Genomic DNA, 42,509 nt, shown 5'->3' with positions numbered 1-42,509 from the left:
GGTAATCCTCAACAGCAGCAATTTTTTCTTCAACTGTACACTTGGGTTTTCTACCCATAAAAATACCTCCAAAGTAGATTTTGGTTATTTAACCTGTCTACTTTAGAGGTATCATATCATAACGGTCAGTGCTTCTTTTTTGTTTTTTTTAAAATCATCTGACATTCTTCAAGTCCCCACGTGTGATTAGTAAGAAAAATAAATTTTTCTGCGAAAGTACCGTCCAAACACCCTCTGAACCTTGCAATTAGTGAGGGAATAGTTCATTTTTGCGAAAAAAACTTGCAAAAGGGGGTTGGTAAATACACTTTCAAAAGCTTTATAGGTAGAGGAACAAAATTTTTTCATAATTTTTCAAAATCATGTCCGCTTTTATCTCTCCCAATACAGAGTAAGTGAAGGAGCTAACAAAAGTAAAAGAAAAAATGATAAAAATGCAAAAAAATATCACGAATTTTTTGCATCATGCCAAGTCATTTGACTTTAGTAATCAGAGGACGTTTTGGAATGTTCCTTCGCTGAACCTTGACAACCGATAAGTGCACCCTGGAAGTCTACCAGGAGTTCTGCCATGACCTTTCTTTTACAGAGAGTGAGCGGAATCATAATGACACTCCCGATGATGGGCGGCTGACCAAAGCCTTATGGTCAGTGGCCTGCTGATGCAGGCAGAGGCAGTCTGAGACGACTGCAGATGACAGGGAAACGCACGCCAGACCGCCGGACGAATGAAACTGATAACAATGTTTACAGGGCGAAATGCCTGGAAAGGAGCAGTTTATGACAGAACTGAAAATGAAAGAAATGCAGATAATCCACTGGTTTGGATGCCCGAATCTGAACTGTACAAAGGAAAGAATCCATCTGGCAGCTATGCTTGCAACGGATGCAGAAATGAAAAAGAATCTTTACAAGGTATGCAGATTCCTCGCAAGAGAAGAAATCGCATATCGGTATCCGAGCATATATGAAATGATTCGGAAAATGTTTTCGCCGGATGATACTAATCCACCGGACGCATGTGCAATGTTTATGCCGGACAATGAACCAGATGATGAAGAATATGCAATGGCAGCGTAGCTGCGGAAAGGACAGTAGCGATTATGAATAAAGTGATTTTAATGGGAAGACTGACAAAGAATCCGGAGATCAAATATGCCGGAAAAGATAATGATATGGCAGTAGCAAGATATACACTTGCGGTAAATAGAAGATATAAACGTGACGGAGAACAGGAAGCAGATTTTATTTCCTGTGTCACATTTGGAAAGAGTGCAGAGTTTGCACAGAAATATCTTCACAAGGGAACGAGAATTGTGATCGGAGGTCGTATCAGCACCGGTAATTATAAGGATAAGGACGGGAAAACAATTTACACCACAGATGTGATTGTGGAAGAACATGAATTTGCTCAGAACAAGGATAACGGTGCCGGTGCAGATTCGTCAGAAACACAGAAAACAGATAAGGACGGATTTATGGAAGCACCGGAAGGAGAGGTTCCATTTGACTAAACCGGGATAAATGGTTGGAGAGGCTGCTCTTTGCCGGGGCATTCTCTTTTCCATTTTAAAGAAGAAATCAAAAATTACAGGTATTCAACCTAACGAAAACGTGATATAATCAAAATATGGTTGAATGAGAAATATGGAGGTAGCTTATGGGCGTAAGTTATAACAGATTATGGAAAATGCTCATAGATAAAAATATGAAGCGGATAGAGATGCAGTACCTCACTGGGATCAGTGGTAATATTCTTGCCCGGATGGGAAAAAATCAGTATGTATCAATGGAGACGATTGAGAAGATATGCAAGAAGCTGGACTGCACTGTTGATGAGATGATGGAATTTACAGAGGATGAATAACAGGAGGTTGCTGCAATGACAAATACACAGCAAAGAGCAGCGGCGAAAGCATTTGCAAAAAACTGGAAAGACCGTGGATATGAAAAAGGCGACAGTCAGATCTTTTGGGTGGAGCTTCTGACAACGGTATTTGGTGTAACGGAAATATCACAGTTTATTTCTTTTGAGGATCAGGTACACCTTGACCACACCAGTTTTATTGATGGGTATATTGAGAAAACCCATGTCATGATTGAACAGAAAAGTATAAATAAGAGCCTGACGGCTGCTATCCGGCAGGCCGACGGCTCTATGCTGACACCATTTGAACAGGCAAAAAGATATTCTTCCGAATTGCCATATTCAAAAAGACCAAGATGGATCGTAACCAGTAATTTCCAGTCATTTTATATTTACGATATGGAAAAGCCGGGTGGCGATCCGGAGATTATCCAGTTGGAAGATCTGGAAAAAGAATATTATCGGTTACAGTTCCTTGTGGACGAGGGAAACACAAATCTTCAGAAAGAAATGGAAGTTTCCATTGCCGCAGGTGAAATTGTAGGGCTTTTGTATGATGCACTGGCAAAACAATATGTTGATTCGACAACAGAGCGGGCAATGAAAAGTCTGAATATCCTTTGTGTCAGAATCGTATTCTGCCTGTATGCAGAGGATGCCGGTATTTTTGGACAGCATGGCATGTTCCATGACTATCTGGAAGAATTTGATACAAGGCACATGAGAAAAGCCGTGATTGAGCTGTTCCAGGTGCTTGATACAAAACCAGAAGACAGAGATCCATACATGGAAGAATCTCTGGCACAGTTCCCATATGTAAATGGTGGGCTGTTTGCAAATGAGGATATTGAAATTCCACAGTTTACAGATGAAATCAGAAACCTTTTACTGGAAAAAGCCTCAGCAGATTTTGACTGGTCAGAAATTAGTCCGACTATATTTGGTGCGGTATTTGAGAGTACACTGAATCCTGAGACAAGACGCTCCGGCGGTATGCACTACACCAGCATTGAAAATATTCATAAAGTCATTGATCCGCTGTTTCTGGATGAACTGAAAAATGAATTGAAAGAAATTCAGCAGATAACGGTTCAGAGAACAAAAGATAAAAAGCTGAGAGACTTCCAGAAAAAGTTGTCAAACCTCCGATGGCTTGATCCGGCATCTGGAAGTGGAAACTTTCTTACAGAGACATATATCAGTATCCGCCGATTAGAAAATGAAGTCATAAAAGAATTGCAGAGAGGACAGATTACTTTTGGATTTGATGAATCCTCACCAATTCATGTCTCTATTGATCAGTTTTATGGAATCGAGATCAATGATTTTGCTGTCACAGTTGCAAAGACTGCATTGTGGATTGCAGAATCACAGATGATGAAAGAGACGGAAGACATCGTTCACATGAATCTGGATTTCCTGCCGTTGACGACAAATGCGTTTATTGTGGAAGGCAATTCTTTACAGATTGACTGGGAGAGCGTTGTACCAAAATATCAGGTTTCGTATATTATGGGAAATCCTCCGTTTGTGGGTTATTCACTACAGAACAAAGAACAGAAAAATGATATTTTATCGGTTTACGTGGATGAAAAAGGAAAGCCATATAAGACAGCAGGGAAAATTGATTATGTTGCGGGCTGGTATTTTAAAGCTGCGCAGTTTATGCAGGGAACAACTATACGGACAGCATTTGTATCAACTAATTCCATTACGCAGGGAGAACAGGTGGCAGGTGTCTGGAAACCTTTATATGACCGATTTGGGATCCATATAGATTTTGCACACCGGACATTTATGTGGGACAGCGAAGCCAATATGAAAGCGCATGTACATTGTGTGATTGTTGGATTCAGCATTGCACCAAATCAAGCAAAACGCAGAATCTATGTTGATGGAAGATTTAAAGAAGTAAATAATGTCAATGCGTATTTGTTGGACGCACCTAATGAATTTATCTGCAATCGCAGCAAGCCATTATGGAATGTTCCACAAATGACGACGGGAAACAGACCAGCAGATGGCGGTAATCTGATTATTGAAAAAGAAGACTATGAAGAATTTATAAGAAAAGAACCACAAGCCAAACCTTATATTAAAAAATTAGTTGGTTCAACTGAGTTCATCAACAATAAAGAGCGGTGGTGCTTATGGCTGGTAGATGTTAAACCAGCAGAGTTAAGAAAAATGCCGCTTGTACTTAAGCGGGTAGAAGCTTGTAAACAGGACAGAGAAAATTCGCCAGATGCAGGAAGAAGAAAACTTGCAGAAACACCGACGCTATTCAGGGAATTGAATAATCCTGCATCATTTATTCTTGTGCCAAAAGTAAGTTCTGAGAGAAGAAGATATGTACCAATGGGATTTTTAGATTATAATACAATCTCAACAGATCTTAACTTTATCATACCAGAGGCAACGATGTATCAATTTGCAATATTAACGTCAAATATTCATATGGCATGGATGCGAGCTGTTTGTGGCAGAATGAAAAGTGATTATAGGTATTCTGCTAATATTGTTTATAATAACTTCCCATGGCCTGAGCCGACCGCTCAGCAACGGAAAAAAATCGAACAGACTGCACAGGCAATTCTTGATGCAAGAGCATTATATCCAGACAGTAGCCTTGCAGATCTTTATGATGAACTGACCATGCCGCTGGAGTTGCGAAAAGCACATCACCAGAACGATATGGCTGTCATGCAGGCATACGGATTTACAAAAGGCAGTGAAGCCTATAAAAGCGAAGCTGCCTGTGTTGCAGAATTGATGAAACTTTATCAGAAGAAAGTAGAAGAAATCGAAAAAAGATAACACGCCGGATACGGCAAAAATCTCTTAGCAAAGCTAAGAGCGCACTTCTATACAGGCAATTACATTTGCCTGTATCGTGCGACCTGCGGTGCTGCTCCCGGTCTTGAGAAATCTCAATCCGGAAAATACAGCGAAATCAGAGATTTCGTACAAGGGGAGTTTCCCCTTGCGGCACAAGTGTCTATTCCCGATAAAGTTTGTGGCTGAATATTTCAGATACAGACATATAAAGTGATAGAAAGCATGAAATATAAATTTGAAGGGTGACAATATATGAAGTATTTATATTTGCATGGACTAGGGCAAAAACCAGACAGTTGGAATAGAGTAATAAAAGAAACGAAAGTATCGAAAAGCAGTCGCAGTTTGAGTTTATCAGAGATGTTAGAAGGGAAAGCTGCTACATATAAGGAATTATATTCAGCATTCTCATCAGAATGCGACAAGGAGAATGAAGAAATTGTCTTATGTGGGCTTTCTCTGGGAGCTGTTTTGACACTTAATTATGCGATAGACCATCCGGATAAAGTAAAGGCACTCGTATTAATTGCAGCACAATATAAAATGCCAAAAAAATTATTAAAAGTTCAGAATATGTTGTTTCATCTTATGCCGAATTCGGCATTCAATAAAATGGGCTTCAAAAAAGCAGATGTTATTAACCTATGTGGTACGATGGCTGAATTAGATTTCAGCGACTCACTTCATAAGGTGTCTTGTCCAGTATTAATCGTTTGTGGAGAGAAGGACAATGCAAACAAAAAAACTGCAAAAGAACTTTGCCATTATTTGAACAATTCCAACTTCCATGAACTTATGAAAACAGGTCATGAAGCAAACATAGAAGCTCCGGAAGAGTTGGCAATCGTGTTGCAAAGATTTTATGATAGTACCAATTAACTTCCCATTTATCGGGAAGTCGCAGAGAACGAAAAATCGGCAGTTATGGAGGTGAAAAATGTATTTCACAGACGAAAAAGACTATATTATGCGAATGATAAAAGAAATGGTAAGAGTATTATTTTCTTTAATGTTTGGGAAAAAGTATGTTTCTGTTGAACTTGAAAAAGAAAATAAATATGAAGTATCAGGGAAAAATTTGAAAGATTTTCTTGATATGATTGATTCTGGGGAAATTAACGAAGCAGAGAATATACTTTTAGATAGCATTGATTATATAGACAGAAATGAGGTAATGGCGGCAGCTCTTTTCTATCAATACCTTAGTGAGAAAGATAGTGAGTTTTTGATTAACAACAATTATACAAAAGAAGAAGTGCTTTCTGGCTTTAAGCAATTACTTGTGCAGTCAGGATATAATAATTTGTTATATATGATTAAGGATGATGAGTAATGTAGAAATTCAAGTTTATAGAGGACTTAATGAATCCTTGTAATATTGGGCGTTGCATGAATGTTAATTTGCGTTGCTTGATGTATTGATGGCTAATCAGTATGATAGTTTTATCAAACGAAAGGAGTAACTAGAGATGCTTGGTGAAAATATAAAAACTTATCGACAGAAAAAAGGATATACACAGGAAGAGGTTGCCAACAGACTTCATGTGACAAGACAGACTATTTCAAAATGGGAGAAAAACTATTCGGTTCCAGATGCTGAAGTATTTGTAAAATTAGCAGATGTATTAGAGGTTCAAACAAGTCAGTTGCTTGAAGTCAAGGTAGATAGTGATGTGCAAACAACAGAAGAAAAACAGAATGCTTATGCAGAGCAACTAGCACATATTGCTGAACAGATGGCAATCAGAAATCGTCAACGTAAAAGAATATGGAAAACGATAGGAATAGCCTTTGCAGTAATCATCGTTGTATGTATTATTCTTATAGTTATGAATATTGCATTTTTTTCTGCTTACCCGACCACAGAGGATGTTCAGACACACGAAGAGACTATTATGTTGGAAGAATAGAGTTACGAACTTCCAGTTTTATTGACCAAGAAATTAAGGAGGATTCATTATGAGTGAGAAAACAGAGATTACTTTCATGCAAACAAGATTAATCCGGCTTGCTTCAGAAGAGTGGCATTTACCTGTTGAACAGATTATCCACTTGTTTAAAGAAGCTGATGTTCTTGGATATATAGAAAAATGTTATGGGATTTTTCATTGTGAAGGCGATGAAGCTGTGCTTGAAGATATTACTGAATTTTTGCAAGGAAAGGGGATAGAGATTAGTGCTTGAGTTAAAAGATGGATTTGTTCTCTATCATGGAAGCTATTGTGAGGTAAAAGAGCCAGATCTTGCCAAATGTGCAAAGAGAAAAGATTTTGGGCAGGGATTTTATTTAACTACATCCAAGGAGCAGGCAGAAAGTTTTCTAAGAACCTCAATAGCCAAAGCAATCGCAACCGGAACAATTGAAGAGGGACAGAAGTTTGGATATATTTCAACTTTTGAATTCAACCTTTCAGGAAATCTTGAAACGCATATTTTTGAAAATGCAGATGTAGACTGGTTACATTGCATTGCAGCTCATCGAAAGAAAAAAATGTTTATCGAAGTTGAACGTGAAATGGCGAGGTATGATATCATTGCAGGAAAGATTGCGGATGATGCAACAAACGCTACCCTTACTGCTTACCTTGCCGGGGCTTTCGGGACAGCAGGCGATAAGGAGGCAGACGATTTCTGCATCAGACAGTTGTTGCCCAATAAACTAAAAGATCAATATTGCTTCAAAACAGAAGCCGCCATTAAGTGTCTGAAATTTGTGAAAGGTGAGAAGATATGGCTGAAGTAACAATTCCAAAGGAAAAAATGAATTATACAATAGATCTTCTTATCACTATGGTGACAGATGAGATTGCAGAAGAAACGGGCAAGGACAGAAAAGAGATATTGACAGATTTTCTATGTTCAAAGACAGGAAAAGCACTGTATGATGAGAACACAAAGCTGTGGTGCAATGGTCCGGCATATATAGCTGAATTGTATAGGGAAGAGTTAAAGAAATCCGGATATCAGATTTGAGATGATAGTATATCCGGATGGTGTTAAAAACTTCCGCTATTATATCGTTGTGACAACCAAATATTTCAAAAACGCTGAGGTCAGCATTTCCTAATCATAGGACAACGACCTCAGTTTTTTTATACCCAGGAATCGGCATTTATGAATAAGCCGGTTCTTTTTATTTACAGAAAAGAAGGAGGACGACAGAGTGGGCAGAGTAAAAAATCCGAAATACGAATCCATGTCGCTGGAAGAATTAAAGGCAAATATGGAAAAGAGCAGACAGGAACTGGAAGTTGCGATCCACAACAAAAACCTTCTGGAGCAGAGGAAAAAGGTGGTGGAACGCAGAGAACGTTCCCACCGGCTGATTGTCAAAGGGGCAGAGTTTGAGAAAGCGTTTCCGTTGTCCAGAGATCTGGAGCAGGAAGATGTTCAGAATATAATGAACCAGCTGCAGAACAGCAGTTACAACAAGAGTATTGTGCGGCAGACTTATATCTCAGCGTCACAAAAAGACCGACAACAGATTGCAGAAGCGGTTAAAAAAACAGAGAAGGGAGATGACAGTTAATGGCATTGTATCATTTTTCAGTAAGACATGTATCCAGAGGGAAAGGGCAGATGGTGGTTGCTTCCGCAGCCTATATTTCCGGGCAGAGGATTTATGACGGTTATTACAATAAGATACATGACTATACAAGCAAGTCGGGCGTGGTATTTACAGAAATTCTGACACCGGAGTATGTGCCGGAGCGTATGACAGACAGGGAAACACTCTGGAACGAGGTGGAGCATGTAGAAAGGAACAACAAGGCGCAGCTTGCCTATTCGTTTGACATTGCCCTGCAGAATGAACTGACACTTGAGGAAAATATAAGACTGGCGAAAGAATTCTGCCAGGAGCAGTTTGTGGTACGTGGCATGATCGTGGATCTGGCAGTCCATGAGGGAAAATCGGATAATGAAGAAGAGCCGGATAATCCCCATTTCCATGTGCTTGCCCCAATCCGTCCTTTTACAGAGGAAGGAATCTGGGGCAATAAACAGAGACGGGAATATATTCTTGATGAGGATGGAAACCGGGTGAAGGACGCGAAAGGAAAAGATATGTTCAATGCTGTTTCTACTACCGGTTGGAATGATCCCGAACTTTTAAAAGAATGGCGGCGGGCATGGACAGAGAAAGTAAATGGGAAATTCCGGGAATGTCACATGGCAGCCAGAATCGACCACCGTTCCTACAAAGAACAGGGGATTGAACTGATCCCGACCATCCATGAGGGATATGAAGTCCGGGCAATGGAGAAAAAGGGAATCAAAACAGTTATTGGAGAATTGAACCGGGCAATCCGGCAGTTCAACCAGATGTTCATTTCCCTGAAAGAATCCATTCAGTGGATGAAGACAGCTTATGAGGAAATGAAAGCAGAGCTGGATCGTAGGCAGAACCCTACACTTCTGGAGAGTTTGCAGGATTATTATGATAAGAAGACACAGGGCAGACCGTCACTTCCAAATTTCTATGAGGAAATGAAACGAAGAGGGAAGAATCTCTCCAATTTACAGGAGTTTTCAAAATCCATCAATTATCTTCAGACCCATCAGATAGAGACGATGGATGACTTGCAGGAACGGATTGAGGAACTGAACGGTGTTGTTTCTGTCAGCAAAAAAGAAATTTCTGAAAAGCGGAAACAGTTAAAGGAACTGGAGAATCTGGAAAAGATGGCAGAGGTAATCAAAACAAACCAGCCATTGATTGATGAGTATAATCGTTTCTATTTTCAGAAAAGACGGGAGAAATACTATCAGCAGCACAAAAAAGAAATCAATTATTACCGCAAATGTGAACGGGAACTGAAACAACATCTGGATCAAAATGGAAAGGTGCCTACTGCCAGATGGAAACGGGAGAAAGAAGAACTCCAGGCGGTGATCGAAGAGCTGAAAGCAGATAATCAGCCGTATCAGGAGGAACTTGCGTTTGTAAAAAAGGTACAGAGCTGTGCGGACATTGCCAGACGTGACCGGGAAATGGCAGAAGCAGATACTTCCGGGCGTTCAGAAGAAAAAAGGGAGAAGCAGGTGAATTTCCCGGTATTTCATAGAGTTCAGACGGAAGGTATTCTTGAAGAAAATGGGAAGGCAGAGCAACAGCCGGTGAAGCAGTCGGAGCAGAAGCCAGAAAAGAAGACTTCTCTTCTGAGAAAACTGGATGAAAAGAAGAAAGAGTGTGCAGAGCGTGATGCAAAACAACAGGCAGTGAAGAAAAAACGGAACCATGAGATGAATTTATAACAGTCTGTCAGCAGGACAGATGGGAAAGGATGATAAAAATGCAGTATACAGAAGAACAGATTACAAGAGCCAACCAGACCAATCTTGTTTCTTTTCTGAACGCACAGGGGGAACAGTTGGTGAAAAGTGGCAGGGAATACCGCTGGAAAAAGCATGACAGTGTAACGGTATCCGGAAACCGGTGGTACCGGCACAGCCAGGGCAGGGGCGGCTATCCGGTGGATTTTGTGATGGAATTTTACAACGCTACATTTCCGGAAGCAGTTAAAAAGCTGATCGGGGAGGAAGGCGAAGGCAGGAACAGTACCTGCCCCGCCCCGTCCCCTGACTTTCGTTTACCAGAGAAAGAGGAGAATAATGATAGAATCATCAGATATCTGACAGAAAACAGAGGGATTGAAAAGAATCTGGTGGAGGAATGGATCAGCAGTGGGGATGTTTATGAAGAAAAGAAGCACCATAATGTGGTGTTTGTTGGCAGAGATGCAGACGGTATTCCTAGATATGCCCATTGCAGGGGAACAAGTGAAATAAAATACAGGGGAGATGTGGCTGGATCTGATAAATCTTGCGGATTCTGTCACAGAGGGACGGATACTCAGTTGTTTGTGTTTGAAGCAGCCATTGATTTGCTTTCTTTTATACAATTATTTACCAAAGACTGGAAAAAGCGGAGCTACCTGAGTCTGGGTGGCATTTCCAGTGCGGCACTGATGGCTTTTCTTTCTGAACGCCCTCAGATTACTTCTGTATTCCTGTGTCTGGATAATGACCGGGCAGGGAATGAAGCCTGTGAGAAACTGGCAGAAGAAATCCCGGACGGATACAGTGTCGTCCGTCTGAAACCGTCCCGAAAGGACTGGAATGAAATCCTCTGTGATAAAAATGTAGACAGGAAGAAAGCAATCGCAGAAACAGTTACAATGAAAGCACCGGAGAAGGAAGCACTGGTGCCGATGCTGTGTTACGAAGATATTGAACAGACCAGTGTAGAATGGCTGTGGTTTCCCTATCTGCCATTTGGAAAGCTGACAATTATTCAGGGTAATCCGGGAGAGGGAAAAACTTATTTTGCCATGATGCTGACCGCAGCCTGCACGAACCGGAAGACTTTCCCGAATATGGAAGAAATTGAACCTTTCAATGTGATCTATCAGACCGCCGAAGATGGCATGGGAGATACGATCAAGCCGAGACTGGTAGAAGCAGGTGCCGACCTGAGCCGGGTTATGGTCATTGATGATACAGAGGAAGCACTGACATTATCCGATGACCGTATTGAAAAGGCTATCCGTCAGAATCAGGTCAGACTTTTAATCATTGATCCAGTACAGGCTTTTATCGGTGCAGATGTGGATATGAACCGGGCAAATGAAGTTCGTCCGGTATTCCGGAAACTAGGGATGATCGCAGAGCAGACAGGCTGTGCCATTGTGCTGATCGGACATCTGAACAAATCTTCCGGGACACAGAGCACCTACCGGGGACTTGGTTCCATTGACATCATGGCGGCAGTGAGGAGCCTGCTTTTCATCGGAAAAGTAAAGAAAGATCCGACAACAAGAGTACTGATCCATGAGAAAAGTTCCCTTGCACCTCCGGGTGAGACTATGGCATTTAAACTTGGAGATGAAGAAGGCTTCCGATGGGTGGGAGCTTATGAGATTTCTGCCGATGATCTTCTGGATGGAAAGGAAGGAAAGCCGACAGAAACAAAGCTGCAACGGGGAACGAAACTGATTTATGAACTTCTTGCAGACGGAAATGCCGTTACAATCCGGGAACTGGATGAAAAGGCAAAAGTACAGGGAATCTCCCAGAGAACCATGCGTGAAGCCAGAAGCCGGATGAAAGAAGAACTGGATTATCAGATGAATGAAAAGCAGGAAAATACCATTCGATTAAGAAAATAAAAAGAAATGGGTGACGGCAGGATTTGAGAGCGGACGGCAGTCTTTATAGATACCCTATCTGCCGCCTGCCGTCTGCCAGTGCAAGGCAATCGAACGAAAACAGTAGGTATCCATACGAAAATAAAAAAATGCAACCAACAGTCTGGGCAGTTAATCTGAAAAATGGATTAGCTGCTCTTTTTTTGCAAAAAATGGAGGTTTTACAATGGCAGCGAAGAAGAAAATCATCAATATCAAAGTGTATTTTGACGGTAATCAGGACGCAAAAGAAGTATTTGCCGAGGTGATTGCACAGAAAATACGTGACACGAAAACAAAAGATAAACTTGCAATAATGAAAGATAAGCAGTATAATGATTATGAGTTCAGTAATCTGAAATCTGCGTAGGATGTGCAAAGTAGCGGAGGTATCAGATGAACAACAGATATATAAATCAAAACAGCAATACAGACAGAAATGCAACATGGAGAGTTGGCGTATACTGCCGACTTTCCAAGGATGACGAGCTGACAGGCGAGAGTGCCAGTATTTCCAACCAGAGGGATATTCTTGTGAATTATTGCCAGTCGCAGGGATGGCAGGTCGTGGATGTTTTTCAGGATGACGGTTATACAGGTCTGAACACTGACCGCCCGGATTTGCAGAGACTTCTCAAAGCCTGCGAGAAAGGTCTGGTAAACCTTGTGATCACGAAGGATCAGAGCCGTCTAGGACGTAACCATGTGCAGACCGGATTTCTGATGGAGGAATTTTTCCCGAAGCATGGCGTAAGGTATATCGCATTGTATGATAATGTAGATACCTTTGACGGAGATAATGAGATTGCTCCGTTCAAGAACGTGCTGAATGAGATGTATTCCAGGGATATTTCCAAGAAAGTTCATGCTTCCTACCACCTGCAGGCAACCAAGGGGAAGTTTACAGGCGTTGTTCCACCATTGGGATATCAGAAAGACCCGGAGGAAAAGGGACATCTTCTGATTGATGAGGAGACAGCACCGATTGTCCGGAAAATTTTTCAGTGGGCGGTGGATGGTCATGGAATCAACTTCATATCCAGAGAACTGGAACGCCAGCAGATTCCATGCCCTACCTGGTGGCACAGGAAACGGGGACTTCGCACTTACTACACCAAATGGGAAAAGAAAGATCCGGAGAATGGGAAATATGTATGGGATGAATCCTATCTGAAATCCCTGCTGATGAATCCCGTTTACTGTGGAGACATGGCTTCCCAGAAACGGTACTACCGTTTTAAGATTGGCAATCAGGGAGATAAAGCACCGGAGGATTGGATTACAGTCAGGGATACCCATGAAGCAATCATTCCACAGGATGTATTTGCTCTGGTGCAGGCGAAGATGAAAGGCAGGAAACGCCAGACAGAACAGGGAGAATACAGTATGTTTGCCGGTTTACTCCGTTGTGCAGAGTGTGGCGGTGCATTAACATTAAAGAAGACGCATACCAAAGATCAGCATGAAGTTTATACCTGTTCCACTTATATTCATAAGGGAAAAGCACACTGCACCCAGCACCGGGTGGACGCTGATGATTTGTATGATGCAGTTCTTACCAGAATCCAGGAATGTGCAAAAGCAGTCACCGGAGATGGAACAGAACTGGAAAATCGAGTGAAGGAGTTATGCGAAGAAGATACACAGGGACACAGAGACAGTCTGGAGAAGCTGGTATCAAAACAGAAAGACCGCCTGGAGACATTAGATCGGTTGATTGCAAAACTGTATGACGATCTGATCAATGACAAGATTACAGAATCTGTTTTTGATAAGATGTTGGAGAAGACACAGAAAGAGCAGGCAGACATCAAAAAGGAACTTTCCCAGAACCAGAATGTGCTGAATACAGAAGAAAAACTGGATGCACAGTCACAGCAGTGGAACGAGGATATCAGCGAGTATGTGGACATTAAAGAACTGGATGCCAATCTTTTGAACCGGCTGATCAGTAAAATCGTTATCTCAGAACCACAGGAGAAAGACGGAACAGAGAATTACCGCCGAACTCCTGAAACGGTCACAATGGAAATTCATTTCAATTTAAAACCAATACCGGAGCTTGGAACCATCGAAAGAGGTTCCGGCTCCCATAAATAAGAAAAATCTATCAAAATTTAATCTATTTTAATCTTTTCAAGGCTCATTTCGAGCCAATATTTTCTCATAAAAGACATAAAACAGCTGATGGCTGGTGCCGGAATCATGCTGCTGGGAACTACCCTGATTCCACAGCTGGCAACCTTGTTCTCTTAAAAGGAGTGGTAGATGAACACCATCATTGAGAGAATTACGGAAGCGATAAAGGATATTCTGATCGGGCTGATCAAGTCCAGCCTGAATAACACGTTCTCGTATGTCAATGAGCAGGTGGGAACCATAGCAGGGCAGGTGGGGCAGACCCCGCAGGGATGGAATGCAGGGATTTTCAATCTGATTCAGAATATTTCCCAGACAGTAATTGTCCCCATTGCGGGACTGATCATCACCTTTGTCCTGTGCTATGAGTTGATCACGATGGTGACGCAGAAAAACAACTTCCATGAATTTGAGACTTACAACATTTTTCTCTGGATCTTCAAGGCGTATGTAGCTATTTATCTGGTGACAAATACGTTTAATATCACGATGGCGGTCTTTGATGTTGGCCAGCGTGTGGTCAACAGTGCCGCCGGGGTGATATCAGGAAACACGGCAGTAGATGCATCAGAAGCAATTACACGGATTGTGGATGCCCTGGAGGATATGGAGTTAGGGGATTTGTTCCTGTTATCCATGGAAACGATGTTGATCAGCATTACCATGCACATTCTGTCAATTATCATTACGGTGATCTTGTATGGCAGGATGATTGAGATTTACCTTTACACTTCCATAGCACCGATTCCGTTTGCCACCATGACTAATAAGGAGTGGGGCAACATCGGAAACAACTATCTAAAAGGCTTGTTCGCTCTGGCATTTCAGGGGTTCTTCATGATGGTCTGTGTGGGTATCTACGCAGTTTTGGTCAATGCAATGACCATATCAAACGACCTTCATGCAGCAATGTTTTCAGTGGCGGCATATACCGTGATTCTTGCATTTTCATTATTCAAGACCGGAAGCCTTAGTAAATCAATATTCAATGCCCATTAGTGGCGAAGAAAGGAGAGCATACCATGGCGTATGTACCAGTACCAAAAGACCTTACCAAGGTCAAGACAAAAGTAGCTTTAAATTTGACAAAGCGGCAGTTGATTTTCTTTTCACTCGCCGCAGTTGTGGGGATTCCGTTTTACCTGTTCATGAGAAAACCAATCGGTTCCAGCATCGCAGCCATTCTTATGGTGACGATCATGCTGCCGTTTTTCTTTATGGCAATGTATGAAAAAGACGGACTTCCCTTTGAAAAAGTGGTGGCAAATATCATCCGTCAGAAGTTTATCTGTCCGGCGGTCAGACCATATAAGACAGAAAATTTTTATCAGGAGATTTCCACCCTTGTAAAAAAGGAGGGTGTGCCGGATGGCAAAAAAGACAAAGCAGGAGGCTCAGCAGGAGCGTCTGTCCCTGGCGGAAAAAAGAAACCGTCAGGAAAGAAGAAACAAAAGCAGCCGAAAAGAAAGAGAAAAGGAAAAGCGTAGAAAAAAGCAGGAGCGGGAGCGTAAGAAACAGAAAAATATTCCTACGACCGCACAGCAGAGCATTCCATATCTGCGGATGCTGCAGGATGGTATCTGTCAGGTGACGAAGAACTTTTTCTCTAAGACGATTCAGTTTTATGACATCAACTATCAGTTGGCGTTAAATGAGGACAAGACCACAATCTTTGAGAATTACTGTGATTTCTTAAATTACTTTGATTCTTCCATCAGTGTGCAGCTGTCCTTTATCAATCAGCAGGTGGATGTGGCTGAATTTGAGAAAAGCATTGACATTCCGGATCAGAACGATGACTTCAATGACATTCGTGACGAGTATCGAACCATGTTAAAGAATCAGCTTTCCAAGGGAAATAATGGATTGGTGAAAACCAAGTATATTACTTTTGGAATCGAGGCGGAAAGCCTGAAAGTGGCAAGACCGAGGCTTGAGAGGATTGAAGCCGATATCCTGAATAACTTTAAAGTTCTGGGAGCACAGGCACATTCCTTAAATGGTCTGGAGCGTCTGGAGATTCTGTATCATGTGTTCAATCAGGACCGGATTGAGCCATTTAAGTTCCAGTATAAGATGCTGCCGGAAACAGGATTAAAGACCAAAGACTTTATTGCACCGACTTCCTTTAACTTTTCCAAGAATCAGACATTTTTGATGGGAAAGACCATGGGAAGTGTGAGCTATCTGCAGATCCTGGCACCTGAGCTGACAGACCGGATGCTTGCAGATTTTCTGGATGTGGATGACAGCATCAATGTCAATATTCATATCCAGTCCATCGACCAGAGTTCTGCAATCAAGATGATCAAGAGCAAGATTTCAGACCTGGATAAGATGAAGATTGAAGAGCAGAAGCGGGCAGTACGTTCCGGGTATGACATGGATGTGCTTCCCTCTGATCTTGTGACCTACGGGGAAGAAGCCAAGAACCTGTTAGAAGATCTACAGTCCAGAAACGAGCGTATGTTCCTTGTGACAGTTCTGGTGATGAACACGGCAAAGAAGCGTCAGAAGCTGGATAACAATATCTTCCAGGTGCAGGGTATCGCACAAAAATACAACTGTTCCTTAAAGCAGCTGGACTATCAGCAGGAAGCAGCACTGATGTCATGTATTCCACTGGGAGTCAATCGAATTGAGATTCAGAGAGGGCTTACCACATCGGCAACAGCGATTTTTGTGCCATTTACGACGCAGGAACTGTTCCAGGAAGGGGAAGCTCTTTATTATGGGTTAAATGCACTTTCCAACAACATGATCATGGTTGACCGGAAGCGACTGAAGAATCCGAACGGACTGATCCTCGGTACACCGGGTTCCGGAAAATCTTTCTCAGCAAAGCGGGAAATTACGAACTGTTTCCTGATTACGGAGGACGATATCATTATCTGCGATCCAGAAGCCGAGTATTATCCGCTGGTGCAGGCATTGCATGGACAGGTGATCCGGATTTCACCGGTATCAGACCAGTATATTAATCCAATGGATCTGAACCTGAACTATTCAGAGGAAGATAATCCGCTGTCTTTAAAGGCAGATTTTATCCTGTCCCTGTGTGAACTAATTGTTGGTGGAAAGAACGGACTGGAGCCGGTAGAAAAGACCATCATTGACCGTTGTGTGCGGTTAGTGTATCAGGAATATCTCGCTGATCCGGTGCCGGAGAAGATGCCAGTCCTGGAGGATTTATACAATCTTCTGCGGAAACAGGAAGAGCCGGAAGCACAGCGTCTGGCAACTTCATTGGAGATTTACGTTACAGGTTCCCTAAATGTATTTAATCATCGCACAAATGTGGATATCAACAACCGTATCGTATGTTTTGATATCAAGGAGCTTGGAAAACAGCTGAAGAAGATCGGGATGCTGATTGTGCAGGACCAGGTATGGAACCGAGTGACAATCAACCGTTCCGCTCATAAATCCACCCGTTACTATGTGGATGAATTCCATCGGACGAGACGTTCCGCTTGTTGAATAGACAGCGGGGTCAGTAGCCGTCCGTAAAAAGAAAAGCTACTGATACAACTGATATGGTGTTGTTCAAATGAAGGGGTAACGCCCGGAAGGGACACACACAAACTCCCTACAGCGTGATAGTTGTGCAAGAACTATCGGGTTGTCAAAAGTTAGGGTGAAGAGCAAAAAGCAGGTCCTAACAGGTAAGGCTGAGGAAAGATTCACAGAGGTGTGGGTTGCCTGTGATTATGTAGTGAAGCTGTATATGGTGAGTATCCACGGAAGTGGGGACGAACTGACGATTTAAAGAGTCTAAAATTCGAATGCGTTGAAAAGCGTATGCCAACGGTTTGGCGCTGATTACCGAAAAGTAACTGGGTGGAAGTGAAAGTCGGAGCATTGTTACAGGCAATGGAAATCAGCAGGCTCAAAGGAAGCACCTAAGTACAGTATATTGCATCATATTGGAACGTCGAAAGCAACGAACAGCGAGCAGTTGCACATGCTATGACCTGTTGGTAAGGAAAACACACTGTATAACTTACCTTTATCGTTGTGAGAGCGGAGGCACGAGCGATGAAGCTTCTGTAATGGGAGTGGAGCAACAGCCTCTAGTGGGACGACTGGTCAGTCTGCCAGTCGACAAAACAAGTGTAATAAAGTAATGCAGTTAACATTCATAGATGCACGGTGTGGAGTGGGGGAAAAGCCCGAGATGATATCAGAGGCTTACCTATCACTATAAAACTCAGATTTTATCTATATGCTCAACCAGGCATCCGGTGACCGGCAGATTCTGGCGAAACAGCTGAATATTTCACCAACCCAGCTGTCTTATGTAACCAACAGCAATGAGGGGGAAGGACTTCTGTTTTATGGAAATGTGATTATTCCGTTTGTAGACAGATTCCCGAAGAATTCCCTTTATAAGATTATGACAACCCGCCCAGAGGAAACAGCCGAAGCAGGGTAATACAGGAGGAGTAAAACAATGTTACAGGTAATTTCATATGGATTGACATTTTGTGGCGGTGCTGTATTTGGTATCGCTTTTCTTTGTTTATTACAGGCAGGCAATCCAGGTAGAAAAACAGGATGCAGAAAACGGAGCAACGGTAGAAGGTGCAGTCTTTGGCATTTATAACAAAGATGATATCAAAGCAGAAGGCAAAGTCATTGTCAAAGCGGATACCCTGTTACAGGAAATGACATCAGATAAAGATGGAATTGCTTCCTTCACATTGGATCTGCCACTCGGACAGTATTATGTGAAAGAGATAAAGGCACCGGCTGGATTCGTTTCTTCCGATGAAGTTCTGAATCTGGATGCTTCTTATCAGGGGCAGGACGTGAAGACAGTAAAACTGAAAACAGTGAAGAAGAATCAGCCGACAACGGTTGAAATTACAAAATCAGATGTGACAACAGGTGCGGAACTGGATGGGGCGAAACTCACCGTTCTTGATAGAGAGGGGAATGTCGTAGATCAGTGGACTTCTGTAAAAGACCAGCCGCATGTGATTAAACGACTGACCGTTGGTGAGGAATATACCCTTCGTGAAGAAATCGCACCGTATGGATATCTGAAAGCAACGGATGTGAAGTTCACACTGGAAGATACCGCAGAGATTCAGAAAGTAGAGATGAAGGATGAAGTACCGGCAGGGCTTTTAATCATCAATAAAAATGGAGAATTTCTGGATAAAGTGACACTTCTGGATAATGTAAAAGGCACTGTGGAGCATCTCTTCGAATATGTAACCGGAAGCCTTACAGATGTGACTTTTGATGTATTTGCTGCGGAAGATATCAAAGCGGCAGATGGTGTCAGCAAAGATTATTACAAAGCAGATGAAAAAGTAGGAACTATTACTACAGATTCCAATGGTATTGCACAAATGGATAATCTCCCGGCAGGCAAATACTATGTGAAAGAAGTTAAAACTGCCCATGGCTATGTATTGGATGGAGAACCGAGATATGTTGATCTTTCCTACCGTGATCAGGACACACCGGTAATCACTTATGATGAAAAATGGCAGAATGCCCGTCAGAAAGTAAAGGTTACTGTTCTGAAGAAAGAAAAAGATACAGACCGTGTTCTTGCAGGCGGCGTCTTCGGCCTTTATACCAGTGAAGATATCAAAAATGTAAACGGAGATGTGTTGCTTGAGAAAGATTCCCTCATCGAGCAGAAAGCAACCGATGAGAAAGGACAGATCACTTTTGCGGCAGATCTTCCAGTAGATGGAAAATATTATGTAAAAGAGATCAGTGCACCGGACGGATTTGTGACAACGGAAGAAGTGCAGGAGTTTACCTTTGAATATGCCGGAGAAGATCAGGCAGAAGTAAGCTATGACTTTACGTTTGAAAATCAGCCGACCACAGTGGAACTGACAAAAACAGACCTGACAACAGGCAAAGAACTTCCAGGTGCACACCTGAAAGTGACGGATGCAGACGGAAATGTTGTTGATGAATGGACTTCTACGGAAGAATCGCATGTGATCAAAGAACTTGTTGTTGGTAAAGAGTATACCATGACAGAAACAAAACCGGCAGACGGATATGTTACTGCAGAGAGCATTACCTTTACGGCTGAGAACACAGCAGAGATTCAGAAGCATGAGATGAAAGATGATGTGACCAAGGTTCAGATCAGCAAGACAGATATCACAGGAGATACAGAGATTCCTGGGGCAAAACTGATGATTCTTGATAAGGACGATCAGGTAGTAGAGAGCTGGACTTCCACAGAGGAGGCACACTATATTGAAAAACTGCCAATCGGTAAATATACCTTACGAGAGGAACAGGCACCGAAAGGATTTATCCTGACTTCGGATGTGACATTTGAGGTGAAGGATACCGGAGAAATCCAGAAAGTAGCTATGAAAGATGATATTGCCAGGGGAAAAGTCATTCTCAATAAGACAGATAAATCATCTGGAGAACCGCTGAAAGGAGTAGAATTTGAACTCCGTGACAGCAAAGGAAAGGTTCTGGAAACCTTAAAAACAGATGCTGCAGGTCATGCTGAGAGTAAGCTGTATGAGATTGCTACATTCAAGAATGGCAAATATGATACGGCAATCAAGTATTATCTGGTGGAAACAAAAACACTGGACGGATACACACTGGATCAGACCAAGCATGAAGTGACATTTGCCTATGCAGACGACAACACACCGGTTGTAGAGGTTACGTTCAATCTGACAAATGAGAAACCGGAAGTTCCGGAAACACCGAGCACACCGGAAACACCACAGTCCCATGAAGAGACAAAGGTATCAGATGCACCGAAGACAGGTGACAACACAAATATCTGGCTGCCGATTCTGCTTCTGTTTATCTCTACCGGAGGCATGGCAGGACTTTATATCAGCAGAAAAAGAAGAACAAAATAACTGAAGTTATGACTGGGAGCCTTTCGTTGAGGCTCCCTTTTCATATCAAAAATTACAGAAAGGACAGAAAAATTATGATGAAAACAATGGAAAAGAGACAGGAAGCAAGAAAAAACCAGGAGAGAACTTTAAAGAGAATGATGGCTTATCAGAAGAAAGCAGAGCAGATGGTCAGCAGAAAAAGAATGAACCATCACATGATCAGAAAGGGGTAAAAGCGTATGATGAACAGAAAAGAATTTTATGAATATGTGAAAGACAATGTAAAGGAATATCTTCCGGCATCTTATCAGGATGCAGAGATTAAATTGCAGGAAGTTGTTAAAAATAATGGGTTAAAGCTGACAGGGATTACCATTCCAAAGGGCGAGCAGAGGACAGTACCAACGGTGTACCTGGATTCTCTTTACAAGGAGTATGTAAATGGAAAAGATGCCGATTCCTGTGTGGGTGATGTAGCCGATATGCGTATTGAAGCACAGGATAAAGCAGAATTTATTGACATGGGAGTACCTGATATTTTCGATTATGAGAATATGAAGGATAAATTGCAGGTGAGAATCTGTGACCGAGAATGGAATGAAGAACGCCTGGCAGATAAAGTGGTTACAGAACACGGAGATTTCGCTGCTTATTATGCAGTAAATTTGAAAGAAAATGAAGAGGGAATCGGCAGCATTCCGGTCACTATTTCTCTGATGAATGAATGGGGAGTATCAGCTGAACAGATTCAGACAGATGCAATGGCGGCAGACCGGAAGCGTGGTGTTATTCTGATGGATATGAATGAAATGGTAAAATCCATGATCTTTGGTGAAGAACCAGAAAATCTTTTGAATGAAAAACTGGATATGGAAGCAATCGAAAATCCAATGTTTTGCCTGACGAATGCACAAAAAATGAATGGTGCATCACTGTTACTGCAGGAAGATATTCGTAAGCAGATCGCGGAGTGCCTGGGCAGTGATTATTTTGTTCTTCCCTCTTCGATTCATGAGGTGCTGATTCTTCCAGATAATGGACTGTTTGAAGTCCCGGAATTAAATGCCATGGTGAATGAAGTCAATGATACACAGGTAGAAAGACAGGAACAGCTCTCGGATAAAGTTCAGTTCTGTGATGGAAAGACAGCAGTTATGGAGAATGCGGAACGCAGAGAAGCACGTTTGGAGAAAGAAAAAGCAACTGCAAAAACAGAAGCGAAAGGTGGAATCCATGGAAAACTGGAAAAAGCCAAGGCAGAGATCAAAGCGAAAGAAGCAGATAAAGTGCCAAAGAATAAGGCGAAAGATCTTGCTACAGTATTATAACGAGAAATAACGATGATTTTGAGGGGGCTGTATTGAGCAGTCCCTGTTTTTATGAGATGGAGGCAAAAATATGGATTGGTGTTTATATGGTAATGACAAAAGAGAGGAAATGGATCGAGATTTAAAACCGGAATATCTTTTGGATGATTTACGGAGATATCAGGATGTATTTGGCGAAGAATTTGGTGTGAAAGAGCTTCTTATGCTGGAGGACATCCGGGTAAAGGCTATGATTGCCGGAGCACTTGCAGATATGCCGGAATTTCTTATAGATCAGATTGGAAAAGCAAATAACAGCAGTAATTTTCCTTCTGTGACAAGGGCAATGGAACGGATTGCCGATGTTGTAGAAGAAAAGTGGGAAGAAGAAAGGGAGTAACAGATGGCAAATAAATTATACGCAATGGAACTTCTGACGGAGGAAGTGGCAAAAGATGTTGCCGCCAATCCGCAGGAGTGGATGCGGTTTCTAAATACTGCATCCAGGCTGTACCGGTATACCTTTCCGGAACAGCTCTTGATCTATGCACAACGTCCGGGAGCAACAGCGGTGGCATCCTTGGAAATCTGGAATCAGAAGATGTACCGTTGGATTAAAAAGGGTTCCAAAGGAATTGCCCTGATAGATAACACATCCGGACCGAAGACGAGACTCCGATATGTTTTTGATGTGCAGGATACTTATAAGGTGAAAAATCTGGGAAGAGATCCGCAATTATGGAATCTTAATCCAGAAGGAGAACAACTGGTGGCTGATTATCTGCAGGAACAGCTGGCACTGGAAACACCAGAAGGAGGATTGGCTGAGGTTCTACATCAGGCGGCAGAAGAAAGTGTACAGGCCTGGCTGCCTGATGCTTTCGACGAACTGCAAATGGATGTAGCCGGTACTTTTCTGGAAGATTTGGACGAGCAGAATCAGAAAGTGGAGTTCTGGGAACTGATGACAAACAGTGTCTGGTATGTGCTACTGAATCGATGCGGACTGGATGTGCAGGAATATCTGGATGCAGAGGATTTTCGGCATATTACAGATTTTAATCAGTTAAAAGTTATGGGACACCTTGGAAGTTCTGTGAATGAGATCAGCAGACCGGTATTGATGCAGATTGGACGGTATGTGCAGAATGACCTGGAAAAAGATCTGAAAACGGTTGCAAAAGAAAAAGAAGTAGCTTATAATGAATTTAACACGTTAATTCACGAAAGCAAAATAAGGGATACAGAAGATAGAGAAGAAAATAAGGAGGAAACAGAGCATGAGAGAGATCACTTACAGCCAGAACGGAGAATATCAGATTCCGGATATCAGCCTGGAGGAGACGAGAGGAACCATCGGGAAGTACGGATTGATGAGGAAAGAGTATCTGAGGAACCACAAAGTAGCCAGATTCAACATTCTGACCTTACAGAACCGACTGGACAGCCATCTGATGGAAATCGACAGCCAGGCAAGCCAGAGAGTGGACAACCTGATGGAAGAACTTCTGGAGAAAGATCCGGCACCAGACAAAATGGCAGACGGGATGGCATGGACCAGACACATGAACCAGATCAAGGCACAGGCAGAGGAACTGGTGATTCAGGAGATTATTTACAGTTAAGCCTGTTCCCGACAGAAGAGGAACAGTTAGGAGAAATAAGGAAAGCGGCAGCTGCATTAGAACAGCCAGCCGCTTTTCTTATTTCTGATGAAGTGGTAGATGATATTCTCCGCACGGGAAGCGGACAAAAAAATACACTGTTTCATATTACAGCAAGACTGATTGAAGGTCTGGATAATGAGGAAATGCAGAGTTTCCTGAAAAATGAATATGGAACTGGTGGAAAAGGATTTACCATAGATGGTCAGAAAATCAGTATCTGGTATGACAATGATGGTATCCGTATCCGACGGGGAGATTCTGCCAGAAGAAACTTTGACCGCATGGTTACGTGGGAAGAAGCAGCGAATAGAATCCGGGATATGTATGAGGATGGAAATTACGTGGATAATCTGATTTCCAATAATGCCATCGAACAGGAGCAGGAAGAAATGACCAATCTTCTTGCACTACATTTTCGGGATACCAGCAGAAACCGGGAGGAGCAGCAATCATATTCGGATTGGCAGGATGTCGTGCGGGAAGCTTGGACAGATTCAGCGGAAGCAGATGCGATTGCCTATCGTTTTGAATGGCTGCAGAAAGACATGGATGAGAATCCGGGAGATTATCGCAGGTGGGAGATTTCGCATAATCCGGAATATTTCCAGCATTTTCAGGATCTCCAGAGGGAGCGTTCCTGGGTAGACCAGAAATTTACGGTCGAACGTCCGGCACTTTCCTTTATTACACAGGATGAGATAGATGCAGTCCTTAGAAGAGGCGGTATCACTGCCGGAGGACGGAATCGGATCTATGAGTATTTTATGGAACACCATGATATGAAAGATGCAGCGGAGTTCCTGAAAAATGAGTATGGTACAGGTGGAGCAGCACCTGGGATACCGGGAGCGTATGAATCCGATGCTTCCCATGATGCGAAAGGATTAAAACTTGCGAAAGGGAAGATTGGCAGTCCAGATGTAGAAGTTCTATTAAAGTGGAATAAGGTTGCAGAACGTGTCCGTCAGCTGATCCGTACCGATGATTTCTTATCACCGGAAGAACTGGAAAAGTATGAAGAACGGCAGGAAGCACAAAGACTGGCAGATCTGGAAGAAGCACAGCAGGTTTTGGAAGTGGAGCAGGAAGGTTGTGATCAGCAGGAAATGCGAGAGGAAAATCAGGAACCATCGGAAGTTGAGACACAACCGGAAGTAGTAGAAGATACTGAAAAAAAGGAAGATATAACACCAGAACAGTCAGAAATTCCAGTAACAAATTTTCATATCACAGATGATGAACTGGGACAGGGAACACCAAAAGAAAAGTTCCGTGCCAATATCATGGCAATTCAGCTATTAAAGAAATGTGAGGATGAGAACCGCAATGCAACACCAGAAGAACAGGAGATTTTATCCCGGTATGTAGGATGGGGAGGCCTTGCTGAGGCTTTCGATGAAACAAAATCTGCATGGGAGACAGAATATCTGGAATTAAAGACGGTTCTCACACCGGAAGAATATGCAGCAGCCAGAGCTTCCACCTTAAATGCCCATTACACACAGCCAATCGTGATTGAAAGTATGTATCAGGCGTTGGAAAATCTGGGATTTACAAAAGGAAATATCCTGGAGCCATCCATGGGTGTTGGTAACTTCTTCGGAATGCTGCCAGAGAATCTGAACCAGTCAAAACTCTATGGTGTGGAACTGGACAGTATCAGCGGTAGAATTGCAAAACTGCTCTATCCAGATGCCAATATCCAGATTAAAGGGTATGAAAAAACTGATTATCCGAATGATTTCTTCGATGTGGCAATCGGAAATGTGCCATTTGGAGCCTATAAAGTGAATGACAGGCAGTATGACCGATATAATTTTATGATTCACGATTATTTTCTGGCAAAAACAATCGACCAGCTGCGTCCCGGTGGTGTGGCAGCTTTGATCACAACAAAAGGAACCATGGATAAAGCATCACCGGAAGTCCGAAAATATCTGGCAGAACGTGCAGATCTCCTTGGAGCCATCCGCCTGCCGAACACAGCATTCAAAGCAAATGCAGGAACGGAAGTCAGTGCCGATATTTTATTCTTCCAGAAAAGAGACAGCATGACAAAAGAGATGCCGGCATGGGTGAATCTTGGAAGTGATGCCAATGGAGTTACGGTCAATCAGTATTTTGCAGACCATCCGGAAATGATTCTTGGTGAGATGAAAGAGGTATCCGGTCCGTATGGTATGGAAACTACCTGTATGCCGATAGAAGGTGCTGATCTTGAAATCCAGCTTGCAGAAGCTGTCAGGAACATTCATGGAAATATGGCACCTGCAGTTGATATGGATGCAGAACTGGACGATGTACCGGAGAGTATCCCGGCAGATCCGAATATCCGCAATTACAGCTACGCAGTTGTAGATGATCAGGTATATTACCGTGTCAATTCTCTGATGAATCAGGTAAAAATGCCTGCAGCTACTACCGAACGTGTAAAAGGGATGGTTGCAATCCGTGATACTGTCCGGGAGCTGATTGCTATGCAGATGGAGGAAAACGTCACCGACGAAGAAATCCGGAAACAGCAGGAAAAACTGAATCAGGTATATGATACCTACACAGCAAAGTATGGAGTTATTGGAAGCAATGCCAACAAACGGGCATTTTCTGATGACTCTTCTTATTGTCTGCTGTGTTCTCTGGAGGATCTGAATGAAGATGGAACATTGAAGCGAAAAGCAGATATGTTTACGAAACGAACCATCAAAAAAGCAGTGGCAGTAACCAGTGTGGAAACTGCGACAGAAGCCTTAGCATTATCTCTGAATGAAAGAGCAAAGGTGGATCTGTCCTATATGGCACAGCTGACAGGAAAGACAGAAGAAAAAATCACAGAGGAACTGGTTGGAGTTATCTTCAAGAATCCACTGACAGACCAGTGGGAGAGTGGAGATGAGTATTTATCCGGAAATGTCAGAGAGAAGCTGAACACAGCAAGAACCTTTGCAGAGAATCACCCGGAATTCACACCGAATGTCCGTGCTTTGGAGGCAGTTCAGCCAAGAGAACTGGAAGCATCTGAGATTGAGGTGCGTATTGGAGCGACCTGGATTGAGCCATCGGATTATCAGGACTTTATGAGGGAACTGCTTCACACTCCGTGGTATCTTTCGCAGAAGGAGATACAGGTAAAATACTCTGAGGTGAATGGTGAGTGGCGGATTACCGGGAAAAATGCAGACAGTCCAAGAAATGCGTTTGCCTATGCAACGTATGGGACCGAGAGGGCAAATGCTTACCGGATTCTGGAAGATACACTGAATCTGAAAGATGTCCGTATCTATGATAAGAGTGTCAATGAAAATGGTGATGAGATTCGTGTTCTCAATAAAAAAGAAACCATGCTGGCATCACAGAAACAGGATGCCATGAAAGCAGCATTTAAGGATTGGATTTTCAAAGATCAGCAGAGACGTGAAAGATTGGTAAGAGTTTATAATGAACGCTTTAACAGTATCCGTCCACGTGAATACGATGGCAGTCATCTGACCTTCCCAGGAATGAACCCGGAAATTGAACTCAGACCTCATCAGAAAAATGCAGTTGCACATCAGCTTTACGGAGATAATGTGCTTCTGGCTCATGTAGTAGGAGCTGGGAAGACCTACGAGATGGTAGCGGCTGCAATGGAGAGCAAACGTCTGGGATTATCACAGAAAAATCTATTTGTCGTGCCGAACCATCTGACGGAGCAATGGGGAGCCGAGTTTCTGCAGTTATATCCGGGAGCTAATATCCTGGTGGCAACGAAGACGGATTTTGAACCGGCGAACCGGAAAAAGTTCTGTGCCAGAATCGCTATGGGAAACTATGATGCCATTATCATCGGTCATTCCCAGTTTGAGCGTATCCCAATCTCTGATGAGCGGCAGGAAGCTATGCTGCAGAAGCAGATTGATGGTCTGGAGATAGCAATCCAGAGTGCAAGATATGAGCAGGATGGCGGCCGCTATACGGTAAAGCAGATTGAAAAGACCAGAAAAACACTGATGACAAGGCTAGAAAAGCTGAATCAGAAAGAGAAAAAGGACAATGTAGTTACCTTTGAAGAACTGGGAGTGGATCATCTGTATGTAGACGAGGCACACAGTTATAAAAATGCGTTCCTCTATACAAAAATGAGAAATGTAGCCGGAATTGCCCAGAACGAAGCACAGAAGTCTGCGGATATGTTCAACAAGTGTCAGTATTTGGATGAGATTACCGGTGGAAAAGGCATTACCTTTGCAACGGGCACACCGATCAGCAACAGCATGACGGAACTTTATGTCATGCAGCGTTATCTGCAGAACAGCAAATTGCAGAACATGGGACTGGGATTATTTGATTCCTGGGCATCCACGTTTGGAGAGGTTGTGACCAGCATTGAACTTGCACCGGAAGGAACCGGATACCGTGCAAAATCCAGATTTGCCAGATTCTATAATATACCGGAACTGATGAATATGTTTAAGGAGATTGCTGATATTAAGACCTCCGATCAGCTAAATCTTCCAGTACCGGAAGCCGAATATGAAACGGTTGTATTGAAGCCGACAGAACAGCAGAAAGAAATCGTGGCAAGCCTGGGAGAACGTGCGGAAGTGGTGAGAAATGGTGGTGTAGATGCCAGTGTAGACAATATGCTGAAAATTACCAATGACGGAAGAAAACTGGCACTGGATCAGCGACTGGTCAATGAATTATTGCCTGATGATCCGGGCAGCAAAGTTTCGGTTTGTGCGGAAAAAAGTTATGAGATCTGGAAAGATACTGTAGCACAGAAATCTGCACAGATCATTTTCTGTGATTTGAGCACACCAAAAGGTGATGGCGGTTTCAATGTTTACGATGATCTGAAGCAGAAGTTGATGGCGAAAGGTGTACCGGAAAAAGAAATTGCATTCATTCATAATGCGAATACAGAAGCAAAGAAGACGGAGCTGTTTGGAAAAGTAAAATCCGGGCAGGTTCGTTTTTTGATTGGCTCGACAGCAAAGATGGGTGCCGGTACCAACGTGCAGGATCGTCTGATTGCCCTGCATCATCTGGATATTGGATGGAAACCGTCAGATCTGGAGCAGAGGGAAGGACGTATCATCCGGCAGGGAAATCACAACAAAAAGGTTCATATCTTTCGGTATGTGACAGAATCCACCTTCGACAGCTACATGTGGCAGCTGATCGAAAATAAACAGAAGTTCATTTCCCAGATTATGACGAGCAAAGCACCGGTCAGAAGCTGTGAAGATGTGGACGAAGCGGCACTGTCTTATGCAGAGGTTAAGGCACTGGCAACTGGAAATCCGGCAGTAAAAGAAAAGATGGCACTGGACGTGGATGTAGCAAAGCTGAAACTTTTAAAAGCCAACCATATGAATAACCAATACCGTCTGGAAGATGACATTGCAAGGAACTTTCCACAGCAGATTGCAAAACTGACGGAAATTATTGACAGCTATAAGACGGATATTGCTCATTATCAGGAGCATAAAATCGCAGATCCGGAACAGTTTTCCATGGAGATCAGCGGCAAAGTATTTACAGAAAAGAAAGAAGCAGGAGCGGCACTATTGGCAGTCTGCATGGACATGAAAGCAGTTGATGCAGCGATGGATATCGGAAATTATCAGGGATTTAACATGAGAATCCAGTTCGACAGTTGGAGTAAGGAGTTTATCCTGTCTGTGAAGCATGAATCGGTATCGAAAGTTCATCTGGGAGCAGATGCCCTGGGAAATATCACCCGTATCAACAATCTTTTGGAAAGCTATCCGGAGAAGATGGCAGAAGCAGAGCAACGACTGGAAACGGTACAGGAACAGCTGGCAAATGCGAAAGAGGAAGTTGGAAAGCCATTCCCAAAAGATGAGGAACTAAACCAAAAGCTGGAGCGGCTGTCAGAGTTAAATGCTCTTCTCAATATGGATGAGCGGGAAGATACAGAAGCAGAACGGTCAGAATCAAAAGAGAAAGAAGAAAGACCGACACGTGGTTCTATCCATGAGAAATTACAGATTTATAAAGAAAAAAGCCAGCGGGAAAGTGAAACTGGCAGGGAAAACAGAAACCGGGACTTCGGTCTGGAATAAGAAAACAGGAAAGATGGCATAATCTGGTAGAAAGAATGTTCTGCCGGTTATGCCATTTTTCAGAATACAGGAGGAACTTATATGGCGAGAAATATGATAACAGGAATAGAAACGCAGAAAATGCAGGAATATACACAGGAACAAATAGACCGTGCAGAACACATGGGAATAGCGATTCCAGCGGATATAAAAGAACAGATTTTTGAATATGCAAATCTGATTGGCGAAGAAGAAAAAGTAAGGACGCTGGTAAGAAATCTGACAGATGCAGTCAATCAGTCAGATGAAGATAGAGTAGAGGAACTTCTGGATGATGCCAAAATGGATATTCAGGACTTACCAGATCCAACCATAGGAAAGCTGGAACTTCGGGATTATGGATATACAGCAGAGAATATGGTACCGCTTAGAAAAGAAGCAGCCTTGGATTATCATAGAATGGGTTCTAAAATTTATTGCCTGGGCAGTGATGGCAGCAAGGGAGAGTATGCAAGTAAAGAAATGATACAGGCACATGAAGGGCTGTTCGGCATGGAATCACAGGTGTGGGAACGAATAAGGGATCAGGATCTGGATTATGCAGACGAAGATTTTGGAGCATTTCGAGAGCCGATGAGTGTGATCGACCAGGAAGAAGCACTGAAATTATATGATGCCGGAGCGGATATTTATCTTATTACCAATTTTTCATCACCAATCTATGTTACAGAGCGAATGGAGATTGAACGAGGTCCGGAGCATTATCAGATGTCTACCGAAGAACTGGAACGATTCCGTAATTTGGAATGGGAGATGAAAAAATATCCGCAGATTCAGTCCTTGAAAGAGGCAAATCTGCTATTAGGAACAAGACGGACATTTGGTATTTATCAAATTAAAGATGGTTCTCCGGGTGAGAATTATGCGTTTATGAATATGAGCTTCATTGAAAGTCATGGAATGCAGATTAAAAAAGAAGATTATGAACTGGTTTATGTGGGAGAATTAGTTGGAAATATGTCGCTAGATGATATTTTTGAACGATTCAACATCGACAAACCAGAAGACTTCCGAGGACATTCTCTGTCCGTCAGTGATATCGTGGTTTTGAATGACGGAGAAAATGTAACAGCACATTTTGTAGACAGTATCAGTTTTGAACAGTTAGATCATTTCCTGAATCTGGAAGAGCAATCTCTTAGCGAACTGACATATGAGGTGGGAGAACGGTATTTTGCAATTCAGACCACAGAAGAAGGATATGACTACTCCTTTTACGATGAAGATTTCCGCCTGATAGATGGCGGTGTCTATGAAAATGATGAGATTTCCATTGAAAAAGCGGCAGAGGAGCTTCTGGAAGAGGAAGGATGGATGGGAGAACGCATTCGTGGAGATTATGATCAGCTTATGGAAAAAGTAGAAGAAATGGATGAGGCTGTAATGGCAGAAATCCAGAAGAGCCAGGGCGAGTATAAGCCATTGGCAAAGGTGGAAGAACTGGAAGAGGCGAATTACAACATGATTGATAATGTTCTCAACAATATGCCGCCGAAGAAAGAGCCGTATCTGGAATACTTTGCTGCAGAATGTGACGAGTTCCATGATATGGGTGGTTATGAGAAAAGTACGGATGTCAATCAGATTGCCGCAGTTTATCAGAAATACAGAGAAAATCCGGAAAATGCCTATCTTGTATGTAGTATGGGAATTATCTACCGTGATCCGGAAGACAGTTTTTATGATGAGGCTGAGTTTTCTATCGTAAAAGGAGATATAGTTCATGGTGATTACATGGATGATATTCGATTTTTTGGAGAACTTGCACTGGTACGGGAAGGAATGGAGAAGATTCATGAAGCATTGCCGGACTATAAATATGTACCCATGCGGGATGTCAGGGAAGCAATGTATCCAGAGAAGATGACAACGGAACAGTTGGCAGGGGCGTTAGATGAGATTGCAGAAGCTTTTGATCCATATGAATATCGGGATAACGTGGAGCCGGGAGAGAATACGGTACAAGAGGTGATGCTGGATTTGCAGAGTGGCAATACACATTCCTATATTTCTTATTTAAAGGACATTGTAGAGGAAGAAAGTGATCTGTCAGTCCGTGCGGGAGTATTGATTGAGCGATTGAAGTCCTATGAACCGGAACTTCCGAAGAATATGGAGCCGATGGTGTATGTCAATTACTGCGAGAAAAGTGAGTTCATGAATCCACGATGCCAGAAGTTATCAGATTTGGATTCCAAGACCGCAGAACAGGACAAAGCGTGGTATGCTGAGCGTAATCCCAAAACCAATGAGCCAACGACAACCGCTCAGATGTTTTTTACAGTATATTATGCAGAAAAAGGTGACAAGATGCTGCATCATTTCAAAGGGAAAATAGATATTGGTACTGGCAACGGAGGTCTTCTTAGTCAGATAAAGCTGCAGAATGAAATGAGACAGACGGACGAAAGCTGGATCAACTATCAGAAAGGCAAAGGGAATGAAGAGTTCCAGAAATATATGGAAGACTTGACGGATATGCAGAATCATGTTTTACCTTATCTGCAGAGCTTTTGTAGTCTGGAAGAAAAAGGTGTGCAGGAACGCCGGGAACAGCAAATAGCAGATAAGAAAGAGAGCAGAGCAACTGCTGTGACTGATGTAGAGAAGCAGACAAATGTAAAAGATGCAGGGAAAGCGGAAAGGAAGTCTGTGCCACAGAAGAAGCCATCTATCCATGAACGGTTGGAAATCAATAAGAAGATTATTCAAGAAAAACAGGGAAAAGATAAGCCGGAGAGAGGAGCTGATTTGGGTGTAAGATAAGAAAATATTAAGACTGGAAGTCACTGGAGAGGGTGACTTCTGGTCTTTTTTATTTAGCTAGTAAAATTTACAATTGTCAATGGAAGGAGCTTGTATCATTATTTTTTTATATATGGTATACTTGCTTTATGGGTAAAATCTAAGTGATTTATAGTAACATAGAAAGTTGGAAAAACCAGATGAATGCCATAAATTCAAATGAACAAATGATACGGAAGATAAATGAAATTCTTCAAAATAAACGAGATGCAGTAGTTAATATTGTAAACGATAAGTTAACAATATCAGTATTTTCTTTGCTTGAGAAGAACCTGCAGAATGTGAAAGAGATTAATTTTGTTATTCGTGATGTGAAGTTCCTGCCACATCAGTCAGAGATGTGTTCTAAAGGATGATATGGCAGAGATTTTGGAACTATTTCAAAAAGCAGATGTTCTGGTCTTGGCTACTCCGGTATACTTTTACGGAATCAGTGCTCAGATGAAGACTTTTATCGATCGTACATATCCAATCTGGCAGCATCTTGGGAAGAAAGAAGTATACTATATTATTTCAGCAGGACTGGGAAAAGACATCATTGAAAGATCGTTAGGAGATCTGGATGGATTTGTTGAACATCTGGAAGAATACAAAATTGCTGGACGGTTATATGCAACAGATGTCATGGATGCTGGATTAGTAGAGAACAAAGCTATTTATAAAGAAGCATATAATATGGGATATGCAATTTAAAAAGAGGATGGATATTCATGCAAATATTTGTTGATGCAGATGCCTGTCCAGTAGTCGGTATCATTGAAAAAATAGCAAAAGAGCATAAGGTTCCGGTAACATTACTGTGCGATACGAATCATGTCCTGTCATCAGATTATAGTGAAGTTATTGTTGTCGGTGCAGGGGCAGATGCAGTAGATTATAAACTGATCAGTATCTGTCATAAAGGAGATATTGTCGTATCACAAGACTATGGTGTTGCTGCAATGGCATTGGGGAAAGGTGCTTATGCCATTCATCAATCGGGGAAATGGTACACGAATGATAATATTGATCAGATGCTCATGGAACGTCATCTGAATAAAAAAGCCAGAAGAAGTTCCCATAAGAATCATATCAAGGGTCCGAAGAAACGGACAGAGGAAGACGATGAAAGATTTGCACAGTCTTTTGAAAAGATGCTCCTGATGGTACAGGAGAAAGAATGCAAAAAATGTTTGAATGAGGCATGAATGTATATATTTCAGAACTAATCGATACTGACACGATCCTGTATATATTAGATCAAATTTCTGCGAAAATGATGGGACTTTTATGGACATTTTGCGGTATAAAATGTATAATGAAAGAAAAAATTGTTATTAGCAAATCAGCCGAAAGTTTGAGACGCAAAGCTATAGGGCCTGTAAAATGGCAGCCAGTTGCCACGTTTGAGATGCATTGTCTGAATGGACAGTACTTTTTTTGTTTATACGGAGATTTGTTAAAATGATATGATCTGAGCATTTATAAAAGACGGAGGTTGACAGGAACCATGGATAAAAATACAATTTTAAGCAAGCAAGCAAGCAAGCAAGCAAGCAAGCAAGCAAGCAAGCAAGCAAGCAAGCAAGCAAGCAAGCAAGCAAGCAAGCAAGCAAGCAAGCAAGCAAGCAAGCAAGCAAGCAAGCAAGCAAGCAAGCAAGCAAGCAGGAGGTATGTTTAATGGAATATTTAACTATGAAGAAAAAAATGAATGTATTGGAACATGCCTTCGCTGCAAGTGCCGGAGCTTATTATAGTATTAATTTGACAAAAAATCTTGTGCCAGGGTCTATGTATCAGGTAATCAATGATAAAGAATATAGTTTAAATGAACAGATGGGATTACCTGAAAATGCACGTTTTACAGATGTGATCGCCTATTGGGGAAATAAACTGGATGATTCAGAAAAAGAGTCTTATTTTGAATTTATGGCTATTCCCAATTTGCTAAAACAGTTTGAAACAGGGAAAAATCACGTTTTTCACAAGTACTGGACGAAATCGGCTATTTTTGAACCAATGCTTGCAGAACAGCACATTGTTATGTACAAAGATGAAGAAAATGGAGATGTTCTGGCTATTACATATGTTCTAGATCTGACACAGGAATTTAAAGAAGATAAATATAAATGTGAATTGGAAGAAAAACAGGAAAAACTGGAAGAGGCGCTCGCTGAGGCAAAAAAAGTAGGACAGTATAGAGAAATACAGGCAGCAGTGACAGCAGTTGATGATATATTAAACAAACTGGCAGTGTTTAATAGAATTTCCAGTGAAGCTGAACTGAATCTGATTATGCCGGAATTATTAGCGTCACTGGGACGATATTCTATGTCTGATCGCGCATATATATTTACCTGGGCATCTCAGGAACAGCAGAGTTTGCGTATGACTCATGAGTGGTGTGCAGATGGTGTTGTTCCGACAATAGATCAGATGCAGGACCTACACATAAATGATATGCCCAATTGGACACCAAAGCTGAAAAACGGTGAAGCGATTGTATGTGCGGACTGGGAAGCAGAAAAATCAAATACGCCGGAAGAATATGCGTTATTTGATGGACAGGATATTCATTCCCTGATTGTTATTCCTGTTTTTGCCCACAATAAATTAAATGGGTATATTGGCTTTGACAATCCGGAGCAAAGCCGTGCTGCATTATCGGTAAGGCTTCTTTCTTCCATCGGAGGCCATATCAGCAGCCTGAAAGACAATTTTTTTATGATGGAAGAATTAAAGAAAAAACAGGAAATTTTGAAAACAAGTCTGAAAGAAATAAGCAGGGAAAAAAATATTTTGGATGCCCTGAGTATTGATTATACTTCTGTATATTATTGTGATCTTAAAAAAGATATCATGATAGCCCTGAAGCAGGAAGATGACACAAATGCGGCTGTGACTGAAAATAAAATTTCAGAGGGTTTACAGACTTATTCATTTAGGATCCAATACTATTTTGAAAATTTTGTTGTAAAAGAATCAGCACCAGATTTCGTTTACAAATTAAGTCCTCAGTATCTGATGGAATATTTGTCACATAATAAACGATTTGCATATAGATTTCGGACATATCCCAATCCTGCAGGACAACAATATTTTGAAGTACAGATTGTTCGACTGTCGAATAGTACCGGATATAAGATTGTTATGGGATATCGATACATAGATGATATTGTGGCTGAACAGGAAAAACAAAAGATGCAGCTGGAATCTGCATTAGCAAATGCTACCGTTAACAGTGAAATTATCAGTTCTATAAGCAAGCTTTACTGGCTGATATATAAAATGGATTTGGTTACAGGTACCTATGAAGAAATATCTGCCGGAAGTGAGATGCATACACTTACAGGAAAACGAGGCAACATTTCTGAAGTGTTTTGGGAAGTACGTGAAACTGTTGTTTCACAGGAATATCAGAAAATAATGAAAGCATTTCTTGATACGGAAACCTTGGCGGAGCGTTTGCAGGATACAGAAAGTATTGCAGCAGAGTATCAGGCTTCAAATGGTTCCTGGCATCTTGCACGGTTTATTGTAAAAAAACGTGACGAGACAGGAAAAGTTTTAAATGTACTCTATGTAGTCCGGAAGATTGACCGGGAAAAGCAGGCAGAAATTCAATATGAGCAGGAGCAGTTAAAACATAATCGGATTCTATCTGGCTTAAGTGTGGATTACACGATTGCATTTGCATTAGATTTGGATAGCGATGATTATGAAATCATTTTCAGTCAGGAAACGAATCATGCAAAAGAGGAAAAAAATATTATAAAATTTGCAGATTATGTTGCCAGGTATGCAGAAAACTATGCATTGCCGGAGTTTCGTGAGGCTATGAAGCAGGAACTGAACAGCAATACAATTAAGGAGTGCTTTCGGTCAAAAGATGATTACTACTTTTCTTTTGAAACCATTCCAAATGCGGCCGGATTATCATATTTTCAAGCTCATATAGTAAAACAATATGACGGTGAACAGCATTATGCATTTCTTGGATTTCGTAGTGTAGATGAAATTGTAAAAAAAGAGAGGTTTTATCAAAATGCGCTTCAGGTGGCAAACAGCTCTCTGAAAAGACAATTAGATATGATCACCTTTGCACTGCCTGGCGGCGTGAAGATCAGTAATGATGATGAAACCTATTCGTTTAAATATGTTTCAGAGCAGTTTGCACATATGTTGGGGTATGATACCTCAAAAGAATTGATGGAAGCTTCAGGTGGCACAATTGTCGGATTGGCTCATCCGGATGATCTGGAACATGGAATTGCAGATGCCCTGGAACAGTACAGCAGAGCAGATCATTATGAAATTACTTACCGCATGAAATGTAAAGATGGTTCCTGGAAATACATAGAGGATCGGGGACATAAATTCCGTAATGCAGAAGGAATTGTGGAACATTGGAACCTGATCCTGGATAAACATGATCTGATGGAAAAGACAATTGCCCTGGAAAGTGAAAAATTGGCAAATCAGGCAAAATCTGATTTCCTTTCGAGAATGTCTCATGATATGCGGACTCCATTGAATGGAATCATTGGTCTTCTGGATATCTGCATCAAACATCCGGAAGACAGGCAGTTGGTAGATTCGAGCAGGCTGAAAGCCAGAGTGGCTGCAGATCATCTGTTGTCATTAATCAATGATACGCTGGAATTAAGCAAGCTGGAGAAGAAAGAAATTCCATTGGAAACAGAGACATTTCATGTGCCTTCTCTTATGCAGGAAGTGAAAACAATTGTCCAGATGCGTGCAGATAAAGACAACATAAGCATTTTTTATGAAGATGATATGGAACAGTTTTTATATCCGTACTTAATCGGAAGTCCTGTTCAGGTAAAACAGATTCTTGTGAATCTGATTAATAATGGAATTAAATATAATCAGGAAAATGGAGCGGTATATATTTCATTAAGAGAAAACTGTATTTCCGATACCCGTGTGGAACTGGATATTTCTATTCGTGATACTGGAATTGGAATGTCAGAGACATTTTTGAAAGATATCTATAAACCATTTGTACAGGCTGATACCGGAGCCAGAAGCCGGTACATGGGTACCGGACTTGGAATGGCAATCGTTAAGAACCTTCTGGAACGTATGAATGGAACGATTGATATCAAGAGTAAGAAAGACAATGGGACAACGGTAAATGTAACAATTCCTTTTGAAATTGCCCGGAAAACAACATCAGCCAAAATTGCCGATGAAGATGAAAGAAGCAGTCTGAATGGGTTACATATTCTTTTGGCGGAAGATAATGAATTGAACCGGGAAATCGCAGTTTTTGTTCTGGAAGATGAGAACATTTCTGTTACACAGGCTGTGGATGGAAAAGAAGCACTGGATATTTTTGTAAAAAAACCGGAATATTACTTCGATGCGGTTTTGATGGATATTATGATGCCAAACATGGATGGGTATCAGGCAACGAATGCTATCCGAAATTGCGGAAAGAAGGATGCAAAGACGGTGCCGGTCATTGCAATGACAGCAAACGCTTTTGATGATGATAGAAAGAAGACACAAGAAGCAGGAATGAATGCACATTTAACAAAACCGTTGAATGTGCCGGAGCTGATGAAAACGATTGGAACTTTATGTAACAGGAGTGAAAGGGATAATGGATAATCATGATTTTGAGCGGACTTCAGAAAGAGAAAACCAGCTTTTAGAAAAAAACCGAAATCTGGAAGTACAGCAGCAGAGAACTGCAGATTATTATAAAAACCTTCTGGACATGGAAAGATGTGGGATTCTTGCGTATACGATATCAGAATATAAAATCCTGCATATGAATGTAGAAGCACTGAAAGCTTTTCATGTAAGCGATATTGAGGAGGCTCAGAAGCAACTCAGTGAGATCCTGCATAAAGTGATCTATCCGGATGTTACGGTGATGGACCAGTTAAAAGCACTTAGAATCAAAAATGAAGTGGAAGCTGTTGATTATGAGTTTAAGATCACAGGTCTGAATCAGCAGCCAAGAGACTATCTGGCACGGTCAGAGATGTTTATTACACCACGGGGAGAAAGGTCTGTTGTTACAACTTTTCTGGATGTAACAGAAAATAGAGCCTTGAAAAGGGAAAAAGGGATCCTTGATGCATTGAGCATTGATTATACCTGCGTTTATTATTGTGACCTTGACCATGACTCCATAACAGTTTTAAAGCAGGACATGGATTCAAATGCAACAGTAGTGGATGAAAAAATTACAGTTGATGCACATTCCTATGCGTTTTGTGTGAAATATTATTATGACCACTTTATTATCAAAGAATCTGCACCGGATTTTTTGCAGAAGATGAGTGCAGAATATTTGAAAGAATATCTGACAGAGAATAGAAGGTTTGCTTATCGTTTCCGAACCAGACCCAATCCGGCAGGGCGGGAGTTTTTTGAGGTACAGGTGTCACGCACGGCTAGGGAAGAAAGCTTTTGTGTAGTCATGGGATACCGTTATATTGATGATATTGTAGCTGAGCAGGAACGGCAGAAACTTAAGCTGGAGCGTGCTTTGACAGAAGCGAACAGAAACAGAAAGCAGCTGGAACAGCAGATGACGATGGTGCGGAATATTCATACGGCTTTAACGTCGGGAGCGTGGAATCTTTTGTACAATGAGGCCGGAGAACTTGTTGAAGTTAACTGGTCAGATACCTTAAGACATATGCTTGGTTTTACTTCAACCGAAGATTTCCCAAATACATTTGAAACCTGGTCAGACAGGCTTCATCCAGAGGATAAGAAAAGAACACTGGATGAATATGAACAGGCCATGGCAGACAGGACTGGTAAAAAGAATTTTGATGTAGAATATCGGATTTTATCGAAAAAAGGGGAATATCACTGGTTCCGGGCAACAGGCTATCTGTCACGAAGAAAAGATGGGTCACCACAGTCTTTTGATGGCATTTTTGTGAATAAGGATGAAAAACATGCAACAGATGAAAAGCTTCATCAAGCTTTGGCAGAAGCTCAGAACGCCAGAAATGAACTGTTGCTGGAACATGAGATCATATCTGCAGTAAGCAGCCTGTATTTTTCTGTCTATCGGATCGATCTTCAAAATGATTTTTATGAGGAAATTTCCAGTGATCAGTCAGTACACCGTCTGACCGGTCATGAAGGAAGAGCACAGAAAAAGTTATATGAACTTTGTGATTCCATTGTGGCAGAGGAATACCGGAAAGTTGTACGCCACTTTTTTGAGTTGTCTACAGTGGCGGACCGTCTGGAGAAAACAGATACGGTGGAAATGGAATATCTGGCAATAGATGGTAACTGGCATCAGGCAAGGTTTATTGAGAAGAAACGAGATGAAAACGGAAAAGTTGCCCATATTCTCTATCTTACCCATATTGTTAGCCAGGAAAAACAGCGGGAACTGGAACAGCAGCGCCTGCAGATCGCTTATCAGGTGGCAGAAAATGCAAATAAGGCAAAAACAACATTTCTGCTGAATATGTCCCATGATATCCGCACACCAATGAATGCGATTTTGGGATTTTCCGGTTTGATGAGGGAGAGGCTTACCGATCCGGAACTTCTGCATTATCAGGAGATGATTGATGAATCTGGAAAACTTCTTCTGTCTATTATCAACAATGTGTTGGACATGGCACGGATTGAAAGTGGGAAAGTGGAACTGGATGAAAATTGTAATGCAACAGGAGATGTTATTGGCAGCGTGTGCAAAGTATTTGCAGCAGAGGCTAATAAGAAAAATATTCAGTTGGTGCACATAACCAAGGTAAAACAACGATACATTTTATGTGATATTACGAAGATACAGGAGATATTCACAAATCTGATCAGTAATGCGATAAAATACACACCGAATGGTGGGAAAATTACAGTAACAACAACAGAGCTTCCAGGAGATGAGCCGGGATATGTACAAGTAAAGACCGTGGTAGAAGATAACGGTATCGGAATGAGTCAGGAATTTCTCCCTCATATTTTTGAATCATTTTCCCGTGAAAGAAATACAACATCAGGAAAGGTTCTGGGAACAGGACTTGGGATGCAGATTGTTAAAAGGCTTGTGGAGCTGATGCAGGGAACCATCGAAGTAAGCAGTGAGCTTGGAAAGGGAAGTCGTTTCACAGTTACGATTCCGCATAAGATAGCAGATGAAAAATACTATGAAAAGGCAGTGTTGCAGAAACCAGAAGAAGCACAAATGGATCTTTCCGGAAAGAGGGTATTGCTGGCAGAGGATAATGAATTAAATGCAGAGATAGCCATTGCAATTCTAAATGAAGCTGGCTTACAGGTAGAACATGCAGAGGATGGAATCATCTGTGTCAACAAACTGGAACAGAATCCGGCAGGAACGTATGATCTGATATTAATGGACATCCAGATGCCAAATATGGATGGATACCAGGCAACACAGATTATCAGACAACTTCCGGAAAAAGAAAAATCTTCTATTCCAATCCTTGCAATGACAGCGAATGCCTTTGAGGAAGACCGGAAACATGCACTGGAAGCTGGTATGACCGGACATATTGCCAAACCGATTGACGTGGAAATTTTGATGAAAACATTAGCAGAAATTTTGTGATTTTGAGATGGCAGAAATGGATGCATGATATTAGTAAGAAGGCAAATAAGTACAGCTTAAAAATACAAACAGGACTTAACTTTTTGGTGGTATTTCTTATTCTGATGGTGTGCTTTCATTTCTTTAAGAAGAAGGCAATGGAAAAAGGAATGAATGGTCATATTTCAAAACCGCTTGATGTAGAAAAATGGAGGAAGTTTTATTGGATATTTTAAGCTGATATGGAAAAAGAATTGAGGATTAAAATAAAAAATCATCAATTCTTTTTTCACTTTTTTATAAGATGTTTTCGTGTTTTTCAACGGATTGGATTTTTTGTGTATTGAGTAAAGTGGTAAAATTTTGTTGAATAATATCCAGCGTCTTCTGCTTTTTCTGCAATTCCTGCTTTTCCCGGACAGTAGCAGCCTGTTCTGATTCAAGGCTTTCAATCCTCTTCTGTATTTTTTCAGAGCTAGGGATTCTGGTAATTCCTAGATCCTGAAGCTCTTTTTTTAGTGAATCATGGAGCTGGTATTCTGCCTGATGTTTGCTGCGGTATGTTTTTGGATTTTTAGCAGATTTGCAATCTTCAATTACTTTACGGCAGAGCCGGTAAGAATCGCAGTGCTTTTGGATAAGTTTCTGTGTACCAAGTTCTGCGTTGATTTCTTCAATTCGTTGATCTGCCGCTTTGACAGAATTTTCCACATCGCAAATGTGTTGCTGGAAGTCTTCATAGTTCAGCAGGTTATTTTCGGAAAGGTAATTAAAGGTGCGGGCAGCTTCTTTCAGATTATTGAGTTTTGCCCATCGCTCAAATCCTTCCCGGTTGCCAGTAGTGACATACGTGGAGATATTGATATAGAGGCGTGCTTCTCTTGACAGATGTTTTGGTGCTTTTGTTTTATAACGGTTTTTCTCCAGACGGGCACGGACATTTTCTTCTGTATAATAACTTCCCAGAGATTTCATATAAGTGAAATTTTTCTGTTCTGGTGCACGGAAAGAAAGATGTTTTCCCTGCCGGACTTCATATCCTGCCAGCTGCATTTTCTGTAAAAACTCATCGTAATTGACAGAAGACCAGATTGCCTTATCCACGGCAACACGCAGTTTGGCTTTCCAGCTGGTTCCACGATGATATTCCATATTTTCTTTATAACTTTTCCCCTTTTCTTCTGTCGGCATACTGGTGG

At 41.7% G+C, this 42,509-nt stretch carries 27 protein-coding genes, 5 pseudogenes and 1 riboswitch; of the genes and pseudogenes, 31 read left to right on the top strand and 1 reads right to left on the bottom strand.

What is annotated here, in order from left to right:
- Positions 1-780 precede the first annotated feature (780 nt).
- From KQI87_RS07640 to KQI87_RS07490, 31 genes and pseudogenes are all read left to right on the top strand, one after another.
- On the top strand, positions 781-1,080 hold the full coding sequence (locus tag KQI87_RS07640; RefSeq protein ID WP_242858680.1) for a hypothetical protein: 300 nt from the start codon (positions 781-783) through the stop codon (positions 1,078-1,080).
- Positions 1,081-1,103: 23 nt separating this feature from the next.
- A complete protein-coding gene (locus KQI87_RS07635) occupies positions 1,104-1,514 on the top strand; it encodes a single-stranded DNA-binding protein (RefSeq protein WP_055307236.1) in 411 nt (136 codons plus the stop codon).
- A gap of 146 nt (positions 1,515-1,660) precedes the next feature.
- Positions 1,661-1,867, top strand: coding sequence for a helix-turn-helix domain-containing protein (locus tag KQI87_RS07630; protein WP_195657242.1), 207 nt, complete (start codon positions 1,661-1,663; stop codon positions 1,865-1,867).
- A 15-nt stretch (positions 1,868-1,882) separates the two neighbouring features.
- Positions 1,883-4,684, top strand: coding sequence for a DNA methyltransferase (locus KQI87_RS07625; protein WP_216419444.1), 2,802 nt, complete (start codon positions 1,883-1,885; stop codon positions 4,682-4,684).
- A 273-nt stretch (positions 4,685-4,957) separates the two neighbouring features.
- Positions 4,958-5,584, top strand: coding sequence for an alpha/beta fold hydrolase (locus KQI87_RS07620; protein ID WP_117557726.1), 627 nt, complete (start codon positions 4,958-4,960; stop codon positions 5,582-5,584).
- A 58-nt stretch (positions 5,585-5,642) separates the two neighbouring features.
- Complete coding sequence (locus tag KQI87_RS07615; protein ID WP_117557728.1) at positions 5,643-6,038, top strand: DUF6483 family protein; 396 nt, start codon at positions 5,643-5,645, stop codon at positions 6,036-6,038.
- 136 nt (positions 6,039-6,174) lie between these two features.
- A complete protein-coding gene (locus KQI87_RS07610; protein WP_021859523.1) occupies positions 6,175-6,615 on the top strand; it encodes a helix-turn-helix domain-containing protein in 441 nt (146 codons plus the stop codon).
- A gap of 49 nt (positions 6,616-6,664) precedes the next feature.
- Complete coding sequence (locus KQI87_RS07605) at positions 6,665-6,889, top strand: DUF3791 domain-containing protein (protein ID WP_015553412.1); 225 nt, start codon at positions 6,665-6,667, stop codon at positions 6,887-6,889.
- On the top strand, positions 6,882-7,448 hold the full coding sequence (locus KQI87_RS07600; protein WP_118700264.1) for a DUF3990 domain-containing protein: 567 nt from the start codon (positions 6,882-6,884) through the stop codon (positions 7,446-7,448). The genes KQI87_RS07605 and KQI87_RS07600 overlap by 8 nt, the downstream gene beginning before the upstream one ends.
- Positions 7,436-7,678: a hypothetical protein gene (locus tag KQI87_RS07595; RefSeq protein WP_055158449.1), complete on the top strand. Its 243-nt coding sequence runs from the start codon at positions 7,436-7,438 to the stop codon at positions 7,676-7,678. The genes KQI87_RS07600 and KQI87_RS07595 overlap by 13 nt, the downstream gene beginning before the upstream one ends.
- Before the next feature lie 190 nt (positions 7,679-7,868).
- Positions 7,869-8,234 carry a DUF3847 domain-containing protein gene (locus KQI87_RS07590; protein ID WP_117557732.1) on the top strand — a complete coding sequence of 122 codons (366 nt, stop codon included), beginning with the start codon at positions 7,869-7,871 and terminating at the stop codon, positions 8,232-8,234.
- Entirely contained in the window at positions 8,234-9,961 is a 1,728-nt protein-coding gene (mobQ, locus tag KQI87_RS07585; RefSeq protein WP_117557734.1) for a MobQ family relaxase, read from the top strand. Before KQI87_RS07590 ends, mobQ begins: the two co-directional genes overlap by 1 nt.
- Positions 9,962-9,999: 38 nt before the next feature.
- Positions 10,000-11,874, top strand: a complete 1,875-nt coding sequence (locus KQI87_RS07580) for an AAA family ATPase (RefSeq protein WP_173907444.1) — start codon at positions 10,000-10,002, stop codon at positions 11,872-11,874.
- Positions 11,875-12,079: 205 nt separating this feature from the next.
- Complete coding sequence (locus KQI87_RS07575; protein ID WP_117557738.1) at positions 12,080-12,262, top strand: hypothetical protein; 183 nt, start codon at positions 12,080-12,082, stop codon at positions 12,260-12,262.
- Positions 12,263-12,288: 26 nt separating this feature from the next.
- A complete protein-coding gene (locus tag KQI87_RS07570; protein ID WP_117557740.1) occupies positions 12,289-13,992 on the top strand; it encodes a recombinase family protein in 1,704 nt (567 codons plus the stop codon).
- 24 nt (positions 13,993-14,016) lie between these two features.
- Positions 14,017-14,148 (top strand): Maff2 family mobile element protein, encoded by a 132-nt coding sequence (locus KQI87_RS16980; RefSeq protein WP_330655738.1) that lies wholly within the window; start codon positions 14,017-14,019, stop codon positions 14,146-14,148.
- Positions 14,149-14,160: 12 nt separating this feature from the next.
- Complete coding sequence (locus KQI87_RS07560) at positions 14,161-15,030, top strand: VirB6/TrbL-like conjugal transfer protein, CD1112 family (RefSeq protein WP_216459616.1); 870 nt, start codon at positions 14,161-14,163, stop codon at positions 15,028-15,030.
- A gap of 23 nt (positions 15,031-15,053) precedes the next feature.
- Positions 15,054-15,518 (top strand): PrgI family protein, encoded by a 465-nt coding sequence (locus KQI87_RS07555; protein WP_216459615.1) that lies wholly within the window; start codon positions 15,054-15,056, stop codon positions 15,516-15,518.
- Positions 15,400-17,487 (top strand): annotated as a pseudogene (locus KQI87_RS07550) (VirB4-like conjugal transfer ATPase, CD1110 family); the annotation flags it as partial. The gene KQI87_RS07555 and the pseudogene KQI87_RS07550, both read left to right, overlap by 119 nt.
- 751 nt (positions 17,488-18,238) lie before the next feature.
- Positions 18,239-18,466 (top strand): annotated as a pseudogene (locus tag KQI87_RS07545) (conjugal transfer protein TraE); the annotation flags it as partial.
- A gap of 100 nt (positions 18,467-18,566) precedes the next feature.
- Positions 18,567-20,903, top strand: a pseudogene (locus KQI87_RS07540) (SpaA isopeptide-forming pilin-related protein); the annotation flags it as partial.
- Between the two features lie 74 nt (positions 20,904-20,977).
- Entirely contained in the window at positions 20,978-21,118 is a 141-nt protein-coding gene (locus KQI87_RS07535; RefSeq protein WP_164651566.1) for a hypothetical protein, read from the top strand.
- Between the two features lie 6 nt (positions 21,119-21,124).
- Positions 21,125-22,213: a DUF5688 family protein gene (locus KQI87_RS07530; protein ID WP_216459613.1), complete on the top strand. Its 1,089-nt coding sequence runs from the start codon at positions 21,125-21,127 to the stop codon at positions 22,211-22,213.
- A gap of 70 nt (positions 22,214-22,283) precedes the next feature.
- Entirely contained in the window at positions 22,284-22,592 is a 309-nt protein-coding gene (locus KQI87_RS07525) for an HrcA family transcriptional regulator (protein ID WP_216459612.1), read from the top strand.
- A gap of 3 nt (positions 22,593-22,595) precedes the next feature.
- Positions 22,596-29,927 (top strand): DEAD/DEAH box helicase family protein, encoded by a 7,332-nt coding sequence (locus KQI87_RS07520; protein ID WP_216459611.1) that lies wholly within the window; start codon positions 22,596-22,598, stop codon positions 29,925-29,927.
- Between the two features lie 81 nt (positions 29,928-30,008).
- Complete coding sequence (locus KQI87_RS07515; RefSeq protein ID WP_216459610.1) at positions 30,009-32,732, top strand: YodL domain-containing protein; 2,724 nt, start codon at positions 30,009-30,011, stop codon at positions 32,730-32,732.
- A 378-nt stretch (positions 32,733-33,110) separates the two neighbouring features.
- A pseudogene (locus tag KQI87_RS07510) lies at positions 33,111-33,464 on the top strand (flavodoxin family protein); the annotation flags it as partial.
- 17 nt (positions 33,465-33,481) lie between these two features.
- Entirely contained in the window at positions 33,482-33,958 is a 477-nt protein-coding gene (locus tag KQI87_RS07505; RefSeq protein ID WP_216459609.1) for a YaiI/YqxD family protein, read from the top strand.
- 121 nt (positions 33,959-34,079) lie between these two features.
- Positions 34,080-34,155: riboswitch (cyclic di-GMP riboswitch) on the top strand.
- Between the two features lie 105 nt (positions 34,156-34,260).
- Complete coding sequence (locus tag KQI87_RS07500) at positions 34,261-34,431, top strand: hypothetical protein (RefSeq protein WP_216459608.1); 171 nt, start codon at positions 34,261-34,263, stop codon at positions 34,429-34,431.
- Positions 34,431-38,387, top strand: a complete 3,957-nt coding sequence (locus tag KQI87_RS07495) for an ATP-binding protein (protein ID WP_216459607.1) — start codon at positions 34,431-34,433, stop codon at positions 38,385-38,387. Before KQI87_RS07500 ends, KQI87_RS07495 begins: the two co-directional genes overlap by 1 nt.
- Entirely contained in the window at positions 38,380-41,331 is a 2,952-nt protein-coding gene (locus KQI87_RS07490) for a PAS domain-containing hybrid sensor histidine kinase/response regulator (RefSeq protein ID WP_216459606.1), read from the top strand. The genes KQI87_RS07495 and KQI87_RS07490 overlap by 8 nt, the downstream gene beginning before the upstream one ends.
- Before the next feature lie 276 nt (positions 41,332-41,607).
- Here the strand turns inward: KQI87_RS07490 and KQI87_RS07485 are convergent.
- Positions 41,608-42,509: pseudogene (locus tag KQI87_RS07485) on the bottom strand (relaxase/mobilization nuclease domain-containing protein); the annotation flags it as partial.

The organism is Blautia sp. MSJ-9, from assembly GCF_018919065.1.
GTDB lineage: Bacteria > Bacillota > Clostridia > Lachnospirales > Lachnospiraceae > Blautia_A.
The sequence above is the reverse complement of the archived record's forward strand: the minus strand, read 5'-3'. Positions and strand labels throughout refer to the sequence as shown.

Bases quoted from the DNA above. Each gene is read 5' to 3' on its own strand.
- KQI87_RS07555 (WP_216459615.1), top strand. From the start codon at position 15,054: ATGGCGTATGTACCAGTACCAAAAGACCTTACCAAGGTCAAGACAAAA.
- mobQ (WP_117557734.1), top strand. From the start codon at position 8,234: ATGGCATTGTATCATTTTTCAGTAAGACATGTATCCAGAGGGAAAGGG.
- KQI87_RS07520 (WP_216459611.1), top strand. From the start codon at position 22,596: ATGGCAAATAAATTATACGCAATGGAACTTCTGACGGAGGAAGTGGCA.
- KQI87_RS07505 (WP_216459609.1), top strand. From the start codon at position 33,482: ATGCAAATATTTGTTGATGCAGATGCCTGTCCAGTAGTCGGTATCATT.
- KQI87_RS07535 (WP_164651566.1), top strand. From the start codon at position 20,978: ATGATGAAAACAATGGAAAAGAGACAGGAAGCAAGAAAAAACCAGGAG.
- KQI87_RS07620 (WP_117557726.1), top strand. From the start codon at position 4,958: ATGAAGTATTTATATTTGCATGGACTAGGGCAAAAACCAGACAGTTGG.
- KQI87_RS07570 (WP_117557740.1), top strand. From the start codon at position 12,289: ATGAACAACAGATATATAAATCAAAACAGCAATACAGACAGAAATGCA.
- KQI87_RS07595 (WP_055158449.1), top strand. From the start codon at position 7,436: ATGGCTGAAGTAACAATTCCAAAGGAAAAAATGAATTATACAATAGAT.
- KQI87_RS07635 (WP_055307236.1), top strand. From the start codon at position 1,104: ATGAATAAAGTGATTTTAATGGGAAGACTGACAAAGAATCCGGAGATC.
- KQI87_RS07580 (WP_173907444.1), top strand. From the start codon at position 10,000: ATGCAGTATACAGAAGAACAGATTACAAGAGCCAACCAGACCAATCTT.
- KQI87_RS07630 (WP_195657242.1), top strand. From the start codon at position 1,661: ATGGGCGTAAGTTATAACAGATTATGGAAAATGCTCATAGATAAAAAT.
- KQI87_RS07560 (WP_216459616.1), top strand. From the start codon at position 14,161: ATGAACACCATCATTGAGAGAATTACGGAAGCGATAAAGGATATTCTG.
- KQI87_RS07525 (WP_216459612.1), top strand. From the start codon at position 22,284: ATGGATTGGTGTTTATATGGTAATGACAAAAGAGAGGAAATGGATCGA.
- KQI87_RS07500 (WP_216459608.1), top strand. From the start codon at position 34,261: ATGGATAAAAATACAATTTTAAGCAAGCAAGCAAGCAAGCAAGCAAGC.
- KQI87_RS07575 (WP_117557738.1), top strand. From the start codon at position 12,080: ATGGCAGCGAAGAAGAAAATCATCAATATCAAAGTGTATTTTGACGGT.
- KQI87_RS07605 (WP_015553412.1), top strand. From the start codon at position 6,665: ATGAGTGAGAAAACAGAGATTACTTTCATGCAAACAAGATTAATCCGG.
- KQI87_RS07490 (WP_216459606.1), top strand. From the start codon at position 38,380: ATGGATAATCATGATTTTGAGCGGACTTCAGAAAGAGAAAACCAGCTT.
- KQI87_RS07625 (WP_216419444.1), top strand. From the start codon at position 1,883: ATGACAAATACACAGCAAAGAGCAGCGGCGAAAGCATTTGCAAAAAAC.
- KQI87_RS07495 (WP_216459607.1), top strand. From the start codon at position 34,431: ATGGAATATTTAACTATGAAGAAAAAAATGAATGTATTGGAACATGCC.
- KQI87_RS07530 (WP_216459613.1), top strand. From the start codon at position 21,125: ATGATGAACAGAAAAGAATTTTATGAATATGTGAAAGACAATGTAAAG.
- KQI87_RS07610 (WP_021859523.1), top strand. From the start codon at position 6,175: ATGCTTGGTGAAAATATAAAAACTTATCGACAGAAAAAAGGATATACA.
- KQI87_RS07615 (WP_117557728.1), top strand. From the start codon at position 5,643: ATGTATTTCACAGACGAAAAAGACTATATTATGCGAATGATAAAAGAA.
- KQI87_RS07515 (WP_216459610.1), top strand. From the start codon at position 30,009: ATGGCGAGAAATATGATAACAGGAATAGAAACGCAGAAAATGCAGGAA.
- KQI87_RS07640 (WP_242858680.1), top strand. From the start codon at position 781: ATGACAGAACTGAAAATGAAAGAAATGCAGATAATCCACTGGTTTGGA.